Annotated in this window: 60 protein-coding genes and 2 pseudogenes (1 of these 62 running past the window's edge); 25 read left to right on the plus strand and 37 right to left on the minus strand. The window is 70.2% G+C overall.

Annotated features, from left to right (window positions below):
* The 4 genes from OHA25_RS38125 to OHA25_RS38140 all read right to left on the minus strand — a co-directional run.
* Nucleotides 1-86, minus strand: partial view of a response regulator transcription factor gene (locus tag OHA25_RS38125; RefSeq protein WP_327581765.1) — the 5' portion only. The gene continues 577 nt to the left of window position 1, outside the view; 86 of the gene's 663 nt are visible here — the first part of the coding sequence; it begins with the start codon at nucleotides 84-86; the stop codon falls past the left edge of the window.
* 60 nt (nucleotides 87-146) lie between these two features.
* Nucleotides 147-941 (minus strand): hypothetical protein, encoded by a 795-nt coding sequence (locus OHA25_RS38130; RefSeq protein ID WP_327581766.1) that lies wholly within the window; start codon nucleotides 939-941, stop codon nucleotides 147-149.
* Nucleotides 942-1,095: 154 nt separating this feature from the next.
* A complete protein-coding gene (locus OHA25_RS38135; protein WP_327581767.1) occupies nucleotides 1,096-1,560 on the minus strand; it encodes a hypothetical protein in 465 nt (154 codons plus the stop codon).
* A complete protein-coding gene (locus OHA25_RS38140) occupies nucleotides 1,530-1,985 on the minus strand; it encodes a DUF4158 domain-containing protein (RefSeq protein ID WP_327581768.1) in 456 nt (151 codons plus the stop codon). The genes OHA25_RS38135 and OHA25_RS38140 overlap by 31 nt, the downstream gene beginning before the upstream one ends.
* Before the next feature lie 289 nt (nucleotides 1,986-2,274).
* Here OHA25_RS38140 and OHA25_RS38145 point away from each other — a divergent pair, with 289 nt between their 5' ends.
* Nucleotides 2,275-2,913, plus strand: coding sequence for an NAD(P)-dependent oxidoreductase (locus OHA25_RS38145; protein ID WP_327581769.1), 639 nt, complete (start codon nucleotides 2,275-2,277; stop codon nucleotides 2,911-2,913).
* A 7-nt stretch (nucleotides 2,914-2,920) separates the two neighbouring features.
* On the opposite strand, the gene OHA25_RS38150 is transcribed toward OHA25_RS38145, so the two are convergent.
* Together OHA25_RS38150 and OHA25_RS38155 are read right to left on the minus strand one after the other, a co-directional pair.
* Nucleotides 2,921-3,253 (minus strand): YnfA family protein, encoded by a 333-nt coding sequence (locus OHA25_RS38150; RefSeq protein ID WP_305918625.1) that lies wholly within the window; start codon nucleotides 3,251-3,253, stop codon nucleotides 2,921-2,923.
* Nucleotides 3,254-3,274: 21 nt separating this feature from the next.
* Nucleotides 3,275-3,649 (minus strand): YdeI/OmpD-associated family protein, encoded by a 375-nt coding sequence (locus OHA25_RS38155; protein ID WP_327581770.1) that lies wholly within the window; start codon nucleotides 3,647-3,649, stop codon nucleotides 3,275-3,277.
* A gap of 62 nt (nucleotides 3,650-3,711) precedes the next feature.
* Between OHA25_RS38155 and OHA25_RS38160 the strand changes: the two genes are divergently transcribed.
* The gene (locus tag OHA25_RS38160; protein WP_327581771.1) at nucleotides 3,712-4,656 is read left to right on the plus strand and encodes a helix-turn-helix transcriptional regulator; all 945 of its coding nucleotides are present in this window, start codon (nucleotides 3,712-3,714) and stop codon (nucleotides 4,654-4,656) included.
* Here the strand turns inward: OHA25_RS38160 and OHA25_RS38165 are convergent.
* On the minus strand, nucleotides 4,644-5,771 hold the full coding sequence (locus tag OHA25_RS38165) for an SWIM zinc finger family protein (RefSeq protein ID WP_327581772.1): 1,128 nt from the start codon (nucleotides 5,769-5,771) through the stop codon (nucleotides 4,644-4,646). The genes OHA25_RS38160 and OHA25_RS38165 overlap by 13 nt on opposite strands.
* Nucleotides 5,768-8,575: a DEAD/DEAH box helicase gene (locus tag OHA25_RS38170; protein WP_327581773.1), complete on the minus strand. Its 2,808-nt coding sequence runs from the start codon at nucleotides 8,573-8,575 to the stop codon at nucleotides 5,768-5,770. The genes OHA25_RS38165 and OHA25_RS38170 overlap by 4 nt, the downstream gene beginning before the upstream one ends.
* Before the next feature lie 101 nt (nucleotides 8,576-8,676).
* Between OHA25_RS38170 and OHA25_RS38175 the strand changes: the two genes are divergently transcribed.
* The 3 genes and pseudogenes from OHA25_RS38175 to OHA25_RS38185 all read left to right on the plus strand — a co-directional run.
* Entirely contained in the window at nucleotides 8,677-9,294 is a 618-nt protein-coding gene (locus OHA25_RS38175) for a DedA family protein (RefSeq protein ID WP_327581774.1), read from the plus strand.
* Nucleotides 9,278-10,378: a sensor histidine kinase gene (locus OHA25_RS38180; RefSeq protein WP_327581775.1), complete on the plus strand. Its 1,101-nt coding sequence runs from the start codon at nucleotides 9,278-9,280 to the stop codon at nucleotides 10,376-10,378. The genes OHA25_RS38175 and OHA25_RS38180 overlap by 17 nt, the downstream gene beginning before the upstream one ends.
* Nucleotides 10,369-10,783, plus strand: a pseudogene (locus tag OHA25_RS38185) (response regulator transcription factor); the annotation flags it as partial. The gene OHA25_RS38180 and the pseudogene OHA25_RS38185, both read left to right, overlap by 10 nt.
* 8 nt (nucleotides 10,784-10,791) lie before the next feature.
* Here the strand turns inward: OHA25_RS38185 and OHA25_RS38190 are convergent.
* Nucleotides 10,792-11,259 (minus strand): nitroreductase family deazaflavin-dependent oxidoreductase, encoded by a 468-nt coding sequence (locus OHA25_RS38190; protein ID WP_327581776.1) that lies wholly within the window; start codon nucleotides 11,257-11,259, stop codon nucleotides 10,792-10,794.
* Nucleotides 11,260-11,438: 179 nt separating this feature from the next.
* Between OHA25_RS38190 and OHA25_RS38195 the strand changes: the two genes are divergently transcribed.
* Entirely contained in the window at nucleotides 11,439-11,603 is a 165-nt protein-coding gene (locus OHA25_RS38195; RefSeq protein ID WP_327581777.1) for a hypothetical protein, read from the plus strand.
* 88 nt (nucleotides 11,604-11,691) lie between these two features.
* Here OHA25_RS38195 and OHA25_RS38200 read toward each other — a convergent pair whose 3' ends face one another.
* Nucleotides 11,692-12,795 (minus strand): epoxide hydrolase family protein, encoded by a 1,104-nt coding sequence (locus OHA25_RS38200; protein ID WP_327581778.1) that lies wholly within the window; start codon nucleotides 12,793-12,795, stop codon nucleotides 11,692-11,694.
* An 88-nt stretch (nucleotides 12,796-12,883) separates the two neighbouring features.
* Here OHA25_RS38200 and OHA25_RS38205 point away from each other — a divergent pair, with 88 nt between their 5' ends.
* Both OHA25_RS38205 and OHA25_RS38210 read left to right on the plus strand, forming a co-directional pair.
* On the plus strand, nucleotides 12,884-13,039 hold the full coding sequence (locus OHA25_RS38205; protein ID WP_327581779.1) for a hypothetical protein: 156 nt from the start codon (nucleotides 12,884-12,886) through the stop codon (nucleotides 13,037-13,039).
* 59 nt (nucleotides 13,040-13,098) lie between these two features.
* The gene (locus tag OHA25_RS38210; RefSeq protein ID WP_327581780.1) at nucleotides 13,099-13,836 is read left to right on the plus strand and encodes a carbon-nitrogen hydrolase family protein; all 738 of its coding nucleotides are present in this window, start codon (nucleotides 13,099-13,101) and stop codon (nucleotides 13,834-13,836) included.
* Between the two features lie 528 nt (nucleotides 13,837-14,364).
* On the opposite strand, the gene OHA25_RS38215 is transcribed toward OHA25_RS38210, so the two are convergent.
* Nucleotides 14,365-14,811: a hypothetical protein gene (locus OHA25_RS38215; protein ID WP_327581781.1), complete on the minus strand. Its 447-nt coding sequence runs from the start codon at nucleotides 14,809-14,811 to the stop codon at nucleotides 14,365-14,367.
* Nucleotides 14,812-14,855: 44 nt separating this feature from the next.
* Between OHA25_RS38215 and OHA25_RS38220 the strand changes: the two genes are divergently transcribed.
* The 7 genes from OHA25_RS38220 (at nucleotide 14,856) to OHA25_RS38250 (ending at nucleotide 19,681) form a co-directional block, all read left to right on the plus strand.
* Entirely contained in the window at nucleotides 14,856-15,077 is a 222-nt protein-coding gene (locus OHA25_RS38220; protein ID WP_327581782.1) for a LysR family transcriptional regulator, read from the plus strand.
* Entirely contained in the window at nucleotides 15,074-15,313 is a 240-nt protein-coding gene (locus tag OHA25_RS38225; RefSeq protein WP_327581783.1) for a hypothetical protein, read from the plus strand. Before OHA25_RS38220 ends, OHA25_RS38225 begins: the two co-directional genes overlap by 4 nt.
* On the plus strand, nucleotides 15,295-15,738 hold the full coding sequence (locus OHA25_RS38230) for a LysR substrate-binding domain-containing protein (RefSeq protein ID WP_327581784.1): 444 nt from the start codon (nucleotides 15,295-15,297) through the stop codon (nucleotides 15,736-15,738). Before OHA25_RS38225 ends, OHA25_RS38230 begins: the two co-directional genes overlap by 19 nt.
* A 138-nt stretch (nucleotides 15,739-15,876) precedes the next feature.
* Entirely contained in the window at nucleotides 15,877-16,257 is a 381-nt protein-coding gene (locus tag OHA25_RS38235; protein WP_327581785.1) for a VOC family protein, read from the plus strand.
* A 22-nt stretch (nucleotides 16,258-16,279) separates the two neighbouring features.
* Complete coding sequence (locus OHA25_RS38240) at nucleotides 16,280-16,450, plus strand: hypothetical protein (protein WP_327581786.1); 171 nt, start codon at nucleotides 16,280-16,282, stop codon at nucleotides 16,448-16,450.
* A gap of 96 nt (nucleotides 16,451-16,546) precedes the next feature.
* Nucleotides 16,547-18,085, plus strand: coding sequence for a serine hydrolase (locus tag OHA25_RS38245; protein ID WP_327581787.1), 1,539 nt, complete (start codon nucleotides 16,547-16,549; stop codon nucleotides 18,083-18,085).
* Between the two features lie 351 nt (nucleotides 18,086-18,436).
* Nucleotides 18,437-19,681 (plus strand): serine hydrolase domain-containing protein, encoded by a 1,245-nt coding sequence (locus tag OHA25_RS38250; RefSeq protein ID WP_327581788.1) that lies wholly within the window; start codon nucleotides 18,437-18,439, stop codon nucleotides 19,679-19,681.
* A 367-nt stretch (nucleotides 19,682-20,048) separates the two neighbouring features.
* Here the strand turns inward: OHA25_RS38250 and OHA25_RS38255 are convergent, their stop codons facing one another.
* Entirely contained in the window at nucleotides 20,049-20,330 is a 282-nt protein-coding gene (locus OHA25_RS38255) for a group II intron maturase-specific domain-containing protein (RefSeq protein ID WP_327591099.1), read from the minus strand.
* Between OHA25_RS38255 and OHA25_RS38260 the strand changes: the two genes are divergently transcribed.
* The gene (locus OHA25_RS38260) at nucleotides 20,251-20,703 is read left to right on the plus strand and encodes a hypothetical protein (RefSeq protein ID WP_327581789.1); all 453 of its coding nucleotides are present in this window, start codon (nucleotides 20,251-20,253) and stop codon (nucleotides 20,701-20,703) included. The two genes, OHA25_RS38255 and OHA25_RS38260, sit on opposite strands and share 80 nt — an antisense overlap.
* A 269-nt stretch (nucleotides 20,704-20,972) precedes the next feature.
* Here OHA25_RS38260 and OHA25_RS38265 read toward each other — a convergent pair whose 3' ends face one another.
* From OHA25_RS38265 to OHA25_RS38325, 13 genes are all read right to left on the minus strand, one after another.
* Entirely contained in the window at nucleotides 20,973-21,350 is a 378-nt protein-coding gene (locus tag OHA25_RS38265) for a Tn3 family transposase (RefSeq protein WP_442941937.1), read from the minus strand.
* Nucleotides 21,328-23,535 carry a Tn3 family transposase gene (locus OHA25_RS38270; protein ID WP_327581790.1) on the minus strand — a complete coding sequence of 736 codons (2,208 nt, stop codon included), beginning with the start codon at nucleotides 23,533-23,535 and terminating at the stop codon, nucleotides 21,328-21,330. The genes OHA25_RS38265 and OHA25_RS38270 overlap by 23 nt, the downstream gene beginning before the upstream one ends.
* Entirely contained in the window at nucleotides 23,532-24,014 is a 483-nt protein-coding gene (locus OHA25_RS38275; RefSeq protein ID WP_327581791.1) for a DUF4158 domain-containing protein, read from the minus strand. The genes OHA25_RS38270 and OHA25_RS38275 overlap by 4 nt, the downstream gene beginning before the upstream one ends.
* A gap of 574 nt (nucleotides 24,015-24,588) precedes the next feature.
* Complete coding sequence (locus tag OHA25_RS38280) at nucleotides 24,589-25,644, minus strand: isopenicillin N synthase family dioxygenase (RefSeq protein ID WP_327581792.1); 1,056 nt, start codon at nucleotides 25,642-25,644, stop codon at nucleotides 24,589-24,591.
* Entirely contained in the window at nucleotides 25,641-26,585 is a 945-nt protein-coding gene (locus tag OHA25_RS38285) for a sugar phosphate isomerase/epimerase family protein (protein ID WP_327581793.1), read from the minus strand. Before OHA25_RS38285 ends, OHA25_RS38280 begins: the two co-directional genes overlap by 4 nt.
* Nucleotides 26,582-27,190 (minus strand): hypothetical protein, encoded by a 609-nt coding sequence (locus tag OHA25_RS38290; RefSeq protein ID WP_327581794.1) that lies wholly within the window; start codon nucleotides 27,188-27,190, stop codon nucleotides 26,582-26,584. Before OHA25_RS38290 ends, OHA25_RS38285 begins: the two co-directional genes overlap by 4 nt.
* Nucleotides 27,187-28,731 (minus strand): GMC oxidoreductase, encoded by a 1,545-nt coding sequence (locus OHA25_RS38295; RefSeq protein WP_327581795.1) that lies wholly within the window; start codon nucleotides 28,729-28,731, stop codon nucleotides 27,187-27,189. The genes OHA25_RS38290 and OHA25_RS38295 overlap by 4 nt, the downstream gene beginning before the upstream one ends.
* A gap of 59 nt (nucleotides 28,732-28,790) precedes the next feature.
* Nucleotides 28,791-29,930, minus strand: a complete 1,140-nt coding sequence (locus OHA25_RS38300; RefSeq protein WP_327581796.1) for an ROK family transcriptional regulator — start codon at nucleotides 29,928-29,930, stop codon at nucleotides 28,791-28,793.
* Nucleotides 29,930-31,324, minus strand: coding sequence for a carboxylesterase family protein (locus tag OHA25_RS38305; RefSeq protein ID WP_327581797.1), 1,395 nt, complete (start codon nucleotides 31,322-31,324; stop codon nucleotides 29,930-29,932). Before OHA25_RS38305 ends, OHA25_RS38300 begins: the two co-directional genes overlap by 1 nt.
* A gap of 18 nt (nucleotides 31,325-31,342) precedes the next feature.
* On the minus strand, nucleotides 31,343-32,224 hold the full coding sequence (locus OHA25_RS38310) for a carbohydrate ABC transporter permease (RefSeq protein ID WP_327581798.1): 882 nt from the start codon (nucleotides 32,222-32,224) through the stop codon (nucleotides 31,343-31,345).
* On the minus strand, nucleotides 32,221-33,141 hold the full coding sequence (locus OHA25_RS38315; protein WP_327581799.1) for a carbohydrate ABC transporter permease: 921 nt from the start codon (nucleotides 33,139-33,141) through the stop codon (nucleotides 32,221-32,223). The genes OHA25_RS38310 and OHA25_RS38315 overlap by 4 nt, the downstream gene beginning before the upstream one ends.
* A 7-nt stretch (nucleotides 33,142-33,148) precedes the next feature.
* Nucleotides 33,149-34,450, minus strand: coding sequence for an extracellular solute-binding protein (locus OHA25_RS38320; protein WP_327581800.1), 1,302 nt, complete (start codon nucleotides 34,448-34,450; stop codon nucleotides 33,149-33,151).
* 406 nt (nucleotides 34,451-34,856) lie between these two features.
* Nucleotides 34,857-35,396, minus strand: coding sequence for a YbhB/YbcL family Raf kinase inhibitor-like protein (locus OHA25_RS38325; protein WP_327581801.1), 540 nt, complete (start codon nucleotides 35,394-35,396; stop codon nucleotides 34,857-34,859).
* Nucleotides 35,397-35,482: 86 nt separating this feature from the next.
* Between OHA25_RS38325 and OHA25_RS38330 the strand changes: the two genes are divergently transcribed.
* A complete protein-coding gene (locus OHA25_RS38330) occupies nucleotides 35,483-36,154 on the plus strand; it encodes a GntR family transcriptional regulator (RefSeq protein ID WP_327581802.1) in 672 nt (223 codons plus the stop codon).
* On the opposite strand, the pseudogene OHA25_RS61580 reads toward OHA25_RS38330, so the two are convergent.
* From OHA25_RS61580 to OHA25_RS38345, 4 genes and pseudogenes are all read right to left on the minus strand, one after another.
* Nucleotides 36,151-36,300 (minus strand): annotated as a pseudogene (locus OHA25_RS61580) (hypothetical protein); the annotation flags it as partial. The gene OHA25_RS38330 and the pseudogene OHA25_RS61580 sit on opposite strands and share 4 nt — an antisense overlap.
* Nucleotides 36,301-36,398: 98 nt before the next feature.
* Complete coding sequence (locus OHA25_RS38335) at nucleotides 36,399-36,881, minus strand: SRPBCC domain-containing protein (protein WP_327581803.1); 483 nt, start codon at nucleotides 36,879-36,881, stop codon at nucleotides 36,399-36,401.
* Complete coding sequence (locus tag OHA25_RS38340) at nucleotides 36,878-37,474, minus strand: TIGR03086 family metal-binding protein (RefSeq protein ID WP_327581804.1); 597 nt, start codon at nucleotides 37,472-37,474, stop codon at nucleotides 36,878-36,880. The genes OHA25_RS38335 and OHA25_RS38340 overlap by 4 nt, the downstream gene beginning before the upstream one ends.
* Nucleotides 37,464-37,805: an ArsR/SmtB family transcription factor gene (locus OHA25_RS38345; protein ID WP_305918654.1), complete on the minus strand. Its 342-nt coding sequence runs from the start codon at nucleotides 37,803-37,805 to the stop codon at nucleotides 37,464-37,466. Before OHA25_RS38345 ends, OHA25_RS38340 begins: the two co-directional genes overlap by 11 nt.
* Nucleotides 37,806-37,873: 68 nt before the next feature.
* Between OHA25_RS38345 and OHA25_RS38350 the strand changes: the two genes are divergently transcribed.
* Nucleotides 37,874-38,323: an SRPBCC family protein gene (locus tag OHA25_RS38350; RefSeq protein WP_327581805.1), complete on the plus strand. Its 450-nt coding sequence runs from the start codon at nucleotides 37,874-37,876 to the stop codon at nucleotides 38,321-38,323.
* Nucleotides 38,324-38,480: 157 nt separating this feature from the next.
* On the opposite strand, the gene OHA25_RS38355 is transcribed toward OHA25_RS38350, so the two are convergent.
* Nucleotides 38,481-39,194, minus strand: coding sequence for a CTP synthase C-terminal region-related (seleno)protein (locus OHA25_RS38355; RefSeq protein WP_327581806.1), 714 nt, complete (start codon nucleotides 39,192-39,194; stop codon nucleotides 38,481-38,483).
* Between the two features lie 70 nt (nucleotides 39,195-39,264).
* Between OHA25_RS38355 and OHA25_RS38360 the strand changes: the two genes are divergently transcribed.
* Nucleotides 39,265-40,167 carry a LysR family transcriptional regulator gene (locus OHA25_RS38360; RefSeq protein ID WP_327581807.1) on the plus strand — a complete coding sequence of 301 codons (903 nt, stop codon included), beginning with the start codon at nucleotides 39,265-39,267 and terminating at the stop codon, nucleotides 40,165-40,167.
* A 44-nt stretch (nucleotides 40,168-40,211) separates the two neighbouring features.
* Here the strand turns inward: OHA25_RS38360 and OHA25_RS38365 are convergent, their stop codons facing one another.
* On the minus strand, nucleotides 40,212-40,790 hold the full coding sequence (locus OHA25_RS38365) for a TetR/AcrR family transcriptional regulator (protein ID WP_327581808.1): 579 nt from the start codon (nucleotides 40,788-40,790) through the stop codon (nucleotides 40,212-40,214).
* Between the two features lie 73 nt (nucleotides 40,791-40,863).
* Here OHA25_RS38365 and OHA25_RS38370 point away from each other — a divergent pair, with 73 nt between their 5' ends.
* On the plus strand, nucleotides 40,864-41,361 hold the full coding sequence (locus tag OHA25_RS38370; protein ID WP_327581809.1) for an FBP domain-containing protein: 498 nt from the start codon (nucleotides 40,864-40,866) through the stop codon (nucleotides 41,359-41,361).
* 158 nt (nucleotides 41,362-41,519) lie between these two features.
* Nucleotides 41,520-42,728: a cytochrome P450 gene (locus OHA25_RS38375; RefSeq protein WP_327581810.1), complete on the plus strand. Its 1,209-nt coding sequence runs from the start codon at nucleotides 41,520-41,522 to the stop codon at nucleotides 42,726-42,728.
* A 99-nt stretch (nucleotides 42,729-42,827) separates the two neighbouring features.
* Here the strand turns inward: OHA25_RS38375 and OHA25_RS38380 are convergent, their stop codons facing one another.
* The gene (locus tag OHA25_RS38380) at nucleotides 42,828-43,295 is read right to left on the minus strand and encodes a DUF6223 family protein (RefSeq protein WP_327581811.1); all 468 of its coding nucleotides are present in this window, start codon (nucleotides 43,293-43,295) and stop codon (nucleotides 42,828-42,830) included.
* 219 nt (nucleotides 43,296-43,514) lie between these two features.
* Here OHA25_RS38380 and OHA25_RS38385 point away from each other — a divergent pair, with 219 nt between their 5' ends.
* The gene (locus OHA25_RS38385; protein ID WP_327581812.1) at nucleotides 43,515-44,642 is read left to right on the plus strand and encodes a sensor histidine kinase; all 1,128 of its coding nucleotides are present in this window, start codon (nucleotides 43,515-43,517) and stop codon (nucleotides 44,640-44,642) included.
* A complete protein-coding gene (locus tag OHA25_RS38390) occupies nucleotides 44,639-45,301 on the plus strand; it encodes a response regulator transcription factor (RefSeq protein WP_327581813.1) in 663 nt (220 codons plus the stop codon). The genes OHA25_RS38385 and OHA25_RS38390 overlap by 4 nt, the downstream gene beginning before the upstream one ends.
* A gap of 14 nt (nucleotides 45,302-45,315) precedes the next feature.
* On the opposite strand, the gene OHA25_RS38395 is transcribed toward OHA25_RS38390, so the two are convergent.
* Together OHA25_RS38395 and OHA25_RS38400 are read right to left on the minus strand one after the other, a co-directional pair.
* Nucleotides 45,316-46,026 carry a Clp protease N-terminal domain-containing protein gene (locus OHA25_RS38395; RefSeq protein WP_327581814.1) on the minus strand — a complete coding sequence of 237 codons (711 nt, stop codon included), beginning with the start codon at nucleotides 46,024-46,026 and terminating at the stop codon, nucleotides 45,316-45,318.
* A gap of 59 nt (nucleotides 46,027-46,085) precedes the next feature.
* The gene (locus OHA25_RS38400; RefSeq protein ID WP_327581815.1) at nucleotides 46,086-47,144 is read right to left on the minus strand and encodes an amidohydrolase family protein; all 1,059 of its coding nucleotides are present in this window, start codon (nucleotides 47,142-47,144) and stop codon (nucleotides 46,086-46,088) included.
* Nucleotides 47,145-47,492: 348 nt separating this feature from the next.
* Between OHA25_RS38400 and OHA25_RS38405 the strand changes: the two genes are divergently transcribed.
* Both OHA25_RS38405 and OHA25_RS38410 read left to right on the plus strand, forming a co-directional pair.
* A complete protein-coding gene (locus tag OHA25_RS38405) occupies nucleotides 47,493-47,813 on the plus strand; it encodes a DUF5005 domain-containing protein (protein WP_327581816.1) in 321 nt (106 codons plus the stop codon).
* Nucleotides 47,814-47,972: 159 nt separating this feature from the next.
* Nucleotides 47,973-51,197, plus strand: coding sequence for a Tn3 family transposase (locus OHA25_RS38410; protein ID WP_327581817.1), 3,225 nt, complete (start codon nucleotides 47,973-47,975; stop codon nucleotides 51,195-51,197).
* Nucleotides 51,198-51,263: 66 nt separating this feature from the next.
* On the opposite strand, the gene OHA25_RS38415 is transcribed toward OHA25_RS38410, so the two are convergent.
* From OHA25_RS38415 to OHA25_RS38425, 3 genes are read right to left on the minus strand one after another with little or no spacing between them, the layout of a single operon-like run.
* Nucleotides 51,264-52,481, minus strand: coding sequence for an FAD-dependent oxidoreductase (locus tag OHA25_RS38415; protein ID WP_327581818.1), 1,218 nt, complete (start codon nucleotides 52,479-52,481; stop codon nucleotides 51,264-51,266).
* Between the two features lie 46 nt (nucleotides 52,482-52,527).
* Entirely contained in the window at nucleotides 52,528-53,193 is a 666-nt protein-coding gene (locus tag OHA25_RS38420) for a carboxymuconolactone decarboxylase family protein (RefSeq protein ID WP_327581819.1), read from the minus strand.
* Nucleotides 53,194-53,205: 12 nt separating this feature from the next.
* Entirely contained in the window at nucleotides 53,206-54,024 is an 819-nt protein-coding gene (locus OHA25_RS38425) for an SDR family oxidoreductase (protein ID WP_327581820.1), read from the minus strand.
* Nucleotides 54,025-54,033 lie beyond the last annotated feature (9 nt).

The following is a 54,033-nucleotide window of genomic DNA, read 5'->3' on the forward strand; positions in this document are numbered from 1 at the left end:
ACGTCCACGGCGAAGCCCTCGGCGATCAGCCCGTTGCGGATGCCGGCGGCCAGCCGCTGCTCGTCATCCACCACCAAGACCCGCATCCTGCCGATTATCCACCGCCCCATCTGAAAGGGAGCTGAATCCGACCCGGGACTGCGGAGTCAGCCGCCGGCCATCTCGACCAGTTCGCACCGTTCCTGACCGCCGGCCGCTGCCTCCTCCAGCACGAGCCCGACATTCCTGGCGTAGAACTTGTGATCGAGCCGGTCCGGCTCCAGCGGGGTGAACTCCTTGGTCTTGATCACCTGCTGGAAACCGCCGAAGGTGACCTTCACCCGCTCGGACAGGCTCAGCACCTCCGCCTGGTCCTGTGCTATTCCGGGCCGGTTCTCCTGGTGGTAGCTGTCGCCGACGCGCGGCTCGGCCATCATCACGATGCCCGCCCCGGCGCCGTCCTCGCCCGCCTGCCAGGAGCCCTTGGTGCCGGCGAGCCTGCCGTTGCCGTACTCCTTCACGTCCTCGCCCAGGTACCAGACGTTGCCCGCACGGTCCTGGGCGTAGGCCGCCAAGACCTCCTCCTGAAGCTGCCCCTTCCGGCTCGCCGTGAGCCGCACCAGGATGGCCTGCACGCCGGCCACCTGCCGGGTCTCGTGGGTGACCGCCACGGTCCGCTCCTCTGGGCCGTCCTCGGTGACACAGCCGTAGCGCCACCGCGCGCCCGGTTTGAACGGCAGGTACGGATTGCTGATCTCCGCGGTGCCGAAGGCCGATGAGTCGAACGAGCCCTTCGCTCCCGCCGACGGATCCGCACTCGCCACTGACGAGGCGGCCACGCCATCTGTCGGCGGCGCGGCTCCCGGCTGCGTGTTCCCCGGCTGCGTGCCGGAACAGGCCGCCGCAGCCAGCGCCAGCGGAAGGCCCAACAGGAGCGCCTTGCCACGAAACCGACCAATCATGACGCCTCCATGTCTTCGATGACTTGAGCACCATGCTCGGCCTGCGAAGCTGAAAGCCCCCTGAACCGGTCCCTCGGGACCGCGGGCGGGCAAGGACTGGCCGCGGCAGGAGTACAGGCCCACGCCCCAGGCAGAGGCGACGGGCCGCGGGACGTCACCAACGGAGTCGCTCTCGTACCAGACCTCGACCCGCCGACCCTGCGAGGCCAGAACCGGGCAACATCAGACCGCAGGAACGCCACACCCTCAGAAATCCGCCACAGCGCAAGGTTGGCCTACTCAGAGGCCCATCCGTCAAATCATGTGACATGTCCAGGGTGTGGGCGTCCATGTTGCGCAGGTATGTGAGTTTTTCGAATGGCCGTCTTGACCGAGGTCGCGCTGGCGTCGGCGGCGCTTTGATCAGCCAGGCCAGGCGGGTCATCTTCAGCCCAGCGTCATACTTCAGCAGCTGGTCCAGATCCCTGCGCCGTTCGTCGGTCAGCAGGTGGGCCACCTTCTCCCAGGTCAGCGCGGTGGCGCTGGTCCGGGCGGTGGCCACCATCTTGGCCAGCGTCGTCGCGCCCGGCTGGATCGTCTTGGCTGCCATCAGATACTCGGTGGCCAGATTGAACAGCAACGCGAGTCGTGCTCCATCGCCCGGTCCAGCAGGAACTGCTCCAGCTCCTTCATCGCCGTGCTCCCGGCCGGAGCGCTCTTCCAGCCCAGATAGCCGGCCACCAACCGCAGATGATCGCTGCGTGTCTGCTCCCGCTGACCGTACTCGGCCAGAACGGCCGGATCGATTCCCAGCCGCTCGGCCAGCCGGGTCACCGCCACCGGCGGCGCCGCACTCACCTCATCCGGCACGAACCCCAACCAGGGCAACGTGGCGAGCTGGACGGCCAGGCCTAATCGGTCGGTCGGGCCCCGGCCACGGCCCGGATCGATGAAGGCGACGTCGGCAGGCGTCAGGGTGAAGTACCGGATCAGATCGTCGCGGCCGATGTCGGGGTAGGACCGCAACCGCTCCAGCTGGTCTTCGGAGAACATCCGGGTCGACATCGATCACCCTCACACCGCCACCGGTCAGGGCCGTCCGAACCGTATCGGAAGTGATCAACAAACGGAACAGCCCGCGTCAGTGCAGGTCAGACAAATCCGTTGGAAATTTCCCTGGACTACATTCACCCCCCATAGGCCGCGACAACCGCCTGCACTCGATCTCGGCGTACGACCTCGGTGCCGGGCATTCTCGCCGCTTCCGCCCGTGAGGGGGCGCCAGGCGGCGGCTGCCCGGGATAGGGTGGTGAGGGTGAGTGAATACTCACTAACCACTGAAAGGGGAACGCACATGAGGCTCGTTGTATTCGGCGCGACCGGCGGCATCGGGCTGGAGGTGGTCCGACAGGGGCTCGACCTGGCCCACGAGATCACCGCGGTCGTGCGCTCGGCGTCCCGGCTGCCCGCCGAGCTGCATGCGCGGCTCGACGTCGTCGAGGCCGACGTGATGGACCCCGACGCCATCACGCAGGCGGTCAAGGGCCGCGACGCCGTGATCACCGCGATCGGCCCACGCGGACGCGACGCGAGCACCGTCCACTCCGACAGCATCGCCTCCATCATCGAGGCCATGCGGCGGGCGGGGGTGCGGCGGCTGCTGACGGTGGGCGCGAGCGGCATGGTGGCCGACGCGGGCGACGGCCCGCTCACCCGGTACGTGCTCAAGCCCCTCATCGTGCAGCGGCTGTTGAGCCGGTCCTACGCCGACCTGGCCGCGTCCGAAGAGCTGGTGCGGGCCGCCGATCTGGACTGGACGATCGTGCGGCCCTCGCGGCTGACGAACGCCGGCCGTACCAACCGTTATCGCACGGCCAGGGACCTCAGCGTGCGGGGCGGCATGAGCACGACCCGCGCCGACGTGGCCGACTGCATGCTGGAGCTGATCGGCGACCGCACGTCGGTGCGGCACGTCATCTCGGTGGCATCCTAGGCGCCGCTCAGGCGCGCGGCGCGTACATGATGACGGCGACGCCGGCCAGGCAGATCAGCGCGCCGATGACGTCCCAGCGGTCGGGGCGGAAGCCGTCGGCGACCATGCCCCAGGCCAGGGAGCCGGCGACGAAGACGCCGCCGTAGGCGGCCAGGACGCGGCCGAAGTTCGGGTCGGGCTGGAAGGTGGCGACGAAGCCGTAGGCCGCCAGGGCCAGGATGCCGGCGCCGATCCACAGCAGGCCGCGCTGCTCACGCCAGCCCTGCCAGACCAGCCAGGCGCCGCCGATCTCGGCGAGGGCGGCCAGAACGAACAGGGCGATCGAGCGCAGCACGGTCATGGGGATGACTTTAAGGGCCGATCACCTCACGGGCTGATCAGCCTCAGGCAGGTCGGCCCAGCGACCGCCGGCTTTGGCGCGCTCGACTGCCGCCAGGCCCGGCGGGCGCATCCGACCCTCGCGCTGCAGGCGCTCCACGCGGGCGATGTTGGGCCGGGACCACGGGCTGCGCGCGCGTCGCGGGCTGAAGCGCTGCAGGTAGGTCGCCGCGTCGCGGGAGCGCGCCTGGCCGTCGATCCAGCCGTAGCACAGCGCCTCCTCCAAGGCTTGTCCGTACGTGAGGGTCGTCGGCTCGGTGGTGCCCTTCTTGGCGATCACCAGCCACACCTCGCTCTCGCAATCGTGGTGGCCGGCCAGCCAGTCCCGCCACGCGGCGGCGTCGGTGAAGAGGTTCATGACCTGCATCCTCCCAAACAAAGCGCTCATCAATTGAGCACTTTGTTTGGGAGGATGCAGGCATGCGTGCCGATCGTCTCGTAGCCGCCCTGCTGCTGCTCCAGTCCCGGGGCCGGGTGACCGCCGCGGAGCTGGCCGGGGAGCTGGAGATCTCCGTGGCCACCGCCCGCCGCGATCTGGAGGCGTTGTCGGCCGCGGGTATCCCCGTGTATCCGCAGCCGGGCCGCGGCGGCGGGTGGCAGCTCATCGGCGGCGCCCGTACCGATCTGAGCGGTTTGACCGCGGCCGAGGCCCGGGCGTTGTTCCTGCTGCTGGGCCCGGCGACGACCGCCGCGGCCCCGCTGACGTCGGCGCTGCGCAAGCTGATGCGGGCCCTGCCCGCGACGTTCCGCGCCGACGCCGAGGCAGCGGCCCGGGCCGTGGTGTCGGACTCGGCGCGGTGGGGCGAGGTCGGCAGGCAGCTGCCCGCTCTGGTCGAGGACCTGCAGGGCGCCGTCGTGGGCAGGCGGAAGGTGCGGCTGGCCTACACCAGCAGGGGCGGCGGCTCGACGGAGCGGGTGGTGGATCCGCTGGGGCTGGTCGACAAGGACGGTGTGTGGTATCTGCTGGCCGGCACCGAGAGCGGGCGGCGCACGTTCCGCGTCGACCGGGTCGCCGGCGCCGAGGTGACGGACCTGCCGGCCGAGCGGCCTGATGACTTCGACCTGTCGGCGGAGTGGGAGCGGGTCGTCGACGAGGTCGAGCGGCGGCGTTCGCTGGTCTCGGCGGTGCTGCTGGTTCACGACCGGCACGTGCGGGTGCTGCGCGATCAGTTCGGCCGCCATTGCGAGGTGCTCGGGCAGGAGGCCGGAGGCCGGACCCGCGTGCGGGTGGCCGCGCCGATGGCGTTGTCGATCGCCGAGCATCTGGCCGGGTGGGGCGCCCAGGTCGAGGTGGTGGAGCCGGAGCAGGTCCGCGCCGAGCTGGCCAGGATCGGCGCGGAGCTGGTCGCGCGTTACGCCTCCTGAGCGTGGTGGGTGAGCGCCGAGGGGTCGCGTTCGGGCGGGCCGGCGGGCCACCAGTGGCCGTCGCGTTCGACGAAGGGGTACCAGCGTCCGTCGCGGCCGTAGCGCAGTTGCAGGGAGCCGAGGGTCCAGCGGTTGCGCCACGCCTCGATCGCGGGCGGCCGCTCGCCTTCCCAGCCGGCCTCCAGCAGCGTCCGCGCCCTGGCCAGCTCCCGGCGGGGCGGCGTCCATGCCGATTCCAGCACGTCCAGGCCGTCGGGACCGCCCTGGCGCCAGGCCGCCACGGCGGTCTCGAGGCCGAGGTCGAGGTCGTGGTCGGCGGCCAGGCGTACCCGGTCCTGGTATTCGGTCAGCTCCGGGATGCGGCCGCGGACCAGCAGCTCGCGGGCGCGGGAGGCGGCGGAGGCGGCCAGCACCCGCAGCGCGGCCACATCCACGCCGGCCCCCGGCTCCAGCGCGGGCGAGGAGAAGGGGACGTCGCAGGGAGGCGGCACGGGCAGCGGCGCCACGCCTGCCGCGAACGCCTGGGCCGCCGCCACCCCGCGCGCGGCCTCGGCGGTGTCGGGGACGTCGTGCCGCTGGAGCGCCTCGATCAACTGCCGTTCGCCGCGTCCCCGCATCAGCAGCAGTACGAACGGGTCGGCGTCCAGCAGCCACGAGGCCTGGTAGCACAGCGCGGCCGCGTGCTGGCACGGGTGGCCCCAGTCGGGGCAGGAGCACTCCGGCTCCAGGTCGCCGACGGCGGGCAGCAGCGGCACGGCGGCGTCCTCGGCGGCCTCGACCAGCTCGTGCGGCATGTCGCGGTCGAGCAGCGCGGCGATGTGCCCGCTCTTGGCGGCGACCTGGTCCCAGAAGCGCTCCCACTCGTCGTCGGTGAGCTGCTCGACGCGTACGACGGTGTCGTACTCGCTGTCGGCCACGGCGGCGATGCGCCCGGGGCTGACGGTGATGGGGCCGAGCAGACCGGTCTTGGCGTACGCGCGGCCCTTGCGCAGCAGTCCCTGGTCGAGCGAGGTGTCCTCCAAGGCTTTGATCCAGGCGCGGCCCCACCAGGTGGTGGCGAAGCGGGCCCCGGCGCGCTGCGGCGGGAAGGCGGTGAATCCCCGTACGGCGTTCATCTCAGCTCCACGAGTGCGGCCAGTTCGGCGTCGGTCAGCTCGGTGAAGGCGCCCTCGCCCGAGGCGAGCACGGCCTCGGCGAGCGAGCGTTTGGCGGCCAGCATCTGGGCGACGCGGTCCTCGATCGTGCCCTCGGCGATGAGCCGGTGCACCTGGACGGGGCGCGTCTGGCCGATGCGGTAGGCCCGGTCGGTGGCCTGGTCCTCCACCGCGGGGTTCCACCAGCGGTCGTAGTGGATCACGTGGTCGGCGCGGGTGAGGTTCAGCCCGGTGCCGGCGGCCTTGAGCGACAGCAGGAACACCGGCGCATGGCCGTCCTGGAAGCGGCGGACCATCTCCTCGCGGCGGGTGACGGGGGTGCCGCCGTGCAGCAGCTGGGTGGGCACACCGCGGTCGGTCAGGTGGGTGTCGAGGAGGCGGGCCATGGCGACGTACTGGGTGAAGATCAGCACGGCGCCGTCCTCGGCGACGATGGTGTCGACGAGCTCGTCGAGCAGCTCCAGCTTGCCGGAGCGGCCGGCCAGCCTGGGGGTGCCTTCGTGCAGGTAATGGGCGGGGTGGTTGCAGATTTGCTTGAGCCCGGTCAGCAGCTTGACGATCAGGCCGCGCCGGGCCATGCCCTTCGCGTTCGCGATCTGCGCCATGATCTCCCGCACGACGGCCTCGTACAGGCCGGCCTGCTCGGGGGTGAGAGCGACCGGCCGGTCGGTCTCGGTCTTGGGCGGCAGCTCGGGCGCGATGCCGGGGTCGCTCTTGCGGCGGCGCAGCAGGAACGGCCCCACCAGCCGCGACAGCCGGGCGGCCGCATCGCTGTCGCCGGACTCGACGGGTTTGGCCCATCGCGCCCGGAACCGGGCCAGGGGGCCGAGCAGTCCCGGTGTGGTCCAGTCGAGGATGGCCCACAGGTCCGTCAGGTTGTTCTCGACGGGGGTGCCGGTCAGCGCGACGCGGGCGGCGGCGGGGATCTCCCGCAGCGCCTTGGCGGTGCCGGAGGCCGGGTTCTTGACGTGCTGCGCCTCGTCGGCGACGAGCAGACCCCACGGGTGCGCGCCCAGCCGGGCCGCGTCGAGCCGCATCGTTCCGTACGTCGTCAGGACGAATCCCTCGTCGGCCAGCGTGCGGCCGGCGCCGTGGAAGCGGCGTACCGGTACGCCGGGCGCGAACCTGGCGATCTCCCGTTCCCAGTTGCCCAGCAGCGACGCCGGGCACACCACCAGCGTCGGTCCACTGTTCCTGTGCAGGTGGAGGGCGATCAGGGTGATGGTCTTGCCCAGGCCCATGTCGTCGGCCAGGCAGCCGCCGAGCCCGAGCGAGGTCATCCTGGCCAGCCAGCGCAGCCCGTGCAGCTGGTAGTCCCGCAGTGTGGCGGCCAGCCCGTCCGGCGGGCCGGTCTCCTCCGGCTCGGCCAGCCGGTCGCGCAGCTCGCGCAGCCAGGCGGTGGGCTCGACGGACACCTGCTCGCCCTCGACCTCGACCGACCCGGTCAGCGCGGCGCCGAGCGCCTCCAGCCCGGTCAGCGGCTTGAGGTCGCGCTGGCGGGCCTTGCGGGCCAGATCGGGGTCGATCAGCACCCACTGGTCGCGCAGCCGCACGACGGGCCGGTGCGCCTCGGCCAGCCGGTCCATCTCGGCCGCGGTCAGCCGCTGCCCGCCCAGGGCGAGCTGCCAGTTGAAGCTGGTCAGGTGGTGGCCGCCGAGGAAGGACGGCAGGTCGGAGGGCGCGGCGTCCCGCTCGCCGAGGACGGCGCTGGCGGTCAGGCCGCGCACCAGCGACCTGGGCCAGTGGACCTCCACACCGGCCGCCCCCAGCCGCTGCGCGGCCCCGGCCAGCAGGTCCTCCACGTCGCCGTCGGACAGGGCGAGCTCGTCCGGCACCGCGCTGTCGAGCAGCTGTCCCAGCCGTGGCCAGGCGCGGGCGGCCCGCCGGATGGCGAGCGTGGCGTCGATCCTGGCCCGTGCCCCGAACCCGGGGTCCCTGCCCTGCCACAGCTCGGCCGCGTCGACCACCAGCGACGGATCGGCCAGGCTGTGCAGCTGGACCACCGCGCGGAACTCGGCCGCCTCCATGTCGTCGTCGGTCTCCAGCCGCAGCGACAGGCGCACTCCGGCGTCGAGCCCGGCCGACACCTCCTCGGCCCAGCGGCGCAGGTGAGGCACTTTGACGGGTTTGACGGCGGCGTAGGCGGTGGTGCCGGTGGCGCGTACGGCGCCGGGAGAGCGGGGTATGGCGTCGGCGACGGCATCGAGGAAGGCCCGCAGGAGGTTTTCCGCATCGGGCAACCAGAGCTCCATGGCATCCGGTGCTGCGGCGTCGGATGCTGCGGCGTCGGATGGTGCGGCGTCGGATGGTGCGGCGTCGGATGGTGCGGCGTCGGATGGTGCGGCGTCGGATGGTGCGGGCAGGGGGATGGCGCGGGCGGTGGCGGGCATGGCGGCGGCCAGGTCGCGGATGCGCTGCACGTCGGCCGTGTCCAAGGGGCCGGCGCGCCAGGAGTCGTGGTCGCCGGCCGTCACGCCGGGCAGGATGCGGCCGCGGGTGACGAGCTGGAGGGCGACGAGCGCGGCCGCACCCCAGAAGCGGGCGGCGGGATGGGCCTGCTCGTCCGTGCGCGCCCTGGCCAGCGCCGCCACCGCGGCCGCGACGGGCACGCGGGTGGCGGCGACCCGGCGGGCGCGTACGCTGCCGTCGTGCTGCTCGGCCACGGTCACGGCCTCGGTCCCTGCGGGGTCGAGGAAGCTCACGTGGCCGGACCTGGGCGGGTCGCCGGGTTCGAAGATTGCTGCGTGACGGTACAGATCCAGCATGACCGTACAGTGTACGGTACGAGAGAGGTGTGGTTTACCACAGTGCTGATCGGGCGCTCGCCTCATTCCGGGCATATCTGATCTTCCATAGCCTTGAGCCCATGACTGATTGGCTCGTTGGACTGATGGAGACTCTCGGGGCCCCGGGGGCGGGCCTCGCGATCGCGTTAGAGAACCTGTTCCCGCCCCTGCCGAGCGAGGTGATCCTGCCGTTGTCGGGCTTCACCGCCAGCAGAGGCGAGATGGGCCTGCTGGATGTGCTGGTGTGGACGACGCTGGGCTCGGTGGTCGGCGCGCTGGCGCTGTACTGGGTGGGCGCGCTGCTGGGCCGTGAGCGCGTGCTGGCCATCGCCGCCCGGTTGCCGCTGGTGAAGGTGTCCGACATCGAGAAGACCGAGGCATGGTTCGCCCGGCACGGTCGCAAGACGGTGTTCTTCGGCAGGATGATCCCCATCTTCCGCAGCCTCATCTCGGTCCCGGCGGGGGTGGAGCGGATGCCGCTGTCCACGTTCACGCTGCTGACGACGGCCGGCAGCCTGATCTGGAACACGATCTTCGTGCTGGCCGGCTATGCCCTGGGTGAGAACTGGTCGCTGGTCGAGGCCTACGTCGGGGTCGGCACCAACATCGTGATCGCCATGGTGGTGGCGGCGGTGCTGGTGTTCGTGGGCGTGCGGCTGGCCGAGCGCCGTAAGGGCCGGCATGCGTCTCGTCGTTGAGGGCCTGCGGCAGTTGGGCGCGGTGACGCTCGGCGCCGTCACCGCGCTGGGCGGCCTGGCGTTCGCGCTGCCGGCGCTGCCGCTCGCGGGCCATCCCCACGCCGGTGCGGCGGCGCGGCGGCTGGCCCGGCTGGAGGCGCGCCGCCTGCGCGTGGACGCTGCCGCCCTCGACGCGCTCACCGGGAACGACGGGCGGCCGCTGCGTTATCTGGCCGCGCGGGCGCCCGTGGGCCTGCTGGGCGGGATGGTGATCATCTTGCTTGTCTTCGGCGCGTGGCAGGGCGGCCAGCTGGCCTGGGCGTGGCTGTGGGGTGAGGAGTTCGACGGGATGGCGCGTTCGCTGCCCCTCGCCCTCTACACCGGCACCCTCGGGGGCGTGCTGCTGTTCGTCGCCCTGTCGGGCGTGGCGGGGGTGCATGTGCTGGAGCGGCGGCTGGTGATGCGGATGCTGGGCCCGGACCGTACCGAGGTGCTGGAGCGCAGGATCGCCGAGCTGGCCGAGAGCCGGGCGGGCATCGTGGCGGCGGTCGACTCCGAGCGGCGGCGCATCGAGCGGGACCTGCACGACGGGATGCAGCAGCGGCTGGTGGCGCTGTCGATGCTCGTCGGACGCGCTCGCCGGGGGCGGCAGGAGCTGCTGGATCAGGCGCACCAGGAGGCGCAGCAGGCGCTGGCCGAGCTACGCGAGGTGGCCTGGCGGGTCTACCCGAGCGGGCTGGACTCGCTCGGGCTGGGGGAGGCGCTGGCGGGGGTGGCCGAACGCTCCAGCGTGCCGGTCACGGTAGCGTGCGACCTGCGCCGGCGGCCGCCGATGGCGATGGAGACGGCGGCGTACTTCGTGGTGTGCGAGGCGGTGACGAACGCCGCCAAACACGCCGGCGCCGGGCTCATCACGGTCGAGGTGCGCGAGGAGGATGCGGCGGTGGTCGTACGGGTGCGTGACGACGGGGCGGGCGGCGCGAGCCCCGCGGGCGGCGGGCTGTCCGGGCTGGCCCGGCGGGTGGCCGCGCTGGACGGCTCCTTCGAGGTGGACAGCCCGGCGGGCGGGCCGACGACGATCACGGCGGTGCTGCCGTGCGGGTGATCCTGGCCGAGGACTCCACGTTGCTGCGCGCGGGCCTGGTGCGGCTGCTGCTGGAGGAGGGCCACGAGGTGCCGGCCGCGGTGAGCGACGCCGAGGGCCTGGTGGCGGCGGTGGCTGCGGACGAGCCGGACATCGTGGTGGTGGACGTGCGCATGCCGCCGACCCACACCGACGAGGGCCTGCGGGCGGCGCTGGCCTGCGGGCAAGGTGCTGGACGCGCTGGCGCGGCTGACCGCCCGTGAGCGTGAAGTGCTGGAACGGATGGCGCAGGGGCTGACCAACGCCTCGATCGCCCAGGCGCTGCACGTGTCGCAGAGCGCCGTGGAAAAGCACGTCAACTCGCTGTTCGACAAGCTGGGCCTGTCGCACACCAACGGATACAGCCGGCGGGTGCTGGCCGTGCTGTGGGTGGCCTACTCCAAGGGCAACAAGTCCGGTGTGCCCTCGTTGACCGGTTCGAGCACGAAGACCGGGATCTGGCGGTCGGTCTTGCGCTGGTAGTCGGCATAGTCCGGGTATGCGGCCACCGCCCGGCGCCACCACAGGGCCTTCTCGTCCTCGAACACCTCGCGCGCTCGGTACTCCCGGGTCACCGCGCCGTCCTGAAGCTCGACAACCGGCTCGGCGACCAGGCTGGCGTACCACTGCGGGTTGGCCGGCGCGCCACCCTTGGACGCGACAGCCGCGTAGCGCCCCTCGTGCTCGACACGCATCACCAACGTCTTGCGGACCTTGCCGGTCTTGGCGCCCCGGTAGGTCATCAGCACGGTGGGCAGGTCACGGATCGTGACGCCGTCGGTGGTGCCGGTGCGCATGATCTGCTCGACGTGCTCGCGGACCCATCCCCACGCGCTCGGTTCGTAATCACCAGTCAATGCCATGTGCTGATCAACGTGCCCGGCTCGTCGCTGATTCCGCGACCTGACCGAGCCGCCGGCCGTCCGGGTGGCGGGGCACCGGGTATCCACTTTGTCGGTCAAGGTCTTCAGGATGCCGGGGAGTTCGGCCTCCGTGTCGGCGGGCAGGCCAGTGGCAGGAAGGGAAACTGGCCGACAAGCCGGTGCTCGGGACGGCCGCCGGCGCCAGAGCTGCGACGGAGGCCGGCGGGAGTTCCCCGGCCGCCGCCCTCGCCGCCGGCTACGACCTGGTCTTCCTCGTGGCGGCCGGGCTCGGCTTGGCCATCGCGATGGTCAGCTTGCTGCTGCCGCGGCACCGGCGCGGCTGACCGCCTCGTCACCGCCTCCGTACGTGGCGAGGGTCTTCATCCGCCGCACCGGCGCTGGCAGCCGTACCATGCCAGGCCGGGCGCGACGCTACTTCAGCCGGCCGAAGAAGGCCCGCAGGTCCGCGGCCACCGCCTCCGGCGCCTCCATGGCCGGGAAGTGGCCGCCCCGCTCGTGCTCCGCCCAGTAGGTGTCGGCGGACGGGTTGAGCAGCTTGCGGACCGTGGCGTCGGCGCCGAAGACCGAGACCCCCTGCGGTACCGCCGCCGGCGCCCCCCAGTCGGTGGAGTGGGCCTGCTCGTAGAGGAAGCGGGCGGCCGAGATGCCGGAGCCGGTGAACCAGTAGAGGCTCACGATGGTGAGCAGCTGGTCCCGGTCGTAGGGCAGGTCGGTCCACTCCTCGAACTTCTCCGCGATCCAGCCGAGCTGCCCGGCCGGTGAGTCGTTGAGCAGGTAGCCGACGGTCTGGGGCCGGCTGTTCTGGATCGCCAGGTATCCGCTGCCCTCGCTGCGGAACTTCGCGATCCGGTCCAGGATCAGCCGGTCCACCTCGTCCTCCGGGTCCAGCCCGTCAGCCATGCCGGGCAGGAAGGAGGCCGTGTTGGCGGCGGTGAGGGCGTCGGTCACCACGTGCACGCCGGCCACGTGCTCGCCGTCGAGGCCGGCCACCGCGCCGGAGACGCCGGCGCCGATGTCGCCGCCGTGGACGCCGTAGCGGTCGTAGCCGAGGCGGCTCATCAGCTCGGCCCAAGCCCGCGCGGTGCGGCCCATCGCCCAGCCCGCCTCGCGGACCGGGGTGGAGAAGCCGAAGCCGGGCAGCGACGGCACGACCAGGTGGAAGTCCTGCCTCAGGTGCTCGATCAGGCTGGTGAACTCGGCGAACAGGCTCGGGTAGCCGTGGGTGAGCACCAGCGGGAGGGCACCGGGGTTGTCGCAGCGGACGTGCAGGAAGTGGATCGGCTGCCCGTCGATCTCGGTGACGTACTGCGGATAGTCGTTGAGCCGGGCCTCGGCGGCCCGCCAGTCGTAGCCGTCGGTCCAGTACGCGGCCAGCTCCTTCAGGAACTCCAGCGGCACGCCCCGGCTCCACCCGGCGCCGGGCAGCTCGTCGGGCCAGCGCGTCCTGGACAGCCGGTCGGCCAGGTCGTCGACGTCGGACTGCGGGATGGCGATGCGGAACGGCTGGATGGTCATCGGATCCTCCGTTGGCTGGGGTTACGCATCCCACGCTATGGGCCAATGAGGAACATTTCGTTCCGCAATCGGAAACCAGAGCCGAAGCATGCAGGTGACCACGGGCACCATCCGCAACGACGTGGAGCGGCTGCGCCGGCGGGCGCGCGTGCTGTTGATAGGGTCGCGCCGTGACCGCTTCCGTGCCGCCGCCCTCCCGTCCCCTGCGCATCGCCGCAGCTCAGGCGTGCCCAGAGCCGGGTGACATCGTGGCCAACACCGCTACCGCCGCGGCCATGGTCCGCGAGGCCGCAGAGCACTCAGGTGCCCAGGTGGGTCGTCTTCCCGGAGAAGTTCCTCACCGGCTACGAGCCGGACCTCATCCGCGCCGACCCGGAACGCTGCGCCGTGCAGGCAGACGGAGACGAACGGCTCGACCCCCTGCTGACGGCATGCCGTGACACCGAAACCGTGGCCATCGTCGGCACGGCGGTGCACGACGCCGGTGCGCTGACCGTGTCCGCCCTCGTCATCGACCCGGACGGCACGTGGGTCACCCGCTACGACAAGCAGATGCTCTTCCGCACCGAGCGGGACGTCTACCGTCCTGGGCGCCACGGGCTCTCGCTCGACGTCGACGGCTGGCGGCTGGGCCTTGGCGTCTGCTACGACTTCGGCTTCCCCGAGCACGCGCGCGCGGCTGCGCTCGACGGCTGCCACGCCTACGTGGTGGGTGCGCTGTTCAGCGTCGGCAACGGCTACTACGAGTCCCGGATGTGGTTCCCGTCACGGGCCTTCGACAACACCATGTACACGGTGCTGTCCAACCACGTCGGCTCCATGGGCGGCTGGGCCACGTGCGGCAGCAGCGCCGTCTGGGACCCGACCGGCCGCCTCGTCACCGAGGCCGGGCCCGACGGCCGGCAACTGCTCGTCGCCGACCTCGACCCGGACTGCCTGCGCCGCGCCCGCAACGCCCACTCCGTGCTGGACGACCTGCGCGACCCGGCCCTTGAGCCACGTGAGCGAATCACCCTGTCCCCGGTCCCGTCACGGGGCTAGCCGCCTGTCGGCACCGATCCGGGGGTTGAGCAGCATACGAACGAAAAGTCGCGTTAGTGGGCCGGGCGGAAGCGGCTTGGCGGACATTCCGTTCCGGATTGGGGCGTCTGAAGGATCGGAACCGAATTTTGGCGCTACGAGGCGTCCAGGCAACAACTCGGATCAGTGTCGGCGTCGGGGTGGAGCAAGGTGCTCCGTGACGGCGGCGATGGCCTCCGCTCCGGGTTTGACGTAGCGCATGGCGGTGCGGGGTTTTTGTGCCGGGTCTTGCCCATGATGAGCTGCAGCGGGACCTCGGCGTCGCCGAGGTGGGTGGCGGCGCTGTGGCGCAGCTGGTGCAGGTCGAGACCGGCGTACTTGGCCCAGGACTCTCGAAGCTACGGCGAGCCGCAAGGTAGCGGTGAGGTAGGTATCGGCTTCGAGGCGTAGTTGTCACGGCTCGGGCATACCTGGCAGTAATGAGTTCGGTGCCCTTGATCGTGGTCCCTGTTCGCCGGGGGATCGGCGGTCGATGTTCAGGACCCGTTCTCAGCGGACCGGGTCGATGGTGAGGCCCTTCTCCAGGCTCCATAGCCAGTAGCCGCCACACCGCGTGACCGCCCACCCGTTCGCGACGGGTCTGCGGATCTGCTGCACAGCCTGATGATGATCGCCGTGATAAGGGCGAGCAGTTCGATCGCGGCGGACGTCCAACCGACCCCGGCGACTCCGGAATGGCCCCAGGGCGACGGAGCCGAGCAGGCCGCCGAGAGCGATGCCAAAGTAGACGGCGCTGGCGTTGAGCGACAGGACGAGCCCCGCCGTGGGTGGAGCGAGCTCGACCAGGCGGTGCTGCTGGATGGGGGAGAAGGACCAGCCGAAGACGCCCCAGACCGCGAGCGCCACCGCGGACGCCACCGCACCGGCGCTGCCGTGCACGCCGAGGGTGGCCAGCGTGCCCAGGGCGGCCAGCCGACATCCCGAATAGGCCGACATCCCGAATAGACGGTCTCGATGGTGGGATCGACGAGAGGGGTCGTGTGGAGCTGCGCGACATTGAGATCTTTCTGACTCTTGCCGAGGAGCTGCACTTCGGCCGCGCGGCGGAGCGGCTGCACGTCTCCGTGGCGGCGGTCAGCAAGGCGCTCAAGAAGCAGGAACGGGCCATCGGCGTCGAGCTGTTCGCCCGGGACAGCCGCAATGTACGGCTCACGCCGGTGAGCAGCTCCGCGACGACCTGCGCCAGCTGCATCAGGGGTTGACGCAGAGCCTGGAGCGGGCCCGGCTGGCCGCCCGGGGCAAGACCGGCACGCTCCGGGTCAGCCTGTTTCCGGTCAACGTCCAGGAGCTGCGCCGGTACTGGGAGACCTTCCGCTCCCGACACCCGCAGTGGGAGCTGCGGCTGCGGATGTCGGGCTTTGCGGATCCGTTCGCCCAGTTACGCAACGGGAGGCCGACATCCTGGTCACCTGGCTACCCGTGGAGGAGCCCGACCTGACCGTGGGCCCCCTGCTCTTCGCCGAGCCGAGGGTGCTGGCCGTACCTGCCGACAACGCCCTGGCCAAGCGGTCCACAATCTCTCTGGAGGCTGCCAGCGATTATCGGCACGTGACCGTCGAGTCGGCGCCTGGTAGCTGGGTCGACCGCTACGTTCCCGAGCTCACTCCGAAGGGCCGGTCGATCGACCGCGCAGCCCTTGTGCACAACGTCGAGGACATCCTCATGCACACCGCCATGGGGGATACGGTCTCCCTCTTCCCGGTTCACGTGACCCGCTACTACCCGCGCCCCGGCATCGTCTACCTGCCCGTCACGGATATGGAGGCGCTGCCGTACGGGATGGTGTGGCGCAGCGATGTGGAGAACGACCTCATCCGCGCCCTCGCCCGGGTGGTGCGCGAGCTGGGACCGCTGCCCGGCTGAGACCGTCAACCATGGGTTAACGACCGTTGCGATAGTCGCCGTTGATCCGCAGCACTGCCCGGCATCATGCTTGATCCATCCAAAAAAGCACGCCCGTCGGGAGGTGAATGGGGACATGTCATTTGCTGGTGCTGTGACGTGAACATCGTCTCTTCCGCTGTATCCCTGACCGTCGCCGACCCTGCCGCTTCCAGCCGGTTCTTCACCAGTCATCTCAGCTTCCGGGAAATCCTGGTCGGTGAGGGGTTCATCGCGCTGGGCCGTGACGACGCGGCCGTCGACCTGGTCCTGTTGGAGCGCGACCTTGAGCGGTGGCAGCCGGGGCAGGGACTGGCAGAGGTGATCGTGGTGTTCGCGGTCACAGGCCTCGCCGCCGAGTACGAGCGGCTGCGCAGTGAAGGCGCCACCATCACCATCCCGCTCCGGCGGGAGCCGTGGGGTGAGCTGCTGATGCAGCTCACCGACCCCAACGGCGTGGCGATCCAGCTCACCGAGTGGATCTCCCCGATCACGAGCTGACTTCGGACCGGCCGACCTGGTCGTGTCGTTCGCCGTCATCGGCATCACCACCGGCCATGCGGTGTCGCGTCAGCGGCCGCGTCAGGACGGCGACGGCCCGGTATCAGGGCGGTCGGCGATGGTGGATGCCATGAACGGTTCAGCGATCGCGGCCGCGAAGCTATGTGCGATTTTCTCGGGCGACCCGGCCTGAGCGGAAATCCAGATATCCCGGGCATCAGCTGGACCGCATTCCACCATCGGTCCGGTGCAGTGAATTTTTCTCATTGGTTCAAAGGAGCATGCAATCATGTCCGTCACCCTTACTGAGCAGGACAAGCTCACTCTGCGCACCGCCGCGTGGGGCGCCGTCTCGCTGATGGCCGCCGCCGGCGCCGCCGGCTCGCCGCACAAGGCCGCCACCGAAGCCTCCATCGCCCTGACCTCCGCGACCGGCCTGGTCGGGCACGTGCTCACCAAGGCGCCCAAGGGTCTGAACGGCAAGTCCACCGCCGCACTCGCCGATCAGGTGCTGCCGGCCTTGACCGCGGCCATGAGCCTGCTCAGGGAGCAGGTTCCGGCAGAGTCCGACAACTTCCGCCGAACTGTCCTCGTCGCCGTCGAAGCAGCCGCCCGGCCCCAGAAGGGCGAGGTCAGCCCCACCATGGCGGAGATGGCCCGAAAGATCACCGAGGCCCTCGACGTGGCTTCGGCCACGCCGGGGGTGGCCACCCCGGACAGCGGTGTGGCCGTGCCGCCGGCCGCTGCCGGGCAGGATCGCCCGGAGTTGCAGAAGCTCATTCAGGAGATGGTCGATTCCGGTTTCGTCGGGGTGACGCTGCGCGTGCGCGATGAGCGGGGCGAGTGGGTCGGCAGCGCCGGGGTGCGCGAGTTGGGCCAGAGCGCCAAGCCGCCGGCGAACGGGCATTTCCGGATCGGCAGCAACACCAAGACCTTCACCGCGACCGTGGTGCTGCAGTTGGTGGCCGAGGGCAAGATCGGGCTGGACACTCCGGTGGATGACTACCTGCCCGAGTTCGGGCTGGACCGGCGGATCACGGTGCGGATGCTGCTGCAGCACACCAGCGGGGTGTTCAACTTCACCGGCGATTACTACCCCGAGTACGTGCCGGGGATCGTCTACCAGGGCCGGGAGTGGGTGGAGGGCCGGTTCAAGACCTACCGGCCGGAGGAGCTGGTCCGGCTGGCGCTGTCCAAGCCGGCGCGGTTCGAGCCGGGGACCGACTGGAGCTACTCCAACACCAACTATGTGCTGGCCCGGCTGCTGGTGGAGAAGGTCACCGGCCGCTCGCTGGGCGAGGAGATGCAGCGGCTGATCCTGGGGCCGCTCGGACTGTCGGGCACGGTGGTGCCTGACACCTCGACGGACGTTCCCGCCCCGCACGCGCACGCCTACTACCGGTATGAGGAGGACGGCCAGGAGAAGGTGGTCGACGTCACCCGGCAGAACCCGTCCTGGATCTCGACCGGCGGTGACATGATCTCGACCACCGCCGACCTGGCCACGTTCATCTCCGCGTTGGTGGGCGGCAGGCTGCTGCCGGCCGAGCTGCTGGCAGAGATGTGCACCCCGGAGCCGAAGGCGGGTTACGGGCTGGGGGTGTTCGTGCAGGACACGCCGGGCGGCGGCAAGGTCGTCACCCACAACGGCGGCATCACGGGCCACGCGGGCCTGATGTACAGCACGCCCGACGGCGGCAAGACCCTGACCGCCTCGCTGAACTACGTGGACGACGCCGCCCTGTCCATGGGCGAGGCGTTCCAGAAGGCGACGCAGCGGCTGGTGCAGGAGGTGTTCGGCGGCGGGCAGACCGGGCCGGCTCTGTAGAACCAGCCCAGTGGACAGGGCCGAGCGCCGTGGACCCGTACGGGCCAAGCCGGCTCGCTCGCCCTGGCCGACGCCCGCCGGCATGGGCGGCCAGGTCCACCCGGACCCCACGCTGTGGCTGGTCGACCGACCCCATCGCCGCTGACAAGGATCTTCGAGCCGATCGTCGTAGCCGGGGCGGGGCACCAACTCATCGACTGCCTGCGCTACTTCCCCAACGCGCCTGGACTTCCTGACAGGCGAGCTGATGGGCGCGCAACCGCCCGCCCTCCACCCGGGCCCCCATCCTCATCGACCCCGAATCGCTCGGCGAGCTGTTCGCCTGAGCCCGACACCGAAAGACAAGGAACCATGAGAACCCAATCCCCGCCAGCGATCACGCAGACCAAGGTCCTGCGGCGAGTGACGGTTACGGCGCTGGCGGCCGCGCTGCTGGCCGGAACGGCTGTGACCGCACCCGGTATGGCCGCCGCGGACAGCAGCGCGGCCACGCCGAAGGCCGCGACCGGGCAGCAGGATCGCCCGGAACTGCAGAAGGCCACGCAGGCCTTCGTCGATGCCGGTTTCGCCGGGGTGCAGGTGCGCGTGCACGATAAGCAGGGCGAGTGGGCCGGCAGCGCCGGGGTGCGCAAGCTGGGCCAGAGCGCCAAGCCGCCGACGAACGGGTCGTTCTGGGCGGGCAGCATCATCAAGCCCGTCACCGCGACCGTGGTACTGCAGCTGGTGGCCGAGGGCAAGATCCGCCTTGACGCCCCGGTGGCCGGCTACCTGCCCAAGCTCGGGCTGGACCGGCGGATCACCGTGCGGATGCTCCTGCAGCACACCAGCGGGTTGTTCAACTACACCGGTGACTTCGACCCCGACGGGACGTACGTGCCGGGGATCTCCGCCGCGGGGAAGGCGTGGCTGGACAACCGGTTCCGCAGCTACCGGCCCGAAGAGCTGGTACGGCTGGCGTTGTCCAAGCCGGCGCGGTTCGAGCCGGGCACGGACCAGAAGTACACCAACACCAACTACACGCTGACGTTGCTGCTGATCGAGAAGGCCACCGGCCGCTCCTACGCGGAGGAGGTGCAGCGGCGCATCCTGCGGCCGCTCAAGATGCGCGGCACCATGGTGGCGGGCAACCGGACGCAGCTCCCCGGGCCGCACGCCCACGGCTACTACCGGTATGAGGAGGACGGCCAGGAGAAGGTGGTCGACATCTCACGCCAGAACCTCTCCCTGCTGGCCGGCGCCGGCGACCTGATCTCGACCACCCAGGATCTGACCACGTTCATCTCCGCGCTGAACGGCGGCAAGCTCCTGCCGGCCAAGCTGCTGGCCGAGATGCGCAAGCCCCACCCGAAGATGGGCTACGGCCTCGGGCTGTTCGTGCAAGACCTGGGCCCGGACTGCGGCACCGTCTACCAGCACAACGGCAGCCCCCCGCACGGCTACGGGGCGTTCATGCACAGCTCACCCGACGGCAGCAAGACCCTGACCGTCTCCGTGACCTGGGTCGACGAGGCCACAAGGGGCCCGGCAAAGAACTACCAGAAGCTGGTGGACAGGCTCGTCAAGGAAGTGTTCTGCGGCAGGCAGACCGCGGACTGACGGGTCGAGCCTACTCAGTAGACGAGGCCGAACACCGCGGGTACACCCTTGCGTTGAACTCCTTACGGACGTGCATCAGGCAGAGCACGAACCGGCCACGCCGACCTCGCTGAGCTCGGCGTGGCCGGTCCACAGGCGCGCACACCGGGCCCGGCAGGCACAACCGCGGGGTTGAGGAACCCAGGAACAGTCATCGCCGGTAGGGTCGGGAGCTGGCGCGGTGGTGATCATGGTTGACGGTAGGACCCAGGGACTGTCTTCCGCCGGTTTCCCGGTCAGCTGTGCTTTCCCTGGTGTCCGTGGTCAGGTCACTCCGTTTCCAGCTCCCGCCGCATCGAACTGGGCGTGCGGTTCTCCCGCACCCAGCTCACCGACGCCGTTCACCGCCGGCATTCAGCTTCTCCCGCCAGGGCTTGCCGGCTCTGGGCGGGACGACGATTCCAGACAGCTTGATCAGGGCGCACTGGTCAGGCGATCGGTAGGCGACCACGTCGATGCCGAAGCGCCGTCCGCGTTTGTGTCGCTTCCCGATGAAGATCGCCAGCCGATGGATCGCATAATGCCTGATCTTGCCGATGCGGATCGTGGAGTGGCCGTACTTGAAGTACGTCGCCCACCCGCGCAGGAAGTCGATCGTCGCCCTACACAGCGCCGACTACCGCAACCCCGCCCAACTACCCGACGGCCCCGCGCTGGTGGTCGGCGCCGGCAACTCCGGCGTGCAGATCGCCGCCGAACTCGCCGCCACCCGGCCCGTCACCCTCGCCCTCGGCGCGCGGCAACCCGTCCTGCCCCAGCGCATCGCCGGCACCGACATCTTCACCTGGCTGCAGGCGCTCGGCCTGATCCGCGCGCCGGTCACCAGCCGGCTCGGCCGCCGCATCCGCGACCGCGACCCCCTCATCGGCCTGGGCCCGCGCGGCCTGCGCCGGCTCGGGGTGCGCATCGTCGACCGCATCACCGGAGCCGACGGTCCGCTGCTGCGCACCGCCTCCGGCCAGGCACTCGCCCGCAAAGCGTGATCTGAGCGACCGGCTACCGCCCCGACTACCGCTGGCTGCGCATCCCCGGCGCCCTGGCCGACGGGCTGCCCCGCCACACCGGCGGGATCAGCCCAGTACCCGGCCTCACCTATGTAGGCCTGCCCTTCCAGCGCTGCCGCGGCTCGGCCCTGCTCGGCTGGGTGGGTGAAGACGCCGCGCTGGTGGCCGCGACGTACACCACTCACCCCACCAGGTCACGACCCAGCTGACCACGCCCCCCACGCTGAACTGGGCCGGCCCGGTCGGGGTCAGTCGTCCCAGTCGGGCTCGTCCGGGTCGCGCAGTTCCCGCACGCCGGCAGGGCCGAGGTCGGGCAGCGCGAAGGTGTAGGTGCCGATCACGTTGATGTGCCGGCGGCCGAACGGCGACAAGCGGGCGACATCCTCCTCCGCGAGCGGGTAACCCGCGTCCCGCAGACGGCCCAGGGCCTTATCGGCGTAGAAGGTGTTCCACAGCGTGACGCAATTGAGCACCAGCCCGAGCGCGCCGAGCTGGTCCTCCATTCTCTTGTAGTAGCGCTGGTAGACCTCGCCCTTGCGGCCGTGGAAGATCTTCCCGGCCAGGGCGTGGCGGGACTCCTGCAGGTTGCGGATGCCCTTGATGTCACGCCGATACGGCTCCTCCACCGCGTAGGTGAGGATGTGCAGCGTCTTGAAAATCCGGCCATAGGCGGCGATCGCGTCCCCCAGCGGGGTGGGGGTTGCTGTCGCGCTGCAGCATCCTCATCACGTCATCGGCGCGGATCCGGCCAGTGTAGATCGACACCACCACTCGCAGAATGTCGCCCCAATGCCGCTTGACCTTCGCCAGGTCGATCTTGCCGCGGGCGAAGCGCGCCAGCGGCCCGTAGTCGGCGTCCTGGATCCGCCAGCCCTTCTGATCAGGCAGGTCGGCCAGCGCCGGCCGATACTGCATCCCCAGCAGATGCACGAGCCCGAAGACCACGTCACCATAAGATCCCATATCGGTCACGATGATGTCCGGCCGCTGCCCGCCGTCGCGCCTAAACAGCACATCGATCATGTGCAGCGAGTCCCGGACGGTACCGGTGACCACCTTCGCACCCAGCCCCGCACCCTGATCATTGATCATATTGAGCCAGGTCAGACCCCTCTTACCGCCGAAAAATTTCCGGTTCGGGCGGGTGTAGATGGACGGCACCGGGACCACGAACCGCATGCCGTCGATCGCGGCGACCAGGCCGCCGCCGAGCTGCCGGGCGAAACCGATCTTCGCCTGTTCCTCGATCAGTGGCGCGTTGGCCAGGGAGAACGTCTCGGCCGACAGGTAGTTCTGGGCCACGTGGCTGAGCCGGGCGCGTTCCAACGCCGCGGTGCCGGCCTTGATGACCGGCGCGTACCCGATGTTCAGCGCACTTGCGGTCAGGCAGGCCGCCACCGAGATGTGGAAGTCGGCCAGCTTGCTAACCCCGCCCGCCACCGAGGTGAAGGCCGCCTCGAATCCGGGGACGCGGCCCATCACCTCCAGCAGCAGCTCGGGCAGGTCCACCCGGGGCAGCATGCCGGCCACCCGCTTGCGCAGATCCACCAGCGACGGCGGCTCGGGCATCGCCTTCAGCCTGGCCACGTGCAGCCGTCCCTCCTCATCGACGGTGACGTCCACCCCGTCGGTGCCGAGCCGGGCGGCCACGTCCCGCAACGCCAGATGCAGCACCAGCGCGTGCTCGGCCAGCAGCGTCTCCGGATGCTCCGGCAGCTGCAGGTCCGTCAGCGCCGGCCCCTTGGCCGCCGCCCAGTCCGCGCCGTCCAGCAGCTGGCCGCGCGGGTCCCGCCAGCGGGCCGAGGCCTCGGCGTAGACGTCGCGCCGTTTGAGGTGGCGGTGGAACTGGGTCAGCACGCACATGGTGTAGGCGTTCTTGTCCACCGTGCTGCCGTGCGATCCGGCCCGGAACACCAGCCGCTTCCACGATCCGCTCACCAGCGCGCCGTCGATGTCGACCTCGGTCACTTTCTTCTTACGGCCGTCCAGCAGCCGCGGCAGCGTCTTCATCGCCGCCAGCACCCGCTGCGCCTCGGCGTTCGCGCCGAACTCGATCACCGTGGTCAGCGTCTTGAGGAACCCCGACACGGTGGCGATCCGCTCGGCGAGCAGCGCCCGCATCTGCCCGTCAGCGTCGGCGTCCGGCGGCGGCACCATGCCGGTCACCGCGGCCACCGCCTCCTCCAGCTCGCGGCGCGGCACGATCGCGTCGATCGCCTCCCACACCTGCTCCAGCCGCAGCTCCTCGCCGTACTCGGTGACCTCCAGCAGTGTCTCCACCGCGACCGCCAGCGTGGCCGAATGCCGGGCCAGTTTGGGGTGCTGGCGGGCCCGTTCCTTGTCGGTGGCGGTCTCGGCCTTGCCGATCAGCTCGGTGGTCATCAGCAGATCGAGCAGGTCCAGGCAGTCGTCGACCGACTTGCCCTCCAGGTAGATGACCGTGGCCAGCAACGTGGCCAGCTGCCGCGAGGGGCCGTGCCGGCGCAGCGTGGTCGCCGTGGCGGTCATCCCGTACCGGGCCAGATCCACCATCCGCCGGTGCGGCACCCCCGGCGGCAGCTCCATCGCGCCCAGCCCAACGCTGAGGATCTCCGAGGCGCGCTCCAGCGCCTTTTCCATGTTCCGGCCCGAGGGCACCGACGGGCCCTTGCGCCAGCGCTCCAGATCCGACGATCGCGCCCCCTCCGGCACCTCCAGCAGCTGGGCCAGGATCGCCTGCTGCCGCGGCGACAAGATCCCATACAGCCTTTCATGCAGCCGCTCGGTCGCCTCATCGCGCACCCGGGCGATCAGCCGGGTCAGCGTGGTCACCCCCGGCAGCAGCACCTTGTTGTGCGCAGCCAACTCACCCCGTCGACGAAGATGCTCTTCTTACCGTCCCCGGTGTTCCACGCCCGCGCATCCACCCACGCGGTGAACTCCGCCTCGACCGCAGAGAACTCCCGCAGCCCGTACGCCTTCTTGATCTCGTCCTGGTGGTCGAACTGCGTCTGGCGCCGCTCGGTGTACTGCTTGATGGGCGAGACGTCCGCCACGCCCAGCTGATCGGCCAGATAGTCGATCACCTCGGCCGGGACCTCCAGCGGATCCGGCAGGAACCGGCCCACGAACCGGGCCGTGGTCAACTGTAGGGCGAACCCGAGCCGATGCTGATCGCCACGGCGGCGCCCGATCAGCTTCCGGTCCGCGTCGTCGAGGAAGAACATCTTCTCCAGCTCGGCCCGCGTCGGTGCCCCTACGTAGCGGCCGTACGCGGCCGCCTCTTCATCGCTTAAGAACTCAACTGGCATGGGCCCCGAAAGTAGAACTCATCCATCGGCGCGGGCCAGACTCAAGATCGAACTGTTACGGGGAAACGGCTTCGACGATCCTCTGAGCAGCACGATTCTGCAGGTCAGCCGCATCGGAACAGCCATCCACGGCAAGCGGGGCTCTGGGGGCGGCTAAACGAGACTTTTCGTTCGCATGCTGGTCAACCCCCGATCCCTCGCGGGTCAGGCGGTCCCCCTGCGGCCTTTCTCGTCATCCGTTCCGTCCGGCGGCCTGGTGCTGCCCGACGCGATCGCCTCCCCGGCGCCGGAGCGGGGCCTGCGACCGCTCGGGGCGGTGCCGCCGTGGACGGTGTCTGACCCGCTGACCTCCATGAGGGCGTCCGAGGGCGGGCAGGCCGGCTCAGATGTGCACTTCGCCACCGTCACCGGCGCGCACCGAGGAGTTGAGGATCACCGATGCGCCGTCGTTGAGCAGCGGCAGCGCCTTCTGCACCGGGAACAACGTGCCCCGGACGTTGACGCCGAAGGTCTCGTCGAAGTGCTCCTCGGCGACCTGCTCCAGCGTCGCGAACGACGCGGCGGCAACAACGATTCATAGGTCGGTCTCGGCGGCGGACAGGACGCGTGCGGCTTCGCGTACGGCGGCGAGGTTCTTCTTGCCCTGCCGTGACCCGGCCAGCTTGGCCTTGATGTGGTCCCGGACCGTGATCGGTTCGTAGGCCAGCCCGGAGGCGTCCTGGTGACTGGCCAGCGTCTCGATGACGGCTTCCGGGTTGCCGTCGTGGAAGAAGGCGGCTGAGCGGCGGCGTTTGATCGTGCCGTCCACGATGGGGGGCTTGACGCGGTGCAGGGTCGACATCCATCGGTCGTTGGTGAGGCGGGCCGTGAGGTCGCCGAGGTTGACCAGCAGGGCGCCGTCGGCCGGCGCGACATCGTGCCAGCGTTCGTCCTGGCCGAGGACCTGGAGGCCGGCGACCTGGTCGGCCCACAGGACGGTGACGATCCCGAAGTCGGTGTGCTCCCCCATACCGACGAGGTCGCCGTCAAGGGTGATCGTTCCTTGCGGCAGGGCGTAGTTGTTCATGCGCAGCACGTCGATGGAGTGGTCGGTGAGCCGGTCGAAGAACTCGGGATCCAGGTGGAGGGCGTCGGCGAAGATCCGGGTGAGCGTGCGTGCGACCCGGCCGGCGTGGTCGAAGTAGGCCTGGACGGCGTCGGTGAAACCGCCGATCTCGGGCCACACGTTGATCCCGTAGTCCTCCTCGGACAGCTCCAGCGAGGCGAAGGAGCGTGCCTCAACGCCGACGTTGAAGGCCTCGAAGAAGTCGTTCATGCGGGCGGCCGACTCGACGCCGAGGCTCAGGCTCAGGGATTCGCTCTTGGGCGGGCTGTAGCCGCGGTTGGCGCCCGTGACACGGTAGGTCTTCTTCGTCTCGAGGGGCAGGCCGAAGAAGGCGTCCATCGCCGAGGCCAGGCCGGCGATCGCCGAGTCCGGGATCGCGTGGCCCAGGATCTGGATGAAGCCCACGCGGGAGCAGGCATCGTCGATCTCCTGTGCGATCCTGCGGCGCTCCGCTTCGGGCCCTGCCTGCATGTAGGGGGATATGTCGACGGCCGGAACGGTGAAATGCTCAAGCGCTCGTTTCATGCCCGGGCCTCCCGTACGACGGCCGTCCCCGCCCGGAGCGCGGCGACGGGATCGGCCGCCTCGTCCAGCTCGATGAGTACGATGCCGGCGCCGGGCGTGCGGGACATCGCCTGGGCCCACGCCCGCCAGTCGACGATGCCCGTGCCCAGTTCGGTCATGTAGGGCTGCTGCTGAGCGAAGACCGTTTCGTCGATGGTGAGTTCGACGTCGATGGGCTTGACCGCGTCCTTCCAGTGCGCCAGTGCGATGCGCTGGGTGTGGCGGCGCGCGACGGCGACGGGGTCACCTCCCCCGAGCGCGATGTGGCAGGAATCGGGGCACAGCCACACGTAGCGGGGATCGGTCATCATCATGAACAGGTCGATGTCCCTCTCGTACCAGAGGGTGCTGTTGGACTCCGTGTGGAAGGCGAGCTTCACACCCTGCTGAGCGACGGCCTCGCCGACCACGTGGGCGATGTCGGCCATCCGGGTCATGTACGCGGCGTCGACGAAGAAGGGCGGGCGGGTCCCGAACGTCGTCCGCATGGGCAGTCCGGCGACGAGGAGGTCCGCGCCCACGTCGGCGAGGAAGGCGGCGTGTCGCTCGGCCTCGGCGACGATCGCGGGCAGGTTCTCGCCGCGCCGCCAGTCGGGTGATGCGCTCGCGGCCATGAAGGCGCTCACGACGGACAGGCCCCGGGCCTGGAGTTCGCGGCGGAACGACGGCGCGTCGCCGAAGGCCCGCAGGGCCGAGTCGATGTCGCCGGGCGCGAAGGTCAGCTCGATGCCGCTGACACCGGCCTCGGCCAGCGCGTCCAGCACCCGCTCCCAGAAACGGTCAGGGTTCTTGACGGCCCAGTCGCGGAAGGCGTCGGCGGAGTCGAGCCCCCAGAATTTCGGGTGATAGAAGGTGATGATGTCGGTGGCGAAGCACGGTTCGGTGGTGTCGTGCGGCGTCATTCGGCACCTCCGCGGGCGTTGTAGACGGTGACGCCGCCGGCGTCGACGGCCTGGCGGTAGTCGCGGAACACGGCGAGCGCCTCCTCTCGCAGGACGTCCCGGGTGACCTTGATGCCGCGCGCTTCGAACTGCTCGGCCCAGTCCGCGCCGAGCGGGCCCTCGTCGAACGTGGTGATCTCCTCCAGTTCCGGGCCCTCGCCGGCGACCACGAGTGCGCGTATGCCGGACCACATGGCCGCGCCGTAACACTGAATGCACGGACGCCAGTTCACGACCAGCTCGTGCGCGGGCAACCCGTCGCCGCCGAGGTCCCAGCCGCCGACCGCCGTCTGGGCGAGTCCGAGCGCGACCACCTCGGCGTGTGCGCTGGAGACTCCGGAGGCGAGCACGACGTTCACGCCGACCGAGACGATCCGGCCGGAGTCCTGCTCGGCGACGAGTGCGGCGAACGGTCCGCCGTTGCCCTCGCGCCAGTTGCGGTCGGCGAGGCGGTGTACGAGGCGCATCCGGTCGGTGCGGTCAGGGATGAAGGCCGGCACGGCAGCCAGTTCGTCGCCGATCCACGCGGGCAGCGCCACGCGGTATTCCGTGGGGATGTCGATCACAGTCGTGCTTCCTCTCGGTGTGCGGCGGGTGCCGCGTGTCGTTCGGCGACGGCGCGGGCGGCCCGTACGGCGGTCACCGCGCCGGTCAAGGTGACATTGGCGGCCATCGCGGTGGGGATCACGCCGTTGCCGGCGAGGTAGAGGTTGTCGAAGCCCCACACCCGGCCGTCCGGGCCGCACACGCTGGTGCCGTCGTCGGCCAGGCCGGCCCGGACGGTGCCGGTCTGGTGCAGCGACGAGCCGGGCGGCAGCAGCGCACGCTCGGTCGCCGGGTCGAAGGAGCCGAACTCCTCGGCGATCGACCGGACGTCGTCGAGCGCGCGGCCGATCAGCGTGCGGTCGGCGTCGGAGTAGCCGAACTCGACGGTGATCCGCGGCATTCCGGCGAGGTCGGTCTGCGTTTCCGAGAACAGGAGCCGGTTGTCGGGGCGTGACTCGACGGGGACGTACAGCGACAAGCCCACGGAGTGGGCGAGGGGGTGGCCGTTCTCGTCCACGTACGTGCGGTCCATGATCTGCCCGTGGAACGGCTGTGCCGCTCCGTTCTGGGGCAGCCAGAGCGAGTCCGTGCTGAACTCGCCGGGGCGCGGCAGGGGCAGGGCGTCGAGGCCGATGCCGAACCGGTCGAGGTCGAGGAGCACCCGGGCGGTGACGAACGCGTGCTCGTTGAGATAGCGGCCCAGTGCCGCGGGCCGGATGCCCGAGGCGAACAGCAGTTGCGGGGTGCGCAGCGCGTCGGCGCACACCACGACGGCGTCCGCCAGGAGCTTCCCCTCGGTTCCGTCGGCGATGCGGCGCAGCCGGGCCCCGGCGACCCGGCCGTCGGAGAGGAGGAGCGTCGTAGCGAGCATGCCGGTCGTCAAGGTGAACCCGGGGTCCCCGCCTGTCGCGATCGCGGGGAAGATCGTCCCCGGCGCGGTGCGCGGCATGGGACCCGATGCCGTCGCGGTGACGGCCATGGGCATCGGCTGCGGTCGCCGGTCGCCCGGCCCGACGCCGTCGAAGCGCCGGCGCAGGACGTCGAGCACGATCCGGCCGACCTCGGTCGGGCCGATCGCGGACGGCGTGACCGCGAGCAACCGGCGGGCGGTGTCCAGGTCCGCCGCCCAGCGATCCGGGTCGCCGAAGTCGAACGCCTCCTCTCCGGCGGGCCACGGCGTCGCGGCGGTCCAGTGCACGCCCATGCCGCCCGCGTTCCACGCGAGCGCGGTCGCCGGCATCGCCTCGGCGTCCTGGCCGAAAGCGAGCGCGTGGAACATGCCGGGCGTCAGGTCGGTGAGGCTGCCGGCGACCTCGCGCACCACGTCGGCGCCTGTGTACATGCCCTGGATGCCGGTGGCGACTTGTTCGTTGTAGCGCGACCAGAGGACCGGGTCGTCGAGGTCGTGCAGGTGCAGGCCGGGGGCCTCGCCGATCGCGGTGCCGCCGTCGACCATGGTGATCTTCAACGCCGGATCGGCCTCTCGTAGTAGTCGGGCCACGACAGATCCCATGATGCCGCTGCCCACGATGAGGACATCGGTGCGGGAGGTGTCGGTCACGGTGAGACTCCCTGTCTTGTGCCACGAGTGATGGTGAGGCGCGGGTGCTCCGTGCCCGTTCACGCGCGCGGGGTGAGTGGGCCGAACAGTTCGGTGTCCATGCGGTCGAGGGCCAGCTTGACGGCGCCGATGAGCGGGGCGTCGCGGCCCAGGACGGTGGCGCGCAACTCGACCGCGGGGGTGCGAGCCTCGCGCAGCGCCGCGCGCACCCGGGGCAGCAGCACGTCGGCCGCGTCTTCCAGGCCGCCGCCGAGCACGATGAGGGACGGTGCGATGGTCCACGACAAGGTGGTGAGGATCGAGGCGATGTTCTCCACGAGTTCGTCGACCTCCGCGAGCGCGGTCGTATCGCCGGCCCGAGCGGCGGCGAAGCGGTCGAGCGCGACCCTGCGTTCGGCCGGTTCCGGTGAGGTCAGCATGGCCACCGGACGGTGCTCAACCGAGGCTGTCGGTATCGACCGTGCTTCGATGATCTCACCCGCGGCGCCGTCCAGACCGCGGTGCACGGCTCCGCGGATGAGGATGCCGAGGCCCGTGCGGTTCCCGAGGATCGCCCATACGACGTTGTCGTGGTCTCCGGCCACGCCCCGCCAGCGCTCCGCGAGCGCACCGAGGTTGGTGTCGTTGTCCGCGAACCAGGGCACCTGGATCCTTCGCTTGAGTTCTCCAGGCAGGTGCACGCCTTCCCAACGCGTCGTGTGCACCAGGCGCCGTACGATCCCGTGGTCGTCGATCGCGCCACCGCTGGCGACCGCGCCGGCGCGCAGCCGGTCCGTCGACCCGCCGGCGTCGTCGAGCGCCTCCAGCACCAGCGCCGCGGCGTCGTCGAGCGTGACGTGCGGATCCTGGTAGGCGCGCAGCAGCCGGTGCGCCCGGCCGACGATGCGGCCGCGCACGTCGGCGATGACCGCGGACACGTCCGAGGTGGTGATGCACACGGCTGCGAGCAGCGCGTGTTCGGCCCGTAGTTCGTAGCGGCGGGCGGGACGCCCGGCGTTGCCGCTGGTCGGCACGCGGTCCAGCTCGGTCACCCAGCCCGCCTCCACGAGCGAGTCCATGATGAGCTCGAGGGTGCGGCGGGACAGGCCGGTCTGCTCGGCGAGCGCGGCCAGTGTCATCGGCCCGGCCGACACGGCGAGTGCCCGGAGGGTGACCGAGGTGTTGACGCGCCGGACGGCGCTCTGGTTCATCCCGGGCATCAGCACGTCTCCGCCGCCGGGAACTTCGCCCGTGCCACGGGGTCGAACACGCCCGTGGTGTCGGACGCGAGCGCTGCGCCGGGCCGGCCGTATTCGCGCGCCGGGTCGGCGAGCGCGCCGGTCGCCCGTGCCCAGGTCGGCTCCTGGCCGCGTACGAACCCGGTCAGATCGGCATGCATCAGCGTGGCCAGTTCGGCGGGCGGGTTCGGTCCGAGCGCCTGGGCGACGCCGGGTGCGTCGAGCACGTCGAAGAAGAACGGGAGGTCGACGCAGTGCGCGGCGCCGCCGAGCACGGGGGAGGGCCATTCGAAGGAGTACAGCCAGGTGCCGGCGAGGGCTTGGCGGCGGGCGGCCGCCGTGCGCGCGCAGGCGGAGCGGAACAGGGTGTCCGTCACGCGGGTGCCCGCCGCGCGGGCGGCGGCTGTGGCCTCCGGCCCGGCCCCGCTGTCGAACTCGTCCCCCGTCGCGCCGAGCAGCACAGGGACATCGTGCCCATGGACGGTGAGTCCGTCGGCTATGGGCACCGGCAGGATGTCGTCGCCGGCGCACGGTACGAGCACCGGCGCGTCGTCGCCCCGCTCGCTCCGCAGGTCAAGGACGGCCTGCTGGATCTGCTCCACGGTGCGGCTGCCGAATCCGGTGCGCGTCGGCGGCACGCCGAGCCTGTGCCCGAGCCGTTCGAGGAGCTCGCGTGCGGCGCCCGTGCCTACGTTGAAGAGGGCGCCGGACAGGCTGACCGCGCGGTGGAAGCGGCCGCTGCCCGCGGGTGAGGAGAGCAGCGCGAGCACCGCCGCGCCACCGGCCGACTGGCCGGCGATGGTGACCCGGTCAGGGTCGCCACCGAAAGCGGCGATGTTCTCCTGTACCCAGTCCAGGGCGAGCAGCAGGTCGCGTAGCCCGAGGTTGGGGAGGACGTCGTCCAGCGGGGCGAATCCGTCGACACCCAGCCGGTAGCCGACGGTGACGCAGACGACGCCGTCACGGGTGAAGGCGCGGCCGTCGTACCACGGGCTGGCCGGGCTCCCGGCCAGGAAAGCGCCGCCGTGGATCCACACCAGGACGGGGAAGGGCCTGCGGTCGTCGTCGCTGTCGTCATCTGGGGCCGGGGCGACGACGCCGACGTTGAGCACGTCGTCGCCTGGTATCGACGGCTCCGGGATGGTCGTCGTGGCGTACAGCGGCACCCGCTGCGCGGTGGCACCGTGCCGGGACGCGTCGAACGGCTCCGGGAACCGGCCACGGGGGACCGGCGGGGCGAACCGCCGGGCACCGACGGGGGCTTCGGCGTAGGGGATGCCGAGGAAGCGCCGCACCCGGCCGCTGCGACGGCCGATGATCGTGCCTGCGGGAGCATGTACGGTGACCGGCTCGCCGGGCGCGTCGAGGGAGTCCATCCGATCATCCAACACCGGTCACCGCATTCCCGTTCCGGCGATGCCCTGAACGAAGTAACGCTGCAGGAACAGGAAGAGCACCAGCACGGGCAGCATCACGACGATCGCACCCGCGAGCTGCAGCCCGTAGTCGGTGACGTGCGACGCGGCCTGGCTGGTGGCGGCCAGACCCACCGGCAGCGTGTAACTGGACATGCTCTGAGCGACGATGAGCGGCCAGATGAAGTTGTTCCACGAGGTGAGAAACGACATGATCGTGATCGTCGCCACAGCGGGGCCGGCCAACGGCAGGAAGATCCGGAAGAAGATCCGGAACTCGCCGGCACCGTCGATGCGGGCCGCTTCGAGCAGGTCGCTGGGGATCGACATCGCGTACTGCCGCATGATGAAGACCGACAGGGGCATCGCCACGCTCGGCAGGGCGATGCCGGCGAGGGTGTCCGCCAGACCCAGGTCGACCGTGATCACGAACTGCGTGACGAACACCGCGGTGAACGGCACCATCAGCGCCGCCATGACGGCGCCGAACGCGAGCCGCTTGCCCGCGAAGTCGAGCTTGGCGAGCGCGTAGCCGGCGGCTGACGCGGCCACGATGTTGCCGGCCACCACCATGATCGCGACCATGATGCTGTTGGCCATGAACCCGCCGAAGCCCTCGGTGGCGAACAGCCGGGTGAAGTTGTCGAGGGTGACGTCGTGCGGAAGCCAGGCGCCGGGATCGGAGCGGATCTCGTCGAGGCTGCGGAGCGAGCCGCTGATCACCCAGACGAAGGGAAGCATGGTGAGCAACGCGCACAGCGCCAGCGCGCCGTACAGCAGGGGCGAGGTGACGGACCGGCGGCGCACGGCGACCCGGTCGCTGATCATTTCGGTGTCCCGCACCGTGGCGACGGTGCTCATGCGCGGGGCCTCAGCAGCCGGAACTGGACGATGCTGACCAGCAGCACGAGCACGAGCATCACGAAGGACGCGGCCGAGGACATCCCGAACTCGCCGGAGCCGAACTGGTGGTAGGTGTACAGCGCAACCGATTCCGTGGAACCCAGCGGGCCGCCGTTCGTCAGCAGGTACGGCTCGTCGAACACCTGGAGGTAGAAGACGGTCAGCAGCACCGACACCATGAGCGTGGTGGGCAGCAGCAGCGGCAGGGTGATGTGCCTCAGCTGCCGCCACCGGCCGGCCCCGTCGATGGAGGCGGCCTCGTACACGTCCTGAGGAACCGCTTGCAGACCGGCGAGGAACAGCACCATCGCGGTGCCGAAGTTGCGCCAGACGCCGAGCAGGATGACCACGGGCATGGCCAGATTCGGGTCGTCCAGCCAGTTCGGTCCGGCGAAGCCGACGGCGCCGAGCACCTTGTTGACGGTGCCGTTGGCGTTGAAGGCGTACTGCCAGATCAGGGCGACCGCCACGATGTTCGTGACGACCGGGGCGAAGAAGACGATGCGGAAGGTGCGGCGCAGGCGCCGGATGCCCATGTTGAGCGCGAAGGCCAGCGCGAACCCGATCCCCATGGTCAGCGGCACACCGACCCCGACGAAAAGGGCGGTGGTGAGGATGTCCCGCAGGAAGCTTTCGTCCTGGAACAGGCGGAAATAGTTCTCCAGCCCGGTGAAGTCGACGGCGAACGGATTGCGCAGATCCGTGCCCCGCAGGTCGGTGAGGCTGAACCCGAGCGCCGCGACGGTGGGGATCGCCGTGTAGAGCAGGAACACGACAGTGAACGGTGCGAGGAACAGCCAGGCGACGGCCGTTCGGCGGGAGCCCCGGGATCGACGCGCCGTGCGCGCCGCCCCCGGGACGGCGGTGGGGGTCATCCGGTGATCACCTCGTGCCTGTGCCGAGGCTCTCGGCGTACGCCTGGATGCTGGCGGCGGCCTTCTCGGCGCTCTGCTTGCCCTTGGCCACCGTTTCCATCTCCTTGCCCAGCCGGGTCGCGACCTGCTGCCAGGTGCTCGCCCGCGGGAACGACCGGGTGTTCTTCAGCTGGGTCAAGAAGGCGTCAAGGAGCGGCTGGTCCTTGATGGCCGGGTCGTCCCAGGCGGACACGACGGCCGGCAGCGAGCTGTACGCCTTGTACTGCGCGACCTGGGTGCTCGGCTGCGAGATGTGCCGGATGAGCTTCCACGACGCGGCCGCGTTGCCGCTGGTGGCGAGCACGCCCCAGCTGCCGCCCGCGGAGAAGGAGACGCTGCCCGACGGCCCGGCCGGCAGCGGTGCGGTCGCGACATGTGACGCCGTCCAGCCGGTCTTCTTCGCGGCGGTGTCGAGCTGACCGATCACCCACGGGCCTGTGATCATGGAGGCGGTCTTGCCGGCGACGAAGTACGGCTGCGAGTCGAGGAACCCGGGCCCGCTGGTGTCGGCGACGCCCGAGGTGAAGAACGACGCGTTGAACTTCAGCGCTTCGACCATCGCCGGTGTGTCGAGCGTCCATTTGCCGTCGGAGGAGAGCAGTGAGCCGCCCGCCTGCCAGGCGTACATCGCGACGTCCTGGCCGTTGAAGATGTCCCAGCCGATGTCGGCCCCGAGGCCGTGCCCGGCACCGGCGCCCTGGAGCGCCTTGAGGAACGGCACCAGTTCCTCCCACGTGGCCGGCGCCTTGACGCCCGCCTTCTTCGCCAGGTCGGAGCGGTAGACGAGCGCATAGGTGTAGGCGTACCAGGGCACCGTGTAGGCGACGCCCTTCACCACGCCCGCGTCCCAGAGGCTCTTGAAGAAGGCGCCGGGGTCGATGAGGTCGTCCGGAACAGGCTGGAGGATCGACGGACTGAGGAACTGCGCCTGCGACTCGGGGAAGAACTGGGCGACATCGGGTCCATTTCCCGCCGCGATCGCCGACTGGAGCTTGGTGTAGTACTCGGCGTTCGGGATCAGCGTGAGCTTCACGGTGAGGTCGCGGTTGGCGGCCTTGAAGGGCTCGATGACCTTCTCGAGCACGTCGGCATCGCCCTGGGCGGCCCAGACATTGACGGTGCCGGTGGCAGCGGACGCGTCGATGGGCTTGGCAGTGCCTGTGGACGCGGCGGTGTCATTGCTGCGTCCGCAGCCCGCCAGGGCAAGGGTGCAGGTGAGAGCTATGCCGGCGGTCAGCCGTAGGGCACCGCGTCGGGGGAGGTTGGACACTGGGGGCTCCTGTCACATGAAGGCGCTGACCATGGTGAGGCGATTTTCGGCGAAAGTAGCGTTTTTGATCAGACGGATCCGATGGCGCCTATGCAGCTGTTACGGACGGTATGTACGGCGTGTTTCGGCTGCACGGCGGACTCGTCACGGAACAATTTCGGAACTTGTAGCAAAATCCGTTCGCTACTCTCAGTAGCGAGCGTGATCGGCTCGCCATCCTGGTCGACCCCGGGGGTGGCGGGTGATGGGACGGTGGATGACGCGCGCTGCAGTCACACAGAGCGACAGATGGAACGGCAGCCCCGGCTCATGCCAACGGCCGAACGGTTTGCCGAGCTGTTCACGCAGCACGGGCCAGGGCTGAAGCGCTCACTCAGGGCTTTCCCAGGGTGGCCGGTTTCGGTGGTCAGGCGGGGATCTCGGCGGTGGCGGTCAGGACCGCGCGGCCGAGGATGTGGCCGGCGATGGTGAAGCCGAGGTAGGCAGGGGTGGCCTCGGCCGGGACGCCGATGGTCTCGACGTCGAGGGCGTGCACCACGATGAAGTAGCGGTGCGGGCCGTGCCCTGCCGGCGGGGCCGCGCCGATGAAGCGTGCCATGCGGGCGTCGTTGGGCAGCTGATAGGCGCCCTCGGGAAGGCCCGAGCCAGTCTCGTCGCCAGCGCCCTCAGGCAGCTCGGTGACAGTGGCGGGGATGTCGGCCACGGCCCAGTGCCAGAACCCGGAGCCAGTCGGCGCGTCCGGGTCGTACACGGTCACGGCATAGCTCTTCGTCTCTTCTGGGGCGCCGCTCCACGACAGGTGCGGGGAGACGTCCTTGCCGCCCGGGATGCCGAAGGCACCGGACATCTGCTCAGCGGGCCAGGGGGCGCCGTCGGTCAGCGTGGTGCTGGTGACGATGAAGGAGGGGACGTCGGGAAGACGGGCAAAGGGGTCGTTGGCGCTCATCGCATTGTTCCTTCACGGAGATGGCGGGACACAATCGACCATAACACAGATAATCGATTATCTTTGGAATCGTCTATGCTGTGGGCATGACGCAGATGGCCGGCACATCGACGAAGCAGATGCTCTCCGAACGTGTCCACGCCCGGCTCCGGGAAGCGATCATGAGGGGCGAGTACGCCCCGAGCGAAGCACTCAAGCCGCAGGAGCTCGCCCAGCAACACCAGGTCAGCCTGGCGGTCGTCCGCGAGGCTCTGGTGCGGCTGGTCGGCGAGGGCATCGCGGTGCGGCTGCCCAACCGCGGCTTCGCGGTCCCCGACTTCTCCGATCGACGCTGGCAGGAGATCGCCGAGGCACGCCGCACCATCGAACCGGTCATGCTGCGCATGGCGATCGAGCGCGGTGACCTCGACTGGGAAGCACGGGTGCGCGCGGCCCACCACCGGCTGGCCCGCACCCCGGCGTACGTGCCGGACGAGGGCGAGTACTACAGCAGCGCGTGGTCCGAAGCCCACCGCGTCTTCCACCGGACGCTGCTGGAGGGATGCGGCAACCCGGTGCTGCTGGACACCTCCGACAGGCTGTGGACGGCCAGCGAACTGGCCCGCCGCTGGTCGGCCCGCCGCAGACCCGACCGCGACGGCGCCGCCGAACACCGCCGGCTGGAGGAGGCGGCCCTGGCCCGCGACGCCGACACCGCCGCCGACGTGCTGGCCCAGCACCTGACTCTGACCGCCGCCGGCCTGACCCCCTGCACCTAAGGATTGTGACGCCTCCGCTCGCGGCGCCCGCCCGTGAGGCTCACGGCCGCCAGTCCTGCGGCGGCGCGGTCCGGTTCCACGCTGCCGCACTCGATGAGGCTGAATCCGCCGATCTGGTCCTTGGTCTCGGCGAACGGGCCGTCGGTCGGCGATCTCCTCGGGCACGTCGGACTCGTCGAGCCCGATCATGAGCGGGTGCTTCATCGGCACTCCTCGAGCGGGAAGTGCGTGCAGACTGCCGCCGTCAGCCGCCGATGGTCGCGTGGAGGGCTTCGTCGAGCCGTTCGTAGCCTTCCGACACCCCACGTGCCATCGGGGAGGCGATCACCAGGTCGCGCGCCTGCCGGGAGTCGAACAGGTGGGTCGTGGTGAGCGTGGTCGTGCCGTCCTGCTCGGTGAAGTCGTGGCCGACCAGCGCTTGGCCGGGGTACCAGTGGTCGTCGAACGACTCGGTGTAGGACAACCGGGAGGGTGTGACGATCTCGCGGTAGAGGCCGCCTGCGGCCATGGTCGCGCCGCCGGGCCCCTGCCAGGCGAACCGCCAGGCGCCGCCCACGCGCAGGTCGATCCGGGCCTCCACGATGGTCCAGCCGTGGGCGCCGTACCAGCGGGAGACCAGCTCCGGCCGGGTCCAGGCGGCGAACACCAGGTGGGCGGGGGCGCCGAACGTGCGTGTCATGACGATCGCGCGGTCCGACGGCGTCGCGACCGTCACGGCCGCGCTCACGGCCGCCACCGCGGATCGCGTCCGATGAAGGCGAGCAGCTTGTCCTGCGGGGAGGCGTCCTGTCCGACCGTCACCTGCGGGCCGAACACCTCGATGCCCGGCCCGAACGCGCCCGGCGTGCGGAACTTCTCGATGAGCTCGGCGGGCAGCGCCGTCATGGCCGACCAGGCCCGCTCCACGTCGCCGGGATCGATCGTGTCGTCCTGCGACGTGGCGCGGGCCAGATCCCAGCCGTGCAGCGGGAAGTCGTCGCTGACGACCTGGTCGATGTGCTGCTGCGCGGGCATCGGGCCGGTGGGCGTGTCGCAGGGCAGGGTGGCGAGCGAGGGATCGGTCAAGATCGCCTCGACGTCGGCGCGGGCGGCGCGGAACGCCGCCACCGGGTCGTCGTCGACCGTGGGCGCCGGGCTGAGCGAACGGCCCAAGGGGCGCAGCATCGCGGCATGCATGTCGACGATGTGCCGGACCACGTCCCTGGCGGTCCACTTCGCGCACGGGGACGGGTTCGACCACTGGTCGGGGCGGACGGACACGACCTTGCGTTCGAAGGCGTCGGCCCGGCGCCGGTAGCGGTCAGCGATCTCACTGCTCACGGACATCTCTTTCCTTCAGCTCGTCCAGCAGGGTGTCGAGGCTCTGGTAGCGGTCCTGCCAGAAGCTCCGGTAGCCCTCCAGCCAGTCGGTGGCCTGTTTGAGGGCGTCGGCGCGCAGCCGGCAGGGCCGTCGTTGCCGGTCCCGGCCGCGCGAGATCAGGCCCGCGCGCTCCAGGACCTTGAGATGCTTGGAGATCGCCGGCTGGGTCATGGCGAACGGCGCCGCCAGCTCCGTCACCGTGGCCTCCCCCTCCTTGAGCCGGGCCAGGATCGCCCGGCGCGTCGGATCGGCGAGCGCCGCGAAGGTGGCGTCCAGGGTTGTCTCCACCACGTCCATAGCCAATGGTTAATATAACCAGCCGGTATGTCAAGGGGTGTGTTCTGGGCTAGCATCGGATCATGGGCAGGCCCGTGTACCTGGCCGCCGCCGTCCAAGTGGCGGCGCCGCCGGAGCGAGTGTTCGCGTTGATCACCGACTGGCCGCGGCACCGGGAGTGGATGACCCTGACCACCGCCCGCCAGGCCGGCCCCGGCGCGATCGAGGCCTACACCGGGGTGCGGCCGTTCGGCTTCCTCGACACGATGACGATCACCCATTGGCAGCCGCCCGCGCTGGTGCGGGTGGAGCACACCGGCCGGGTCGTGCGCGGCCGGGGCGCCATCCGGGTCCGTCCGCGTGCGGGCGGCAGCCGGGTCATCTGGGCCGAGGAGCTGTGGCTGCCGTTCGGGCCGCTGGGCCGCGCCGTGTGGCCGATCGTCCGCCTGGTCGGCGCCGCGTTCGCCTGCCGTTCCCTGCGCAGACTCGCCGTACTGGCCGAGCGCGGCGGTGGCCGGCCGAGCTCGACCTGATGGCCCAGCTCGCGGGTCTACGTGCGGCCCTGCTCTTTTCTTTCCGGCCCTTCTCGGGCCTGCCGTCGGGCGGGCCGTTCGGCTGCGGGCGCCGCTCTTGGCGCTCGTCGGGGACCGAGCCCGGGCTGCGGTCCGACCCTCGTACGCCGGCAGGCCGTCAGGGCGTGCCGGCGTACGTCGTCTGGCCGTGGCCGGCGTGGCGGGCGACCGCGGCCGCGAACGCCGAGATCACCGGGTGCGGCCGCCGCCCGTCGCCGGCCAGCTCCGGCTGGAACAGCGTGCCGAGGAAGAACGGGTGGCCGGGCAGTTCGGCCGCCCGCACCGCGCCGTCGTCGGCGGCGTGACCGGAGAACACCAGCCCGCCCGCCGCCAGCGTCTGCGTGTAAGACTCGTTGAGCCCGTAGGAGCACACGTAGGCCTCCATGGTGGCAGGCGTGCCCATGATCTGCTCGATGAGCGTGCCGGGCGTCAGCCGTACCAGGTTCTCGTGGCCGGCCAGCGAGCACGCCAGCGGCGTGAGCAGGAAGTCGCGGGCGCCCGGCTCGTTCTCGGCGTGCGCCACGTCCAGCCCGCACACGTGCCGCGCGAACTCCAGCAGCATGTGCTGGAACCCGGCGCACGTGCCCAAGAGCGGGATCTGCTCCTCGCGGGCGACGCGCGCGGCCTCCACCGCGCCCGCCTCGTCGCGGTACGGGCTGCCGGGCAGGATCCAGATGCCGTCGAAGGCGTCCAGCCCGGCCACGTCGGTGGTGGGGATCCAGTACGGGTCGAGCGCGATGCCGTCGCGCTCACGCAGCGCCTCCATCAGCAGCGGGATGCGGGTGTGCGAGCGGACGCTGGGGGAGCGGTCCCCGACGAGGGCGATTCTCATGCCCCTATGGTGGCCGCCCGCTTCAGTTAAGCGCCAACGATGAAATCTGCATCTGCTATAAGCAACGCTGATGGATCCTCATTTGCTGACGACGTTCGTCACCGTCGCCCGGCACGGCTCGTTCTCCGCGGCCGCCGCCGAGCTCGGCTACACGCAGTCGGCGATCTCCCAGCAGGTCGCCGCGCTCGAGGCGGACCTGGGGCTGGCATTGCTGAGCCGCCGCCCGGTGGAGCCGACCCCTGCGGGCCGGCGGCTGCTGGAGCACGCCGGGCCGCTGCTGCTGCGGCTGCGTGCGGCCCGCGCCGATGTGCTGCGCGCCGCGGCCGCACCCAGGCACCGGCTGCGCCTGGCCGCCACACCGCTGGCCGTCAACGCGGTCCTGGCCGGCCGCCTGGCCCGGGCGCGCGCCGCTCAGCCGCGGCTGGAGGTGACGCTGGTGACGTGCGGGCGCGAGCACGTCGGCGCCCTGGTGGCCGAAGGGGAGGCGGATCTGGGGCTGGCCGACGGCATCGCCGCGCCCAGCGATCCGCTGCGGCTGCCCGACACCGGTCCGATGACGACCGTGGGGGTGAGCGAGGAGGAGCTGGTGGTGGCGTTGCCCGCCGATCACCCCCTGGCGGGGCGGGCGGCCCTGCGGCTGGGCGACCTGGTGGACGCGCGCTGGCTGCAGACGGACCTGTGCCCGCTGGCGCGGCTGCGGGATCTGGTGGGGGAGGGGTTCCCGGTCGCGCTGGAGTACCGGGGCGACGACGTGCACACGGTGGTCAACCTCGTGGCCGCCGGCCACGGCCTGACCCTCCTGCCTGCCTCCGCATTGCCCGGACGGGCGCCCGAGCCATCGGGCTCCGTGGTGGCGCCGACGGCGTGCGGCGTGCCGTTGGCCTGGCCGCGTCTGGTGCACCGGGTCGAGCTGCTGCATGGCGCGCTGCCTCCTGGCTCGGCCGCCGACCTGGGCCGGGCGCTGTCGAGCTGACGGCGATCCGCGCGCCGGCCGAGTCGGCGGCTGTCCTGCGCGCGCTACCGGCCCGGTTTCCGTGAAGGGTTTCTGAGGGCGAAATCGAGAGTGTCCAGAGCCCACGCCCAGGAGGCGTCGGCGTCGCGCGGGGTGTGGCGGAAGCCGCCCGCCATTTCCAGGCTCACATAACCGTGGAAGGTGCTGCCCAGGAAACGCACCGCGTCGGTCTGGTCCGGCTCCGGCAGGTCGTAGCCGCGCAGGATCGCCCGCATCATCTCCGTGTGCCGGCGCCCCGCACTGGTGGCCGCGGTCTCCGGGTCGAGCTCGAACCGGGCGGCGGCGTACCGGCCCGGGTGCTGCTTGGCGTAGTCGCGGTAGGCGTTGGCGAAGGCCACCAGCGCATCCTTGCCCGCACGCCCGGCCAGCGCGGCGGCGGCCACATCGGCCAGCTCCTCCAGGGCCAGCAGCGCCACCCGCACCTTCAGCTCTCGCGCATTCCGGATGTGGGCGTACAGGCTCGGGTCCTTGACACCCAGCCTGCGGGCGACCGCCGAGCCGGTCAGCTTGTCGAAGCCAATCTCGTCGGCCAGCTCCGCCGCTGTCCGGGTGAGCCGTTCGCCGGTGATGCCCTCGCGTGCCACGGGACCTCCGATCGATTTTCTAATCAAATAAGGGATTTGCCTAATTATATTAGGGAAGCTAGCCTCGCGGAACATGGAACCCCTCACAGAGAGCGATGTCCGCAGGTCCTTCGTCAACTGCTCCAAGGGCGAGGCCAAGCGCCTGGGCGTCCCCCGCGACCTCGATGAGCAGCCCTGGGACCACCTCGACTTCCTCGGATGGCGAGATCCTGGCGCACCGGAACGCGGCTACCTGGTCGCCGAACGCGACGGCGGTCTGGTCGGGATCGCGCTCCGGGCGGCCCCGGGGACCTCTCGCGGCTTCACCTCGCGCAGCATGTGCTCGCTGTGCCTGACCACCCACACCAGCGGCGGCGTGGCGCTGATGACCGCACGCCGCACCGGCGAGGCCGGACGCCACGGCAACACGGTCGGGCAGTACGTATGCAGCGATCTGGCCTGTTCCCTCTACACCCGGGGCAAGAAGCAGCCGGCTGCCGGGGGAGACCTTGACGAGACTCTCTCCGTGGAGGAGAAGATCGCCCGCACTCAGGTCAACCTGACAGCCTTCATCGACAAAGTGATCAAGTAACGGCCTTCTGAGGCGGGGTCGTGTCAGCGGCCGTGTCAGCACGGCAACAGCCCGATATCAGAGCGGTCGGCGATCGTGGATGCCATGAACGGCTCAGCGACTGCGTCCTCGCGCCGCACGGCCATTGCAACGCATCCTTCGCGAGATGAGGAATAGCCATGGGTGAATCCCTCCACACCGTCACGTCGATGCCGACGGCGCGTCAGCTCGGCTGCCCCTTCGACCCGCCCAAGGAGCTGATCGAGGCCCGCGAGCACGGCCCGATCAGCCGATTCCCCTTCCCTAGCGGGCACCAGGGCTGGCTGGTCACCGGCTACGACCTGGTCCGGTCGGTCCTGGCCGATCCGCGGTTCAGCTCGCGCAGGGAGCTCATGCGCCACCACCCGCTGATCGACTACGGCGACATCGAGGTCCCTCCGGCGCCGCCCGGCGAGTTCCTGCTCATGGACGAGCCTCAGCACGGCCGGTACCGGAAACCGCTGGTGGGCAAGTTCACCGTCCGGCGGATGCGGCTGCTCACCGAGCGGGTCGAGCAGATCACCGCCGAGCACCTGGACGCCATGGAGAAGGCCGGGCCGCCGGCGGACCTGGTGACCGCGTTCGCCAAGCCGATCCCCGCCATCGTGATCTGTGAGCTGCTGGGGGTGCCGGATGAAGACCGGGGCTTCTTCCAGGAGAACATCGACAAGTTCCTCGGCGGGGAGGTCGGCGACGAGGAGCTGATGGCGGCCTACACCGCGACGCAGCAGTACCTCGCCGAGCTGGTGGTGGCCAAGCGCGCGAACCCCACCGACGACGTGCTCAGCGACCTGCTCGACGGCGACCTGACCGACGAGGAGTTGCAGGGGATGGCCCTGATCCTGCTGTCGGCCGGGTTCGACACCACCGCGAACATGCTGGCGCTGGGCACCTTCGCGCTGCTGCAGAACCCGGAGCAGCTCGCCAGTCTGCGCGCCGAGCCTGCGCTCACCGACCAGGCCGTGGAAGAGCTGCTGCGGTATCTGAGCGTCGCCAAGCAGTTCCAAAGGGTCGCGCTGGAGGACGTCGAGCTGGGCGGCCACACCATCACGGCCGGTACGACGGTCATCCTGTCCCTCAACACCGCCAACCGCGACCCCGAACGCTTCACCGACCCCCACGTGCTCGACCTGCGCAGGCAGGACGGCGGTCACCTGGCCTTCAGCCACGGCATCCACCAGTGCCTGGGCCAGCAGCTCGCCCGCGTCGAGATGCGCGTTGCGCTCCCCGCACTGATCGACCGCTTCCCCACGCTGCGCCTGGCCGTACCGGCCGACGAGGTTGCGCTCCGTCCGGAGACCGCGGACATCTACGGGGTGAAGAGCCTCCCGGTCACCTGGGACGTGTAACGGGTGCTGATCGGCGGTGATCGGCCGCCATGATTGCCTCCGTATGCATGGGTGATGGCGTCAGGACGAAGCGCACGGCCCGCGCTTCGTCCTGACGCCTCAGCTACGCGCTGAGCTCGAGGCGCGCACGCCGGCCGAGCGCGGCCCCGGCCCGCGGCGGGAGCGGGCCAGAGCCAGCCCGCCGAGGACCATGGCGATCAGCCCGACCACCAGCGCCATGAAGCCGCCGACTATTCCGTAGCCGGTGCCGGGGCCACCGTCGGCGGCGGCCACAACGAGCCCGCCGATGACCGCGCCGGCCAGCCCCGCCACGAGCGCCACGATGGCCCCCCTTCGCCCGTTGCCGGTGCCGATCCGACCGGCGGAGCGGGCCAGGGCCAGCCCGCCGATGACCACGCCGGCCAGTCCCAGCAGCGCGGCCACCACGGACCAGAGACGCCCGGCGGTCAAGGTGTAGGCACTGACATCGGCCGCCGGGGCCATGACATGCGCGGCCGCCGGTGTGGCGAACCCGAGACCTCCCAGCAGGGCGGCTGCGACGGCGGCAACGAGGTGGCGGACGGGCATGAGGTGCTCCTTCTCTCCTGCGACTGAACCTCGCCTGAGCATGTCCGCTGGACCCACCGCCGATCGTCCCCCGGAGGCAGGCAATTCGCGCTGCCGCCGATGCCTCACCCGCGTGCTGCGGAAGCCGCAGGAGCAGGGGAAGGTACTGCGTGCGCGGTAGGCGGCCGGTCATCCGTGCGCAGGTGTTGCCCGGGCGAACATCCGGCTAGGGTGCCGCGCATGAGCACAGGACCGTCCGGTGTCCGGGCAGGTGTCACAGACTGGGCGATCGCCGTCGGCGTGGCGGCGGCGCTGCTGGTCACCGGGCTGTCCGGTGAGCACTCGGCCACGTTCCTCGACCTGCTCGGCTACGTGCTCCTGACGGCAGGCGGCCTGGTGCTGGCCGCGCGCCGCCGGGTTCCGGTTCCCGTCCTGGCCGTCACCGGGGTGTGCGCGGTGGGTTATCAGGCCGCCGGTTTCGACGTACCGGCCGTCGCGTACCTGTTCGCGGTGTACGCAGCCGTGCGGGCGGGACACCGGACGATCACGGTGGCGGCAAGCGTGATCATGCTGGCCGTTCTGCCCCTCGCGGCCCTGGCCTCGGGCCTGCACGACACGGGCGAGGCGTTCGCGCAGGCCCGAGGCGCCCTCGAGCTGGCCTGGCTGATCGCGGCCGGCGCCGCGGGCGAAGCGCTGCGGCAGGCCGAGCGGCGGGCGGATGAGGCCGAGCGCACCCGGGAGGAGACCGCGCGGCGCCGCGCCGACGAGGAGCGGCTGCACATCGCGCGGGAGCTGCATGATTCGCTCACCCACCAGATCTCGATCATCAAGCTGCAGGCCGAAGTCGCCGTCCACGTGGCCCGCAGGCGGGGTGAGCAGGTGCCGGAGACCCTGCTGGCGATCCAGGAGGCCGGACGTGAGGCGGCCCGGGAGCTGCGCGCGACCCTGGAGGCGCTGCGCGAGGACGACACGCATCCGCCGCGTGGGCTCGACCACGTTGCGGAGCTGGTGGAACGGGCTCGGTCGACCGGCCTGGACGCGACGCTGACGATCGGGGGGCAACGACACGACGTGCCGGCCGCGGTGGACCGGACCGTCTACCGGATCGTTCAGGAGTCCCTCACCAACATCGCCCGTCACGCCGCGGCCGCGACGGCGTCGGTCCGGATCGACTACCGTCCCGACGCCCTCGCGATCCGCATCGACGACGACGGCAAGGCCACGCCGGACGCCGCCCCGGTGCCCGGCGTGGGGCTGCTCGGGATGCGCGAGCGCGTCACCGCCCTCGGCGGTCGCCTGCGGGCGGCACCGCGCGGCGAGGGCGGCTTCACCGTCCAAGCCGAACTTCCCGTGGACCGGACGTCGTGATCCGCGTCCTGCTGGTCGACGACCAGCCGCTCCTTCGCAGTGGATTCCGGGCGCTCCTCGACCTCGAGGACGACATCGAGGTGGTGGCCGAGGCCGCCGACGGGAAGGAGGGCCTGGCCCTGGTCAAGGAACACCTGCCCGACGTCGCGCTCATCGACATCCAGATGCCGGTCGTGGACGGCATCGAGGCGACCCGGCGCATCGCCGCGGACCCGGCGCTGGCCGGGGTGCACGTCGTCATCCTGACCAACTACGGCTTGGACGAATACGTCTTCAACGCGCTGCGCGCCGGCGCGGCCGGATTCCTCGTCAAAGACATCGTGCCGGAGGACTTCCTCCACGCCGTACGCGTCGCCGCGCGCGGTGACGCCCTGCTCGCACCGTCGATCACCCGCAAGCTGATCAACCGGTACGTCACCCAGCCGCTCCGCACCGGCGCCGGCACGGAGCTGAAAGAACTGACCAACCGCGAACGCGAGGCCGTCACGCTGGTCGCGCAGGGCCTGTCCAACGACCAGATCGCCGACCGCATGATGATCAGCTCACTGACCGCGAAGACCCACATCAACCGGGCCATGGCCAAGCTCCATGCCCGTGACCGTGCCCAGCTCGTGGTCCTCGCCTACGAATCGGGCCTGGTAGTCCCACGCACCTCCTGACCTCCCCGGTAGGGCTAGCCGGCGAGGGTGTGGAGCATGCGCTTGATCTCCCTCTCCGCGGTCTCCGTGGTCAGGCCGAGCCCGTTGAGCGCGGCCACGACCGCCCCATCGCCGAGGGCCAGCAGGCCGAGCAGAATGTGCTCGGTGCCGACATAGTTGTGGCCGAGCCGCAGCGCCTCGCGCAGCGTCAGCTCCAGGGCCTTCCTGGTCTGCGGGGCGAGCGGCAGCAGGTCGGGCGCGGCCTGGCCGCCGGGGCGCAGCATGGCCTTCATGACGTCCTTGACCTGGTCCAGCGGCGCGCCGAGCGTCACCATGGCCTTGGCCGCCAGCGCCTCCGGCTCGTGCAACAGACCGAGAACGAGGTGCTCCGGCTCGACGGTCTCGCTGCCGGCCTCCCTGGCCTCCTTCTCCGCCGCCACGACCGCGTTGCGGGCACGAGAGGTGAAGCGGCCGTAGGAGGCCAGCTCCGCGGCCAGCCCTCCCTCCTTGAGCACGAACCGCTTCTGGGCTGCCTGCTTGGTGACGCCCATGCTGCGGCCGATCTCGGTCCAGGAGGCGCCGGAATGGCGGGCCTGGTCGACGAAGTGGCCGATGAGGTGATCGGCCACTTCGCCGAGGTGCTCACCCAGCGTCACGGCGTCGGAGAGCTGCTCCAGGGGGTCGCTGCCGGGGTGCCGGCTCTTGATCGCGTTGATGAGGTCGTCGAGGCGTACGGTCTGATCCATACGTCAACCATAGGTTGACGAAAGAGAATCGTCAACCTCAGGTTGACGATTGTGGGCGGTTACCCGAGCGTGGCGTCGTGTCGTCCGCGGCGGCCGGCCACGTGACCGGTCAGCCGCTCCCAGTTGCCGGACCCGATCGCGGCCTTCTCCTCCGCGGTGAACGGCGCGCGCTCCAGGAAAGACCGGGCGACCCCGCCACTGGTGTCCAGAAAGGGAAAGCCGCCGGGCCGCGTCCCGAAGGTGTACGGATAGTCGGTCGAGTACAACATGCGGCCGGTCCCGACCACCTCCGCCGTCCACCGCAGGTAGCGCTCGCTCACCGTGCCGCTGCCGGCCACCCAGAAGTTCTGGCGGAAGTAGTCGGCCAGGGGCCGCTCCAGCTTCGCCGCGTTCTGCAGGATTCCGATGTGGTCCAGGTAGAACAGGACGACCTCGCCCCAGTGCCCCGCGATCACCTGCAGATCGGGATGACGGTCGAACACGCCGGAGAAGATCATCCGCAGATACTGGACGCCGAGGTCGTAGTACCAGCCCAGTCCGGCTGTCGCGAGCATGGGGCCCACTCCGTTGGGCAGTCCTGAGTAATACGCCTCCTGAACCGCCTGCACCGGGGTCTGCGGGTGGAAGTGCAGCGGCACGCGGAGCCGCTCGGCGGTGGCATAGAGGTCGTCGAACTCCGGCGCGTCGGCCGGCTTGGCGCCAGTGCGCCCGTACACCATCGCGCCGCGAAAGCCGAGCTGCGTGACGGCGCGCTCCAGCTCCTCGGCGGCGGCCTCGGGGGACGGCGTCGGGATGGCCGCGAGCGCCTGGAACCGGTCCGCGTTCGCGTCGACGATCGCGGCGAGCGCGTCATTGGCGTCCCGTGCGACGCTCACGGCGTCCGCCGCCTCGAGGTTTTGCACGCCCGGTGTGGCCAGCGACAGCACCGCCACGTCCAGGCCCTGATCGTCCATGTCTGCCAGGCGCTGGTCGCCGGTCTCTCGTAGCCGCCGCGCGAACGGCTCGTCGCCGTAACCGAGCTGCGGGATCCGCGGGACCCCGGCCTTCGCCCACGCATCGAGCAGGACTGGCAGAACCACGTGTTCTTCGAGACCTACGATGCGCACCTTCTCTGACATGCCATACTCCTTCTGTTTCCGTCGATTCCTCTTCGACGGTATCACAGATAACATCAACGGAAACATGTTGGCGCTATCGTTGATTCGTCAGAAGAATCCAACACATATAGCTCTGACCTGCGATCGTCCTCCACGCCGTGTCAGACATATAGTAAGAAGTCATCTAATGACTTAATATCCTGGCGTGATCACCAGATCTCGCAGCAGCCGGGCGTTATCCCGGTTACTCACTGCAGCCCTGTCGCTGATCGTCATGATGGGGCTGCTCCAAGCGCCCCCACGGCCGCCTCCGCCACCGCTACCTCAGCCTCCGCCACCGTTCTCACGCCGCCCCTCGACCTGGCCGAAATGTGGGGCCGGTACGGCAACGCCGGCGGCCACTGGACCGGCGGCGACGCCACCGTCTCCATCCCGCTCCCCGACGGCCGCATCGCCTGGATCTTCTCCGACTCCTTCCTCGGCGCCGTCAACCCCGACTACTCCCGTCCCCAGGACGCCCCGTTCCTGCGCAACTCGATGGTCATCCAGAACGGTTCGAACCTCGGCCCAACGCTGCACGGGGGCACCGCCGCCGCGCCGACCTCGCTGATCGACACCGACCTGTCGCCCGACGACTTCTACTGGGTGGGCGACGGCACGGTCGAGGGCAACACCCTCAAGGTCATCTAGGGGGTCAGCCCACATAAGCCCAAAACCCACATTGGGATGATCTTGAGGGGGTGAGCGGTGGAGCTGATGAAGCTGTGATCTTCCTTGCCTGTTGTGTGCGTGTTCGTCTCGCTACGGTGTGTCTCGTCCGTTGGCGGGGTAAGCCGGGAGGCGTGTGCGGTGACGTCGGTGGAGCGGACCGCCTACCGGGTGTTCCCGCGGTTGGTGATGACGCGTGAGCTGTACCTGTTCTACTCGCCCTCGGACGAGGAGGCGGTGTGGGCCCGGGAGAAGACCGATACCGATAAGCACCTGCTGGGTCTGACGCTCGCGCTGAAGTGCTTTCAGCGGCTGGGTCGTTTCCCGAAGGCGCGCGAGGTGCCGCCGGTGGTGGTGGAGCACGTACGGCGGTGCCTGGATCTGGGCGAGGACATCATGCCCGTGTACGCCTCGCCGCGCACGGCCGAGTCGCACCGGGTGCTGATACGGCGCCGCGAGGGGGTGGGTTACGCACCGGCCAAGGCGCGCAAGATCGCGGCCAAGGCGATGACCCGGGCGGCCTGGGTGAAGAACCATCCTGCGGACTTGATCAACGTGGCGTTGGAGCGGCTGGCGCAGGCCCGGTTGGAGCCGCCGGCGTTCTCCACGCTGGACAGCATGGAGTCGATGATCCGTGGCCAGGTCAACGGGCAGATCTTCGAGACGATCTGGCGGCGGCTGAGCCCCGGAGACCGGACACGGCTGGCAGCGTTGCTGGAGATCGGTCCGGGCGGCAAGAGCAATCTGGATCGGTTGAAGAAGCCGGCGCGTCGGGCGAGCTGGTCGAAGTTTAAGGATCAGGCCGCGCATCTGGCCTGGGTGGAGGGCATCTGCGACACCGAGGCGGTGCTGGAGGGCATCGCCGCTTCGAAGGTCGCCGACTTCGCCGGGGAGGCGGAGGCGGCCGATGCCGATGTGCTGGCCCGCTCCTACAGCGTGGAGGTCAAGCGGGTGGCGCTGCTGGTGTGCCTGGTGTCCACCGCCCAGGCGCGGGCGCGCGATGACCTGGCCGCGATGATGTGCAAGCGGATGGCGGCCACCGTCAAGAAGGCCAAGGCCAAGCTGGAGGAGATCCATCAGCGGCAGCGGCAGGTGGTGGAGAACCTGATCGGCACCTACCGAGGCGTGCTGCAGGGTCTGGTGCCGGGCGGGCCGGTCGAGGTGGCCGAGGTCGCGGCCGCGCAGATGGTGATGATGGCATTGACCGCGCTACGGGGCCCCGGCGTCGAGGCAGGGGCCGATGCCGAGACCGGCGAGGAAGTCGGATACGAGGTGGGTGCGGATAGCGCCGAATCACAGCAGCGGGCCGGTCTCGGAGCGGCGGTAGGGGTGTTGATCAAGGCGGTGCGGATGCAGGCCGCCGGAGTGGGTTCGGTCCGGCAGGTGGTGGAGCGGGCCGGTGGCGCGGCCGCGCAACTGGCCGACATCGAGGAGGTGACGGCCTATCAGCACGACAACCACGAACTGCTCATCCAGCAGTTCTTCAAGGCTGACCGGTCCACCATGCTGGCCCTGGCCGCGGTGTTGAGGTTCAAGGCGACCTCGGCTGACCGCAGCGTCTTGGACGCACTCGAGCACGCTCTCACATACTGGGGCAAGACCCGTGATTTCATCCCTGGCCGCGACGCGAACGGCCGCAGCCTGGATCTGCGGTTCGCCTCGGCCAACTGGCAACGCGCCGTCCGTGACCGCAAGCACCCGGGCATGCTGGTGAAACGGCACTTCGAGGCGATGGTGTTCGCCTACCTGGCCGAGGAACTGCGCACCGGTGACGTCGCGGTGGAGGGGGCCGCCGAGTACGGCGACTGGAGCTCGCATCTGCTGAGTTTCGAGGAGTGCCGGCCCTTGCTGGCCGCCTATTGCGCCGAGGCGGGTCTGCCGGAAAGTGCGGCCGTGTTCGTGGCCGAGTTGAAGGAGCGCCACCGCCAGGCGGCCGAGCATCTGGATGCCGGCTATGCCGACAACGAGGACCTGAGTTTCGCCAAGGACGGCACGCCGACGCTCAAACGGCTGAAGGGGCTCGGCGCCAGCGTGGCTGCGACCAAGCTGGGTGCGGAGATCAAGGCTCGGATGCCCGAGCGCACGCTGATCGAGATCGTCTCACGCACCGCGTATTGGCTGGGCTGGCACCGACACTTCGGGCCGGCCTCCGGCCACGACAACAAGCTGAAGAAGCCGCAGGAACGCTATGTGCTGACCACGTTCGCGTGCGGGTCGAACATGGGCCCGGCCGAGGCCGCCCGGCATATCGAGGGGATCACCGCGCACGAGATCTCGCTGGCCAAGAATCGGCACATCACTTTGGCCAAGCTGAACAAGGCGATCACCGATGTGGTCAACGCCTTCGCGGCGCTGGATGTGGTCAAGGCCTGGGGTGATGGCAGCAGTGTGGGCACCGACGGCACGCAGGTCGACACCTACATTGACAACCTGCTCGCGGAGACCAGCATCCGCTATGGGGGCTTCGGCGGCATCGCCTACCACTATGTATCCGACAACTACATCGCGTTGTTCTCCCGGTTCGTGCCGTGCGGGGCGATCTACATTATCGACGGGCTGCTGGCCAATGCCTCCGAAGTTCAGCCCAAGACCGTGCATGCCGATACCCAGGGCCAGTCGTTCCCGGTTTTCACCCTCGCGCACCTGTTCGGGTTCGATCTGATGCCGCGTATCCGCAATTGGAAGGGGCTGACCTTCTTCCAGCACGCCGACCAGGTCGCCTACCACCACATCGACTCCTTGTTCCGCGGGGAAGGCGGGCACCGGAATGTGATCGACTGGGAGCTGGTGGAGAAGATGTGGCCGGACCTGATGCGGGTGGCGATCTCCATCCGGGAGGGCCGGCTCAACTCCGTCACCCTGTTGCGGCGGCTGGGCTCGCACTCGCGCAAGAACGAGATCTACCGGGCCTTTCGCGAGGTCGGGCGGAGCGTACGCACCGTGGCGCTGCTGCGCTTCCTGGCCGACCCCGCGTTGCGGCGGCGCATCACCGCGGTCACCAACAAGGTGGAGGGATTCAACGGGTTCTCCGGCTGGCTGCGCTTCGGCAACGACGGCGTCATCGCCGACAACGACCCTGCCGAGCAGGAGAAGATGATCAAATTCAACTCGCTGCTGGCCAACTGCGTCATCTTCCACACCGCCCTCGACATGACCGACGTGCTGCGCCAGCTGCTGGCCGAGGGCTGGCAGCCCGAAAAGGGCAAGGACATCACCGCCGCCGACATCGCGCAGCTGTCGCCTTATCTGACCGCGCACATCAGCCGGTTCGGGCTGTATGCCACCGACGTGCTGCGCCTGCGCCCCGACGACTTCGACCCCGACCTGCCCGAGATCGACTTCACCATGTTGGGCGAGGCGGCATAACGAGCCGTCCACCAGGTCAGGCCCGGACAGGACCGGGCTACAGCTATCTCGTGGCGTCCGCCGGGGTCATGGTTCCTGCTCCGCGCGTCGGGCGTAGGTCGGAGCGTGCTCGGGGCGGGGGCCGAACGCGATCAGCTTCGAGGGGATCTTCTTGAACGGAGGGAAGTGCCTGGCGAGGAAGACCAGCGGGCGCGGTGGCCGGGCGCCCTTGCCGGCGAAGGCAGGCACGAACATCGCCCGGTGCAGGATCTGCTGGAATTGCTGGACCAACACGGTCGGCCACCAGCGGTGCCTTTGCACCCGGGCCAAGTCGGCGGTGGAAAGCCGGTCGGCGCGTAGCGGTTCGATCAGGAGCGTCGCCGTGGCGACGGCGTCCTGGATGGCCAGGTTGATGCCCATGCCGCCAGCCGGTGACATGGCGTGTGCGGCGTCCCCGATGAGCAGCACGCCCTCGGCGTACCATCGCTCCAGCCGGTTCATCTTCACATCGAGCAGGTGCAGCTCGTCCATGCTCCGCAAGTGGTCCACCCGGTCGGCGAAGCGCGGCAGCAACGCGGCGATCCGCTCGCGGAAGCGCTCGATGCCCTCGGCCCGAAGCTTCGGGTCGGCGCCTTTGCGGGTGAAGTAGGCGATCTGGTAGTAGTCCTCCCTGGTAAAGCTGAGCGCTATCTGGTCGCCTTTGAACTCTCCGTTCAGCCGGGCGATCTGGTCGCGTTCGTCCGGGTGGCGAGGCAGCCGGAACCACCAGGTGTCGAAGGGCACCGGGAACTCGCGGGCCGCCAGGCCCAGCTCGCGGCGGATGGTCGAGTGCCGCCCATCGCAGGCCACCGTCAGATCGGCACGGAGCTCCCGATCGCCGCAGCGTACGCCGACGACCTTGCCGCCTTCCCGGAGCAACCCGGCCACCTCCGTGTTCATCAGCAGGGTGAAGGCCGGCTCCCGCGCCGCTTCCTCGGCCAGGAAGTTCAGCAGGTCCCACTGGGGCATCATCGCGACGTAGTTGTACGGCTCCGGCAGCCCGGAGATGTCGCTCAGCGCGATCCTGCTCCCGTCGGGGAGCGGGGCCTCCAGCTCGCCGAGGCGGCTTTGCGGCAGTTCGCGGAACCTCGTGCCCAGCCCCAGCTCGTCCATCAGCCGGATCGTGGAGGCGTGCACGGTGTCGCCGCGGAAGTCACGCAGGAAGTCTCCGTGCTTCTCCAACACGGTCACCTCGATGCCGCCGCGGGCCAGGAGGAGTCCCAGCATCATTCCGGCCGGACCACCGCCGGCGATAACGACGTTCATGAAATGGTGTCCCTTCTGAGTCTGTCGGTCGGCAGCTGCATCACGCTCATACCTCCGCCTGCGAGCGTGGGAACAGCGCCTGCGCGGCGGCCCAGGCCCGTGGCATGCCGAATTCGGCCAAGCCGCGGAGTAGGTCGCGCAGGGTCTCGTCGGTGGCCCCGGCGGCTTTGGCCAGCTCGGCGTGCAGCCACAGGGACTCACCCAGAGTCTGGTAGAAGACGTCCACGGTCAGGCAGGCGACGGCGCGTTCCCGGACGGTGAGGTGAGGGCGGGCCCAGCGCTGGGCGAGCTGGTCCTCGGTGAAGGCCGCCAGGCCCGGATCCAGGTTCTCCAGGGCGTGTACGGCTCGCGCCAGTGGTCCGGCCAGTGGCGCCGGCTCAACGGGCTTGTCGTCCTGGGCTTGGGGCAGGCCGAGCTCGGTCAGGCGCTGGAAGGCGGTGACGACGATCGGGTAGCCGACGTAGGGCGCCAGGTGCCGGTAGAGCTCCCGGATCGATTCGGGTTCGACGCCGTTGGCGAGGGCCATCTGCACGTGCATGGCCAGCGGCAGGTCGAGATGCGGGTGGCACAGGTCGGCGGTGAGGCAGACGAAGGCCTTCTCGCGGATGGTCAGGTGGGCCAGGCCCCACAGGTTGTGGCCCGCGCCGACGGCGAGCTGGGCGAAGACGGGGTCGAGGGCGGTCAGGGCGTCGGCTCCGGCGAGCTGGGTCATGGTGGGCTCCGTTCAGGACAGGCCGAGCGCACGCAGGCGCAGGCGGTCGAGGGTGTACTGGGGGACGATGCGGCCGAGGGTGCTCATCAGCCGGGACTTCTTGCCGACCGGGTAGCGGGAGCGGGGCTTTGCCGAGGTGAGGGCGTGCAGGACCGCGCGGGCGACGACGTCGGGGCTGGAGCCTGAGCGTTCCTCCTTGAGGCCGGCGGTGGTCATGGTGCGATAGGCAGGGCCGTACAGCCGCCGTCCTTGTTCGCCGAGGGAGGCTAGGCGGGGTTCGACCTCGTCTTCCAGCTTGTCGACGGCGTCGGTGTGGATGGAGCCGGGCTCGATGAGGACGGCGGCCACGCCGTACGGCTTGAGCTCCATGCGCAGCGCGTCGTTGAGTGAGCGGATGGCGTGCTTGGAGGAGCACAGCGGGCCGCCGAAGGGCAGGGTAATCCAGCTGCCCACCGAGCCGACGGTGACGATCCTGCCTTTCGATGCGCGCAGCTTGGGCAGCATGGCCTGGGTGACGGCCACCTGGCCGAAGACGTTCACCTCGTACTGCCAGCGCAAGGCGTCGATGGGGACGAACTCCAGGGGGCCGGTGACGCCGATGCCGGCGTTGTTGATCAGGGCGTCGAGGTGGCCGATGCGCTGGGCGGCGTCGGCGATCTGGCCGAGGTCGGTGACGTCCAGCTTGATGGGGGTGACGGTGGGGCCGAGCGCCTGGCCGTCGGCCTCCTTGCGGACGCCGGCGTAGACGGTGAAGCCCTCGTGGGCCAGCAGCAGGGCGGTGGCGCGGCCGATTCCAGTGGAGGCGCCGGTCACCAGGACGGTCTTCGACATGATGTGATC

This window comes from Nonomuraea sp. NBC_00507, assembly GCF_036013525.1.
In the GTDB taxonomy this organism is placed as follows: Bacteria; Actinomycetota; Actinomycetes; order Streptosporangiales; family Streptosporangiaceae; genus Nonomuraea.

Coding starts and splice junctions, on each gene's coding strand:
- OHA25_RS38405 (WP_327581816.1), top strand. CDS start 47,493: ATGTGGGGCCGGTACGGCAACGCCGGCGGCCACTGGACCGGCGGCGAC.
- OHA25_RS38170 (WP_327581773.1), bottom strand. CDS start 8,575: ATGCTGGATCTGTACCGTCACGCAGCAATCTTCGAACCCGGCGACCCG.
- OHA25_RS38280 (WP_327581792.1), bottom strand. CDS start 25,644: ATGAAACGAGCGCTTGAGCATTTCACCGTTCCGGCCGTCGACATATCC.
- OHA25_RS38175 (WP_327581774.1), top strand. CDS start 8,677: ATGACTGATTGGCTCGTTGGACTGATGGAGACTCTCGGGGCCCCGGGG.
- OHA25_RS38165 (WP_327581772.1), bottom strand. CDS start 5,771: ATGAACGCCGTACGGGGATTCACCGCCTTCCCGCCGCAGCGCGCCGGG.
- OHA25_RS38180 (WP_327581775.1), top strand. CDS start 9,278: ATGCGTCTCGTCGTTGAGGGCCTGCGGCAGTTGGGCGCGGTGACGCTC.
- OHA25_RS38130 (WP_327581766.1), bottom strand. CDS start 941: ATGATTGGTCGGTTTCGTGGCAAGGCGCTCCTGTTGGGCCTTCCGCTG.
- OHA25_RS38190 (WP_327581776.1), bottom strand. CDS start 11,259: ATGGCATTGACTGGTGATTACGAACCGAGCGCGTGGGGATGGGTCCGC.
- OHA25_RS38150 (WP_305918625.1), bottom strand. CDS start 3,253: ATGACCGTGCTGCGCTCGATCGCCCTGTTCGTTCTGGCCGCCCTCGCC.
- OHA25_RS38200 (WP_327581778.1), bottom strand. CDS start 12,795: ATGACCATCCAGCCGTTCCGCATCGCCATCCCGCAGTCCGACGTCGAC.
- OHA25_RS38375 (WP_327581810.1), top strand. CDS start 41,520: ATGGGTGAATCCCTCCACACCGTCACGTCGATGCCGACGGCGCGTCAG.
- OHA25_RS38215 (WP_327581781.1), bottom strand. CDS start 14,811: ATGTCGGCCTATTCGGGATGTCGGCTGGCCGCCCTGGGCACGCTGGCC.
- OHA25_RS38415 (WP_327581818.1), bottom strand. CDS start 52,481: ATGAACGTCGTTATCGCCGGCGGTGGTCCGGCCGGAATGATGCTGGGA.
- OHA25_RS38285 (WP_327581793.1), bottom strand. CDS start 26,585: ATGACGCCGCACGACACCACCGAACCGTGCTTCGCCACCGACATCATC.
- OHA25_RS38350 (WP_327581805.1), top strand. CDS start 37,874: ATGGGCAGGCCCGTGTACCTGGCCGCCGCCGTCCAAGTGGCGGCGCCG.
- OHA25_RS38155 (WP_327581770.1), bottom strand. CDS start 3,649: ATGAACCTCTTCACCGACGCCGCCGCGTGGCGGGACTGGCTGGCCGGC.
- OHA25_RS38205 (WP_327581779.1), top strand. CDS start 12,884: ATGCAGGTGACCACGGGCACCATCCGCAACGACGTGGAGCGGCTGCGC.
- OHA25_RS38400 (WP_327581815.1), bottom strand. CDS start 47,144: ATGTCAGAGAAGGTGCGCATCGTAGGTCTCGAAGAACACGTGGTTCTG.
- OHA25_RS38360 (WP_327581807.1), top strand. CDS start 39,265: ATGGATCCTCATTTGCTGACGACGTTCGTCACCGTCGCCCGGCACGGC.
- OHA25_RS38145 (WP_327581769.1), top strand. CDS start 2,275: ATGAGGCTCGTTGTATTCGGCGCGACCGGCGGCATCGGGCTGGAGGTG.
- OHA25_RS38310 (WP_327581798.1), bottom strand. CDS start 32,224: ATGAGCACCGTCGCCACGGTGCGGGACACCGAAATGATCAGCGACCGG.
- OHA25_RS38315 (WP_327581799.1), bottom strand. CDS start 33,141: ATGACCCCCACCGCCGTCCCGGGGGCGGCGCGCACGGCGCGTCGATCC.
- OHA25_RS38325 (WP_327581801.1), bottom strand. CDS start 35,396: ATGAGCGCCAACGACCCCTTTGCCCGTCTTCCCGACGTCCCCTCCTTC.
- OHA25_RS38305 (WP_327581797.1), bottom strand. CDS start 31,324: ATGGACTCCCTCGACGCGCCCGGCGAGCCGGTCACCGTACATGCTCCC.
- OHA25_RS38355 (WP_327581806.1), bottom strand. CDS start 39,194: ATGAGAATCGCCCTCGTCGGGGACCGCTCCCCCAGCGTCCGCTCGCAC.
- OHA25_RS38300 (WP_327581796.1), bottom strand. CDS start 29,930: ATGCCCGGGATGAACCAGAGCGCCGTCCGGCGCGTCAACACCTCGGTC.
- OHA25_RS38425 (WP_327581820.1), bottom strand. CDS start 54,024: ATGTCGAAGACCGTCCTGGTGACCGGCGCCTCCACTGGAATCGGCCGC.
- OHA25_RS38160 (WP_327581771.1), top strand. CDS start 3,712: ATGCGTGCCGATCGTCTCGTAGCCGCCCTGCTGCTGCTCCAGTCCCGG.
- OHA25_RS38245 (WP_327581787.1), top strand. CDS start 16,547: ATGTCCGTCACCCTTACTGAGCAGGACAAGCTCACTCTGCGCACCGCC.
- OHA25_RS38395 (WP_327581814.1), bottom strand. CDS start 46,026: ATGGATCAGACCGTACGCCTCGACGACCTCATCAACGCGATCAAGAGC.
- OHA25_RS38370 (WP_327581809.1), top strand. CDS start 40,864: ATGGAACCCCTCACAGAGAGCGATGTCCGCAGGTCCTTCGTCAACTGC.
- OHA25_RS38275 (WP_327581791.1), bottom strand. CDS start 24,014: ATGCCAGTTGAGTTCTTAAGCGATGAAGAGGCGGCCGCGTACGGCCGC.
- OHA25_RS38140 (WP_327581768.1), bottom strand. CDS start 1,985: ATGTCGACCCGGATGTTCTCCGAAGACCAGCTGGAGCGGTTGCGGTCC.
- OHA25_RS38385 (WP_327581812.1), top strand. CDS start 43,515: ATGAGCACAGGACCGTCCGGTGTCCGGGCAGGTGTCACAGACTGGGCG.
- OHA25_RS38330 (WP_327581802.1), top strand. CDS start 35,483: ATGACGCAGATGGCCGGCACATCGACGAAGCAGATGCTCTCCGAACGT.
- OHA25_RS38380 (WP_327581811.1), bottom strand. CDS start 43,295: ATGCCCGTCCGCCACCTCGTTGCCGCCGTCGCAGCCGCCCTGCTGGGA.
- OHA25_RS38250 (WP_327581788.1), top strand. CDS start 18,437: ATGAGAACCCAATCCCCGCCAGCGATCACGCAGACCAAGGTCCTGCGG.
- OHA25_RS38420 (WP_327581819.1), bottom strand. CDS start 53,193: ATGACCCAGCTCGCCGGAGCCGACGCCCTGACCGCCCTCGACCCCGTC.